Raw genomic sequence first — 55514 nt, 5'->3', positions numbered from 1 at the left:
GAACAGCGGGATGAACAGCAGCGACGGCGGCAGCAGATAGGCCATGACGATCGCACGCGCCGCGACGCCCCGGCCCTTGAACTGCATCCGCGCGATCGGATAGGCGGCGAGCCCGCCCACCACCGCCGAGATTACCGTCACAGCAATGGCGACGGTGGCGCTGTTCAGCACGAATTGCGGGAATTTCGAGTTGAACAGCGCCGTGGCGAAATTCGCGAGCGTCGGGCGCGCCGGCAGCAGCGTCGGCGGCACGGCGTAGATCTCGCGCGACGTCTTCAGCGAGGTGACGACGATCCAGTAGATCGGCGCCAGCGACCAGAACAGGGCGACGATGACGCCGATCGTCGTGACGACGCGGCCGACGATCAACTCGGAAGAGCTCTTGACCATCTTCGGCTCCTACTTGTTCGACGCGAGCATGCGGCGGGTCAGCAGCACGATCAGGATGAAGAACACCGGGATCACCGAGACGAGGACAGCGGCGCCGAGGCCAAGCTGGCTCTGCGTGATGCCGTAGTCATAGGCGAGCGTCGGCAGGATATGCGTGCGCATCGCCGGGCCGCCGCCGGTCAGGATGAACACCATGTGGAAGGAGTTGAAGGTCCAGATCGCCGACAGCATCACCGTGACGAAGATGACTTCCTTCATCTGCGGCAGCGTGACGGCGAAGAAGCGGCGGATCGGCCCGGCGCCGTCGATGGCCGCCGCTTCGTTGAGGTCACCGGGAATGGCGGTGAGCGCGGCCAGGAACATCATGGTGAAGAACGGCAGGCCGTGCCACACCATGGCAACGCCGATCGACAGCATCGCGATCCTTGGATCCGACAGCCAGTAGACCGGCTGATCCGTGATCCCGAGTGCCAGCACCAGATAGCTGAGCACGCCGGCCTGCTCGTCGAAGATCCATTTCCACGACAGGCCGGCGATCAGGCCGGGCACCGCCCAGGGCAGGAAGACCAGCGCCCGCACCAATCCGCGCGCCGGCATCTTCTGTGCCAGCAGGACGGCGCAGGCGAGCCCGATCACCAGCTTCACGGCGACGACGCCGGTCGTCAGCAACAGCGAGTTGACGGCGGCGCGCTGGAAGTGCGGGTCGCTGAGCAGCTTGGCGAAATTGGCGAAGCCGATGAAGCTGCCATCCCGCCCGACCACCTGGTCGGTGAAGGACGTCATGACGCCGTCGGCGAGGGGATAGGCGATGAAGGCGGCGAAGATCGCCGCCGCCGGCGCCAGGAACAGGTAGGCGACCAGCCAGTCCGGTCGCCGCGTCGGATTGCGGCGCGGCACGGGCGGCGCGGTGAAACCCTTGGGCAGCCGTGCCGCCTCAGCTGCGGCGGTCTGCATCGACGCCCTCCACCAGGCCCTGCATGTTGCTGATGGCGAACTGCTGGCCGAGTGTCTCGACGCAGATCGCGAACCTCATGACGCGTGCCCCTTCGGGGACGGAATCGTGGCGATGGTCGGCATTGGCGTTTCTCCACGGGGACTTGCTGCCCTTTGGCGGGCACGTTATTAGTGAGTTTATTATTTGAAACTCATCTGTTCATATCGTAACCGTCGCAAAGAAGTTTGGAGGTGTCAACGTGTCGGACGAAGAGGAGGGGCTGCAAAACCGAAATCCGGCGATCGAACGGATGATGGCGATCCTGACGGAGCTGGAAAAAGCCCCGGACGGCCTCAGTTTGAAGCGGCTGGCGGATCGCACAGGCGTGACGCGATCGACCGTGTACAGAATCCTGAATTCGCTGGAGGCGCACGACATGGTGCGCCAGATGGACCGCGCGCAATATGTGCTCGGCGCCCGGCTGTTGTCGCTCGCTGATGGCGTCACCTCGACTCCGGTCAGCCGCAGGATCGCCGAAAAGGCGCAACCGCATCTCGACCGGCTCGCGGCGACGCTCGGCGAAAGCTGCAAGGTGTCGATTTACGATCGCGGCTTCGTGCTGGTGATCGCCGCCGCGGTCGGCCACAACCCCTATGCGCTCGCCGCCGGCATCGGCCAGCATCTGCCGATCCATGCCGGCGCCGGCAGCAAGGTCCTGCTCGCCCATCTGCCTCCCGCAGAAATCGACGCTGTGCTGGCCGGCGAGCTGAAACGCTTCACCGCCCTGACGCTGGTCGATCCGGACGCGCTGCGGGCGGAACTCGAACTGGTGAAGGCGCGCGGCTGGTCGCGCGACGGTGGCGAGTTCGGCGTCTCGGTCAATGCCTATGGGGCGCCTATCATCGATGCGACCGGCGAAGTGATCGCCGCCATCAGCGTGCCGTTTCTGGTCGGCCAGGACGCCGACTATGAGGAGAAGGTGCGCACCGTCGCCATCACCACGGCGATCGCCATCGGCAGCGATCTGAGCGGATCGGCATAGCGTCGCCGATCGGTCCGCTCGACCGCCGCGGAGGGAAACGCGACGGTCGGCGGCGGCCCGATCGGAAATCAGGCCTTGTGCGGGTTGAGCTTGCGCCAAGCCTGATATTCTTCCTGCGCGTCGGCATGCAGCGGGTAATAGCGCTGCAGCGCGCCGCCCTCGAGCAGCTTGATCTTGGAGAATTCCTCCCATTCGTGATGCTCGGAGGCGGTGTCGATCACCTGCTCGGCAAGCGCCGCCGGCAGCACGACCGCGCCGTCGTCGTCGGCGACGATGATGTCGCCGGGGATCACCGTCACGCCGCCGCAGGCGATCGGGATGTTGAAGTCCATCGGCATCAGCCCGGTCTGGGTATGGAAGTTCGGCGTCAGGCCGCGGAGCCACATCGGCATGTCGAGCTCGATCTGGCCGGGATAGTCGCGGATGCAGCCGTCGATGACGAGGCCGGCGCCGCCGCGACCCTTGAAATAGGTCATCATCATCTCGCCGAAAATGCCGGCCGTCATGTCGCCGCGCGCATCGACGACGACCACGTCGCCGGGCTGGGCGTGATAAAGCACATGGCGGTGCAGTTGCTTCTCCGGGTCAGCATATTCGCCTTCGCCGTAGAGGTCCTCGCGCTTCGGCATGAATTGCAGCGTCAGCGCCGGGCCGACCATCACCCGGCCCTTGTGCCAGCTGACCGGGCCGGTCATGTGCGGGTTGCGGATGCCCATATGGCCGAGCGTGCCGGCGACCGTCGCGGCGCCGATCTTCTTCAGCGCTTCGATCTGGCTCTTCGGTGGGCGCTTGATGTCCTTGCTGGTCGTCATGGCCTTGCTCTCCCTTGGCGGCTCCTGGCCGCCGTCATCGCGTGATCAGGCGTTGGCGCCGCCGTCTAAGGCGGCGCCCCTCGTGGAACCGGTTCGAGTTGGTCAGGCGTAGGGCGTCTCGCCGAAATAGCTCGAGCCCTTCTTGAGGTGTGCCTTGGCGACATCCTCGTTCAGCGTCAGGCCGTGGCCGGGCTTGTTGTTCAGCGGGATGAAGCCGTCGACGAGCGGGCTGCCGCCCTCGACCAGGTCGCCCCACCAGTCGACGTCATGGGCGTGGTATTCCATGACGAGGTAGTTGTTGATTGCCGCGCAGACATGGCCGCAGGCGACCGTGCCGATTGGGCTGGCGACGTTATGCGGCGCCATGGCGATGTAATACATGTCGGCGTGGTCGGCGACCTTCTTGAACTCCAGCAACCCACCCATCTTCGGGATGTCGGGCGAGATGATGCGGGCCGCCTGCTTCTCGATCAGGTCGCGATAGCCCCATTTGGTGTAGAGGCTCTCGCCGGTCAGGATCGGCGTCTTGGTCGAGCGCGTCACCTGCACCAGCGCGTCGATGTTGTGCGGCGGCGTCGGGTCTTCCAGCCAGACCAGGTCGAGCGGCTCCAGCGCCTGCGCCAGCTTGATCGCGTCGTTGACGCCGAACTTCCAGTGCGCGTCCATCGCCACCATGATCTCGGGCCCGACCGCCTCGCGCACCGCAGTGGCGACACTGACCATCCAGGTCAGCTCCTGCGAGCCGATGACGCGGTTATAGGGCTCGACCCACTGCCGGCTCGGATAGGTGTCGTCGGTGACGTCGAGCGTGTAGGGGTTCTGGTTGTCGAGGTCGAACTTGATCGCCGTGAAGCCGTCGGCGACGACTTCCTTGGCGCGGCGGGCATATTCCTCCGGCTCGTGCGTGTCGCCCTCGTGGCAATCGGCATAGATGCGGATCTTTTCGCGGAACCGGCCGCCGAAGAAGGTCGAGATCGGCAATTCGTGGGCGCGACCCATCAGGTCCCAGAGCGCGATCTCGATGCCGGACATGGCGGTGACGGTCGTACCGCCCTGCGCGCCCTCGCCGGAGAGCACGCGCTCGATGATGAACATCAGCTTGGCGATGTTGGTCGGGTCCTGGCCGATAATGTAGGGGGCGGCCCGATGCACCAGCTCGGCGACGCCGGCGCCCCAATAGGCCTCGCCGAGGCCGGTGACGCCCTTGTCGGTTTCAATTCGCACCAGGACCCAGGGGAAGTTGCCGTCGATGACGGCGGTGCGCACGCTCGTGATTTTCATTCCGGTAGCTTTCTGGAGGTGGACGGAAGAACGGAGGACGATTGGTTTCAGGCGGCGGCGAGCGCCATTTCGGTGGCGCCGTCGAACAGGTGGATCTTGTCCTGGTCGAACTCGATCCAGACCTTCTGGTCCGGCTCGACCATGACGCTGGGGTCGAGGCTGACGATCACCACGCTGGTGCCGAGGAAGACCTGCACGAAGGTGACGTCGCCGGTCGGCTCGACGGTGTAGACCGTACCGGGGACCGCGCCGGCGGTCGGCGACTTGTGCAGGCGGACCGTGCTGTGGCGGGCGCCGAGCACGACCTTGGCCGTCGTCGACGTCAGTGCCTTGCGGGAATTCGCGGCCGACAGCGGCAGTTCCCAGCCCTCGGGGCTCCGGAGCGCCACGTCGGTGCCGTGACTGACCGCTTCGAGCGGGATCAGGCTCATCGCCGGGCTGCCGACGAAGCTCGCGACGAACATGTTGACGGGATTGTCGAAGACGTTCTTCGGCGAGTCGTATTGCTGCAGGAAACCGCCATTCATCACCGCCATCTTGTCGGCCATGGTGACGGCTTCGAGCTGGTCGTGCGTGACATAGACGACAGTCGCCTGCAGATCCTGGTGGAAGCGCTTCAGCTCGGTGCGCATCTGCACGCGGAGCTTGGCGTCGAGATTGGAGAGCGGTTCGTCCATCAGAAACACGCGGGGATCACGGACGAGGGCCCGGCCGAGCGCCACGCGCTGCTGCTGGCCGCCGGAGAGCTCGCGCGGCTTGCGCTCGAGCAGATGGACGATGTCGAGCACCTTGGCCGCCGACATCACCTTCGCCTCGATCTCGGCCTTCGACAATTTCCGCATCTGCAGCGGGAAGGCGAGGTTCTTGAAGACGGTCTTGTTCGGATAGAGCGCGTAGTTCTGGAACACCATGGCGATGTCCCGGTCCTTCGGGTCGAGGTCGTTGACCAGCCGGTCGCCGATATAGATGTCGCCGCCGGAGATATCGATCAGGCCGGCGATCAGGTTCAGAGTCGTGGTCTTACCGCAGCCTGAAGGGCCGACAAGGGCCACGAACTCTCCGTCGGCGACGGTCAGCGAGACATGATTGACGGCGTAGATATTGCCGTAAGTCTTGACGACTTGGTTGAGGACGACTTCAGCCATCGGAAATTCCTCTTGGTGCACAAGGAGACGCGATCAGGACTTGATGGATCAAGACTTGACCGCGCCTTCGGTGAGCGCTCGGACGAAATACTTCTGCAGCACCAGGAACAGCACGACGACGGGCACGCTCATGATGAAAGACGCGGCCATCAGGCCGGGCCAGTTGGTGGCGTATTCGGCAAAGAAACGCTGCAGGCCGACCGGCAGCGTCAGCTTGTCCTTCGAGTTCAGGAAGGTCAGCGCGTAGACATATTCGTTCCATGCCATGATGAAGGCGTAGATCGCGGTGGCGATGATGCCGGGCGAGGACAGCGGCATGACGATGTAGAAGAACGCCTGGAAACGGGTGGCGCCGTCGATCCGGGCCGCCTGCTCGAGCTGCGGCGGGATGTTGTCGTAGAAGCCCTTGAGCAGCCAGATCGACAGCGGCAGGCCGAAGGTCAGGTAGGTGAGGATCAGCGATCCGTGCGTGTTGACCAGGCCGAGCCATTTCATCATCAGGAACAGCGGCATCAGGAAGACGACCGCCGGGAACATGTTGCGCAGGAGCACCGAGAAGAACAGCATCTGCCGTCCCGGGAAGCGGAAGCGCGAGAAGGCATAGGCGGCCGGCACGGCGACGGCGACGCCGAGGATCGTCGACAGGATCGAGACGTAGAGGCTGTTCCAGAAATACTGCAGGAATTCCTGCCCGACGGCGTTGTTGGGCGAGAGCAGCAGGATGTAGTTCTCGAACGTGACTTCCTCGGGCCACCATTGCGGCGGGTATTGCAGCGCCGCCAGCTGCGACTTCAGCGAGGTAATGACCATCCACGCCATCGGCAGCGCCGTGAACAGCAGCAGGAAGGCGAGGATGCCTCTGCCGGCCCAGCGCCATCCGCCGATTGGTTTCTTCGGGCGGGGCCGGGGGCGGGGGGAAGTTTGGGTGAGGGTGCTCATTCGACTTTCGCCTCGTCGCCGCGGGTGAGGGCCTTCACGTAGAAGTAGCCAAGCAACATCATCACGATGAACAGGATCACCGAGTAGGCGGACGCCATGCCGAAGCGGATGCGGCCGAAGGCCATCTGGTAGATCTGGGTGATCCAGATGTCGGTGGCGCCGGCGGGTCCGCCGCCCGTCATGATCCACGGGATGATGAACGAGTTCAGATTGGTCACTAGCAAGAGCAGGATCGTCACCATCGAGACGCCCTTCAGATGGGGCATGGTGACGTGCCAGAAGCGCTGCCAGGCATTGGCGCCATCCACCTGCGCCGCGCGCAAAAGCTGGTCGGGCACCGTCTGCAGGCCGGCCAGCAGCATGATCATCGCGAAGGAGAATTCCTTCCAGATGTTGACGACGATGATCGCGGGCAGGGCAGTATAGATGTTGTCGAGGAAGTTGATCGGCCGGTCGGTGAAGCCGAACTGCACCGACAGCGCGCCGATGACGCCGAAATCGGAGTGGTAGAGCCATTTCCAGACATAGGAGGCGGCGACGGCGCTGATCACATAGGGCACCAGCAACACGGCGCGCAGCACGCCGCGGCCGAGAAACTCGCGGTTGAGCGCCAGCGCGGCGCCGAGGCCGAGCACGAAGGCGAAGAAGGTCGAGAAAACAGTCCAGATCAGCGTGTTGTAGGTGACGTTCCAAAAGCTCTTCGACGTCAGGATCGCCCAGTAATTGTCCAGGCCGACGAAGATCTTCTTGTCCATCGACAGATTCGCGGGCGTCTTGAAGAAACTCAATTCGACCGTGTAGTAGATCGGGAAGGCGATCACCAGCAGCATGACGATGAGAGCTGGGGCGATGTAGGTGTAGTCATTCCAGTGAAGCAGGATGCGCTGGAAGAGGTTGGGCTTGCGACGCAGGTTTGGAGCGGGCATGGCTCCGCTGCGATGAGCGACGTGAATCGTCATCCTGTTGCTCCTCTGGAGAACGGGGACCGGCCGCCCGCGAGTGGCCGGTCGATATTTCGCGACGGGCCTACATGCCGTCGAGGAGCTCCTGAACCTTCTGGGCCGCGTCATCGGCGGCCTGGTCGACGGTCATCTTGCCGGTCAGGGCGTTCTGCAGCATGTCCGGGACGATGATGTTCATGATCTCCGCCTGCTCGGGAATGACCGGGAAGGGGATGCCGCTCGGGAGCATCGAGGTCGTCACGTCGAGGAACTTGATCGTGTCGAGCCGTTCCTTCATCCACTTGGTGGTGAAGCCATCGAGGTGACCGGGGTTGGAGCCGACCCAGGCGAGCTTGGTCGACCATTCCGGGCCGGTCGAGAAGCAGATGAAGGCGCGGGCGGCATCCACGTCGAGTCCGCCCTCGACCAGTTCCGGCGCGAAGACATGGACGTTCGAGCCGCCGAACACCACGGCGCGGCGGGCCGGGCCTTCCGGCAGCAGGCCGTAGCGCATGTTCTGCACGACCGCGTCGGCCGCTGCCTTGTCGGCGCCGGTCGCCTTGCTGGCGAGATCGACCATCTTCGCGTATTCGGCGGGATGCGCGATCATCATCGCCAACTGGCCGGCGATGAACGGGTTCTGGTTCTCGTTCTGGGTGTTGGTCAGCGCCGAGGCCGGCACGGACTTGTCGCGGACATACATGTCATAGGCGGCCTGCAGCGCGGCCTTGGAACCGGCATTGTTGAGTTCCACCGTCTTGTAGGTCGGCTGCTCCGAGGTTTCGTCCAGGGCGCCGCCACCATAGGCCCAGAGCTGCGGCATGAAGCGGAACGGCGTGTTGCCGGCGTTCTGCCGCGCCACCAGGCCATAGCCGTTGATGCCGAGCTTGTCCTTGATCTGCTTGGAATATTTGACGACGTCGTCCCATGTCGCCGGCGGCTTTTCCGGGTCGAGCCCCGCGTCGGCGAAGATCTTGGCGTTCCAGATGAAACCCATGGTCTCGTTGTTGGTCGGGATGCCGTAGGTCTTGCCCTCATAGGTGACGGACTTCATCGCGCCGGGCCAGAAATCGTCGGTCGCATAGCCGACATCCTCGGGCTTCAGCTCCTTGAGCTGGCCCTTGGCGGCGAATTCGACGCCCCAGAGGATCGGGAACTTGGCGACCATCGGCGCGGCATTGCCGAGGGCGGCGGTGCGCACCTTGTTGAGCATGTCGTTGTAATCGAGGCTCTGGGCGTCGGTCTCGATGTTCGGATAGGCCTTCTTCCAGGCGGCCCAGAACTCCGCGTCCATCTTGTGATCGATCTCGGGCTGCGCCTGCGTCGGGCCGACCCACCAGTAGCTCAGGCGGCCCTTGTAGTCGCTCGGAACGACCTTGGCGCATTCCGCCGCCGTGTCGACCTCCGCCGTTCCGGCGATCGATTTCACATATTCGGGCGACCACTTGGTCAAATCGACATTCGCGGCGAAGCTGGTCGTCGAACCGGCGATCATCGTCGTCGCCAGGAGGGCGGTGACGGAATAGCTCAGGATGTTTCGGCGGGACAGGCGCGCGGGCACACTCTTGCGGCCAAGCAAGTTGGTCATCGAAAGTCCTCCCTTTGAGTGTTCCGGAGGCGGATCCTTGTTCGATCTCTTGCCGAAACTAAGGGAACGCTACCGTTGATCTTCGAGCCATGTCAACAGCAATAACCGCAACGCATTGCGGTTGTCGTTATGTTGTTAGGTTCGCACTTGCAGCATTTTTGGGACGGCTGATTCCGCGCGCCAGCGTCGGCGAGGCGGCGGTCGACGGCATTGAAGCCCGTTGCCCGCCGCGTGGCAAGCCGCACCCGGACAGGTCGTGGAGCGTCGCCGTGGCGGCGTCAGGAGCGGGGGATCTTGCGGCTGATCTCGAGGGCGGCCGTCTTCAGGGCCCGCTGAACGCGGCCCCGGAACTCGTCGTCCCTGTCGGCCAGGAACGGGATGCTGAGGGCGGCGAGAAACCGTCCGCCGACATCGAAGACCGGCACGGCCATGGCGTGGACGCGCGCATTGTGCTCGCCGTGATCGGTGGCGAAACCGAGCTTCTTCACCCGGGCCAGTTCGCGGGCGAGGCGCTTCGGGTCGGTGACGGTGCGCGGCGTATAGCGGATCAGCGGGACGCTCAGATGGCGGGCGAGATCGTCGGCCGCCATATGCGCCATGATCACCTTGCTGGCGGCGCCGGCATGCAGCGGATAGCGCGAGGCGATGGTCGGCGCGAAGCTGGAATTCGGGGTGGCGACGGTCGCCGCGATGATGTTGGCCTGGTCGCCGTCGCGAACGGAAAGCTTGTTCGGCTCGCCCGTCTCGTCGCTGAGCCTTTGCATGATCGGCGTGGCGATCTGGGCGAGGTCGACGGCGGCCAAGTCGTTGCGCACCCGCGCCGCGAGCGACACAAGCCTTTGTCCCAGCAGATAATTCCCGTTGATCGTACGGCGGACGATCTTCCGCGCCGCGAGTGAGTTGAGAATGCGGTAGACGGTGCTGCGCGGGACGCCCAGCTCCTCGACCAGCGTGCTGGCGGCGAGGCCGTCCGGCGATCGCTCCAGAAGGTCGAGCAGATCGAAGGTGCGGTCGATGACCGGAACGCCGTTATGGATCGAAGTGCCTGTCATCCGCCGGTCTCCTTCTGCCACCGATAGCATCGAAGTTCCGGTTGGTTAAGTTCAGATTTGGGACATGGGGGTGAGATATCAGGCGACAGCGGACAGCGTCGGCAGCAGTTTTTGCCAAGGCGGATTGCCGGCCGGGCCCGACGAGGCGCGACGCACGATCTCGGCCGCCAGCGCCATGCGAACGGGCGCCTTGGAGCGGTTTTCGGGGAGCGCCAGGCGGTCGGCGATGCATCGCACCATGGCGGCGCCCATCTCGACCTGGGGCGTGCGGACCGTCGTCAGATGCGGCGAAATCTGGGTCGCGCAGGCGAAATCGCTATAGCCGACGACCGAGACGTCGTCCGGAATCCGCAAACCCATCTGCAGCAGCTCCGACACCGCGCTGACCGCGATGCCATCATGGCCACAGAACAGGGCCGTCGGCGTTCCGCCATTGCGCAGATAGGCGAGGAAGGGCCGTCGGAAGCCACCGGCCTCGTCATAGATGAGATCCTCGACGACGGCGCCGGGCGTTTCGAGCATGCCGTCCTTGAAGCCGCGGAAGCGCTCGTGCCGTCCGAGCGGCAGGCTGCTGCCATGGACGAAGACCGCGTGGCGATGGCCCATGCCGGTCAGCATCCGCGCCACCGCGACGCCGCTTTCCCAATCGGCCCCGACGACATGGTCGAACCGGACCAGCGGTTCGACATAGCTGGCGCAGACGACGGGGACGCCGCTGCGCGCGGCGATCTCGGCGATATCGGCCGGGCGCGGCACCGCCAGGATCAGGCCGACGATTGACGGGTCGAGGTTCGCGCCGGCGTTCAGATAGCGGGCTTGCCGTGACAGGATGGAATAGCCGAGACGCTCCGCCTCCGCCTCGGCGCCATGCATGATGTTGAGCCAGAGTTCGCTCGAGACGGGGTCGATATCGCTGCGCACGAACAGGATCTGCCCGACGGGGTGGGCCATCTCGGCCTGGACCCGGTAGCCCATCGCATGGGCTGCCTGGAGCACACGGCTCCTCGTCGTCTCCGCGACCCCCGGCTTACCGGACAGGGCGCGGGAGACAGAGAACTTCGACAGGCCGAGTCGATCGGCCACGTCCTGGATCGTTACGCGCGTCGATGTCATTGCCGTGCCCGTTCACCCTCGTGGCGCGCCTTTGACTATGCCGGCCCGGCGCTGTCAATCAGCGAGCAATTTTACAAAACATATTGCGCTTCTTGTTTGGTGACATTAGCAATAAAAATAACAACAGACAAACACGCCGGTGAGGAGGACCTGTGATGGCCGCGTTGGACGACACCCCCGCTCAGACGATCGAAAATAATGTGAGGATGAGCTCGCGACCGAGCGCGCTGCGGATTACCGATATCCGCGTCGCCACCGTGGTCGGCCACGGCTACTATCCGATCGTCAGGATCGACACCAATCAGGGCATCTATGGTTTGGGCGAGGTGCGTGACGGCGCCAACGCCGATACCGCCCTGCGTCTCAAGCATCTCCTGATCGGCCAGAACCCTTGCAACGTCGAATATCTGTTCAAGTCGATCAAAAGCTATGGCGGCGACAGCCGCGAGGCCGGCGGCGTCTGTGGCATCGAGATCGCGTTGATGGACCTGGTCGGCAAGGCCTATGGCGTGCCGTGCTATCAGCTGCTCGGCGGCAAGTTCCGCGACCGCGTCCGCATCTATGGCGATACGCCGGCGCCGAAGACGGCGACGCCCGAGGGCTATGTCGAGATCGTCAAGCAGCGCGCGGCGCTCGGCCTGACCTTCATCAAGTTCGATCTGCCCGGGCGCCTGTTCGAGGGCACGCCCGGAGCGCTGGTAGGCTCCAAGACCCAGTATGAGTATCCGCAGTATAACCAGTGGTACGTGCCGGGCCGCGGGCCGGGCGCTCGCATCAGCCAGAAGGGCGTCGAATTGGCGGCGGAGATCACCGCCGCTGTGCGCGCCGCCGTCGGCGACGAGATCTCGCTCTGCACCGACCATTTCGGCGAGGGCTTCGTCACCGCCGACGAGGCGATCCGCATCGGCCAGGCGCTCGAGCCTTACAATCTCGCCTGGGTCGAGGATCCGCTGCCCTGGACCGATATCGCCAACCACAAGAAGGTCGCCGACGCGCTGCTGACGCCGGTGGCGGCAGGCGAGGATCTCTATCTCTGGGAAGGTTTCCGCGAGGCGATCGAGACGCGCGCCTTCGACATCATCCATCCCGACATGCTGTCGTCGGGCGGCCTGACCGAGACCAAGAAAATCGCCGATCATGCCGAGCGTTACGGCATCCCGACGGCGCTGCATGCCTGCTGCACGCCGATCGGCTTCATGGCCAACGTGCATCTCGGCGCCTCGATCGCCAGCCTGATCGCCGTCGAGCATCACGGCCTCGACCAGGATTACTGGCCCAATCTCGTGACGGGCCTCGGCGACGACTACATGTCGGGCGGCTATGTTACCGTTCCCGACGCGCCCGGCCTCGGCGTTGATTTGAACGAGGAGGTCATCCGCGAGCATCTGCGCGAAGGCGCCAGCTATTTCGCCGACACGTCGGAATGGAACCGCCTGCGCGTCGGCTTCGATCGCGTCCCGCACGACTGAACTTGGCTGAGCCTTACGGATCGTTCTGATTGTTGGTCGCCCGTTCGTCGCGTTTTCGAGCGAAGGGGGGCCGGTTCGCGTGAAGAAAACGCGATCAGACAAGGGGTTAGAGAAATCCGGCGTTTACTGGAACGCTGGATTTCTCATGGGCACCGAAGGGAATTTCCATGAAGATCACCGACTTGCGCTGTGCCGTCATCGGCAAGCATCCGGTTGTCCGCATCGTTACCGACGAGGGGCTCTACGGCCTCGGCGAGGTGGAGTTCACCAAGACCTATCTGAAGCCGTTCGTCCTGCATTTCCGCGATGCACTGATCGGCGAGGACCCGACCGACGTCGAGCGGGTCATGCTGCGGATCCGCCAGCGCGGCTCCTTCAAGCCCTATGGCGCGGCGGTCAGCGCCATCGAGCACGCGCTCTGGGACATTGCCGGCAAGGCGGCCAACGTGCCGGTCTACAAGCTGCTCGGCGGCAAGGTGCGCGACAAGGTGCGCGTCTATAACGGCTCGATCCGCAAGAAGCGCACCGGCGATCGGCCGGAGGACTACGCCGCCGACGTCAAGTGGATGATGGAGCGGCCCGAGAACTTCTTCATGGTGAAGCAGGGCATCTCCTTCCATTCCAACATGAAGACCAGCATCGAGGGCTTCCACTACGGCGTTGCGCAGCCGAACCACTATCACGGGGCAATGGACCAGGGCGTCATCAGCGAGCGCGGCTTCAACCACATGCTCGACTGCGTCGCGGCGATGAAGGAAGTGCTGGGCGACAAGGTCAGCCTGGCGCTCGATTGCGGTCCCGGCTGGATGCTGCCGGACGCCATCCGCTTCGCCCAGGCGGTCGAGAAATACAATCTGATGTGGCTCGAGGACATGCTGACCGGCGACTACGTGCCCTGGGTCAACCCGCAGGCCTACCGCGAACTCACCACCTCGACCTCGACGCCGATCCATACTGGCGAGCAGATCTACCTCCGCCACAATTTCAAGGAACTGATCGAGACGCAGGCGGTGCGCGTCGTCGGGCCGGATCCGGCCGATGTCGGCGGCATCGCGGAGCTCAAATGGATCACAGAGCACGCCTATATGCACTCGATCCTGATGGCCCCGCACGGCACCGCTAACGGCCTGCTCGGCCTCGGCGCGCTGATCAATGTCTGCGCTACTTTGCCGGCGAACTACATCGCCTTCGAATATCCGAGCGCCTCCGAGCCGTTCTGGAACGAGATCGTCACCGGCCTGCCGAAGCAGATCGTCAAGGACAGCATGATCGACGTCCTTGAGGCGCCGGGCCTCGGCGTCGACATCGATCCCGAGGCCGGCAAGAAATATCTCCGCGAGGAGGATGCCGGCTTCTTCGACTGACTGAATTCGTCCCAACTAGCGAGGAACGGGCGTGCCGGCGACGGCGCGCCCGTTCCGCTGATTCCAGGCGCCTACGCGTCGGCTTGATCGGGAAACGGCCGGAAAATTGCGCTTTCACACCCCCGATTGACAAAAAATCGCGGCTTCGGCATTTTGAGTAAACGTTAACCCAAGCTCGGAAGCCATCGATGGCGGACGCCAAGGTCTCAATGCAGGACATAGCCAGCCGGCTTGGCGTCTCCGTCAAGACCGTGTCGGGCGCGCTGCATGGCGGCTCGATCCGCATGTCGGAGGAGACGCGCCAGAAGGTCAAAGCCCTGGCGGACGAGCTCGGCTACAAGCCCAATCTGGTGGCGCGCGGCATGCGTCAGGGTTTCCTGCCGATCCTCGGCATCGTCGCCGACGGCCTGATCACCCAGCCCTTCGCCACCGAGATCATGCGATCGTTCGACAATGCCGCCCGCGCCGACGGTCTTTCCGTCGTCGTCACCAATATCGGTGGGCGCGGCGTCGAGGCGAGCGTCGCCGAGCTGCAGCGCCTGATGCCGCAGACCATTGCCTATGCCAGCATGTACCATCAGGTCGTCGCCATCCCGGAAGCGGTGCGCGGCGTCATCTCGCTGATGGTCAATTGCCGCGACGAAGCCGGTATCATTCCGTCCCTGGTTCCAGCCGAGCAACGGGCTGCCGAAACCGTCGTCGAGCATCTGTTCGAGCGCGGCCGCCGCCGCATCGCCTTCCTCAACCTGCCGGGCCTCGTCGCCGGCCGGATGCGGGAGGAGGGGGTTCGCGCCGCCCATGCGGCGCGCGGCATTGCGCTGCACGAGCCGTGGATGCTGTCGGCAACGCGCGGCCCCGTCTATTCCGATCGGGCGCGCAGCCTTGTTCGAGACCACATCACGGAACTGTTTTCCAGCGCTGACCGCCCGGACACGATCCTTTGCGGCAACGACCGCGTTGCCCTCGAAGTCTATGGCGCGCTGCGTCGCGCCGGCATGCGGATACCCGAGGATGTCGCGGTTGCCAGTTTCGATAACCAGGTCGAGATCGCCGCCAGACTCGATCCGCCGCTGACGACCATGGAGCTGCCGCACCGGGCGATCGGGCGGCGCGCCGGCGAAATCCTGTCCGGCCATCGAAGGCCGGCGCAGTTGGTTGAGGAAATTCCGTTTCGTCTCGTGGAACGCGCCTCGGTCTGAGGTCATCGAAACGGTCAACAGGGAGGAGTTAAGAATGACTTCGCATGAATCCCCACGTTTGGGTAAACGTTTACTGTCACATCTTGGCGCGACCTCGATGCTGGCCGTCGGCCTCGGTGCCGGGCTTGCCGCCGCTGAGGCGGCCGAGCTCAAGGTGATGTTCCAGGGCGACCCCTACGAGATCACCATCATCACCGACGTCGCCAAGCGTTTCGAGGCGGCCAATCCGGGTACGACGGTGCAGCTGATCAACACGCCGCACGACGCCTACAACGAGAAGATCGGCGCGGCGGTTTCGGCCGGCTCGCTGCCCGACATCATGCAGCTCGATGCGCCGTTCCTGGCCAACTATGTCTGGTCGGGCTTCCTGCAGCCGGTCGGCGGTTTGCTCGACAAGGCGCTCGTCGACGACATGACGGCGTCGAATGTCAGCCAGGGCACCTATCCGATCGACAAGGAGCTCTATGCGATCGGCCTGACCGACAGCACCGTCGCGCTCTATGGCAGCCGCAAGCAGCTGGAAGAGCTGAAGATCCGCATCCCGACCTCCGTCGACGACGCCTGGACGCGCGACGAATTCGAGGCGGCGCTCAAGACGCTGTCGACGGCGCCGGGCGTGAAATGGCCGCTTGATCTGTTCCGCGCCTATGGCACCAAGACGGAATGGATCACCTATGCCTATGAGCCGATCCTGGTCTCGATGGGCTGCGACGTGATCGACCGCACCAGTTGGAAGGCGACGGGAACGCTCGACGGCAAGGCCTGCGTCGACGCCGCGACCGAGATGCAGAACTGGGTCAAGCAGGGCTGGGTCGTGCCGCAGTCGGCCGGCCAGAACCAGTTCTATGCCGAGGGCCGTCCGGCGGCGCTCGCCTGGGGCGGTCATTGGTTCTATGCCGAGGCCAACGCCAAGATGGGTGATGACGTCGTCGTCATGCCGCTGCCGAAGTTCGGCGACAAGGGCGCCAGCCCGAATGGCACCTGGATCTGGTCGGTCGCCAAGACGGCTTCGGATCCGGCCATGGCCGGCAAGTTCCTGAGCTTCATGCTGCAGGATCCGGCTTATCGCGATGCCTACAAGGCGCATGCCGGCTTCCCCGGCCTGAAGTCCTTCGCCGCCGCGTCGCCGCTCTATGCCGACAAGGGCGCCATGGCCGTCGCCTTCGAACAGGCGTCGAAGAGCGCCGTGCCGCGTCCGCCGCATCCGGCCTACCCGACCATCACGCTCGCCTTCCAGAACGCGATGACGAACATCTTCGACGGCGCCGATCCTCAGGAAGAACTGAGCAAGGCCGCCAAGAAGATCGACGACGACATCCTCGACAATGACGGCTACCAGCCGTTCGGTCAGCCCGAGTAACCACGTCAACGACCCGGCCGCGCCATGAGGCGCGGCCGGGTATCGACCCATACCGAAGACCTGGCCGCGCCATGACGCGCGGCCGGGAAACAATCGCCGGGAGGCATCGTCATGTCGAGCCAAGCGTCCCCCATGCCGGGTTCGGCATCGCCGGGGTCGGGCCGCGTCGAATATCGGCGCAAGCCGCTGATCTGGGGCGGCAGGCTGCAGGAACTGGGCATGCTGCTGCCCGCCTGCATCCTGATCGCCATCTTTCTGCTGGTACCGTTCCTGTCCTCGTTCGAGATCGCGCTGACCAACCAGCGCCTGATCCCGCGGCCGGTGCCGGTGCGCTTCGTCGGGCTCGGCAATTTCCAGCAGATCCTGACCGATCCCGCCTTCTGGCAGGCGCTCTGGAACGTCACCCGCTTCACCATCTTGGTGCTGCCGGTGCAGTGCGGTTTCGCGCTCGCCATCGCGCTGCTGCTGAACCAGAAGCTGCCCTTCCGCAATTTCTTCCGCGGCTTGTTCTTCCTGCCGGCGATCACCTCGATGGTCGTCGTCTGCGTGATCTGGTCGACCCTGTTCCAGTACCCGACCGGCCCGTTCAACCAGATCGTCGGCTTCCTCACCTTCGGGCTGGTCGGTCCGATCGACTGGCTCGGCGATCCGACCTGGGCGATGCCGTCGATCGTGCTGCTCTCGGCCTGGCAGGCCTATGGCTTCCAGATGATCGTCTATCTGGCCGGCCTGCAGAACATTCCCGAGACGCTCTACGAGGCGGCGGAACTGGATGGCGCCAATGCCTGGCAGCGCTTCTGGCATGTCACCATGCCGAGCCTGCGCCAGACCCACATCTTCGTGCTGATCATCACCACCATCCAGGCGTTCAAGCTGTTCACCCAGGTGAACATCCTGACCCAGGGCGGCCCGCGCGGCACGACCGACACGCTGGTGCATTACATGTTCACAGCCGGCTTCGTCGACCAGCGGCTCGGCCTCGCCTCTGCCGTCGCCATTCTCCTGTTCCTGATCGTGCTGGTGGTTTCGCTCGTCCAGCGCTTCGTCGTGAGGGATCGTCGATGAGCACCGTCACTTCCGCATCCGCGCCGGCGCAGGCCGCCAGAGTGTCCGAACCGCGGGACATCGGCGCGATCGTCAAGTTCGTCGCCGTCCTGATCATCGCGCTGGTGGTGGTCTCGCCGCTGTTCCTGCTGTTCGTCGCCAGCCTGAAGCCCGACCGGTTCCAGATCCTGGCCGACATGGGCAGTTTCCGCGCCTTCTGGGTGACGGATCCGTCGCTGCAGAACTTCAAGGACATCGCCACCTTCGGCGGCGCGCTGCCCTTCGGCCGTTATCTCGTCAACTCGCTGATCATTCTATTCTGCACGGTGCTCGGCGGTGTGTTCCTGAACTCCATGGCCGCCTTCGTGCTGGCCTGGGGCCGGTTGCCGGGCCGGGCGGTCGTGCTGACCGGCCTGATCGGGCTCTATATCGTGCCGCAGGAATCGATCGTCCTGCCGCTGCTCAGCCTCGTCAACAAGGCCGGCCTCGGCGACAGTTTCGCGGCGCAGATCCTGCCCTGGATGGCGAGCCCGCTCTACATCTTCCTGATCTACCAGTTCTTCATCCAGGTGCCGCGCGACATCTATGACGCGGCGACGGTCGACGGGGCTTCGCCCTTCCGCATCTACTGGTCGGTGTTCCTGCCCCTGAGCCTGCCGGTGCTGGCGACGGTGGCGATCCTGCTCGGCATCGAGACCTGGAACCAGTATCTCTGGCCGCTGATGGTGACGCAGACCGACCATGCCCGTCCGATCTCGGTCGGCATTGCCAGCTTCTTCGGTCACGACAGCGTCTACTGGAACAGCGCCATGGCGGCGTCGGTGATGATGATGCTGCCGGTGCTGATCTTCTACCTCGCCTTCCAGAAATGGTTCGTCAGCTCCTTCATCAGCTCGGCCGTCAAGGGCTGACACGGCAATGGATATTCTTGCGACAATGGAAGACCTTGCAATGACCGAATTCGAAGCCGGGCTCGACGCGGGCGACATCGTGCATCTCTGGCAGAAGGCGCCGTCGCGGACGGCGCTGTCGGAGGTTCGAGTCGCGAAGGGCGGGGCGGAGCTGGCGGTGCTGCCGGGCGCTCATTCCGACGATTTCACCCGCACGGTCTTCGAGGCTCCGTCGGCCGGCATCTATCGCTTCGCCTGGGACGATGCGGCGACGGCGGTTTCGCTCGCCTATGCCTATGCGCCGGCCCGCGTCATGGAAGACGGCATCCGCCTGCTGCGCGCGACGGAAAAGAACCGGAATGCCGATGCCCGTTACGGCCTGCATTTCCAGCCCGCCTGGGGCTGGATGAACGATCCGAACGGCCTTTGCGAGGTCGACGGCCGGACGCATCTCTTCTATCAGCACTATCCCCACGCCCGTCGCTGGAACACCATGCACTGGGGCCATGCGGCGTCGCGCAATCTGGTCGACTGGGTGCATCTGCCGATCTTTCTCGAGCCGAGGGCGGATCTGCTCGCCGACAACCGCCTGACGGGCGGCGCCTTCTCCGGTTCGGCCGTGCCGCGCGCGGACGGCTCGCTGCGCATCTACTATACCGACCGCGAGGACGACCGCGAGCCGAGCCAGGAATGGCAGATCACCGCTGTTTCCAACGATCTGCTGTCGCCGGGACCCTCGCAGCCGATCATCACGACGCGGCCGGCAATCCCGAATTTCGGCAAGGATATTCGCGATCCCTACGTCTTCCGCGGCCCGGACGGGCTCTGGAAGATGCTGGTCGCCGGAGCCGATGATCAGGCTGGCCTGGTCCTGCTCTACGAGACGTCGGATTCCGACGGCGCCGGGGGCTGGGCCTTTGTCGACGTGCTGCATCGCGAGCCTCTGCCGCGCAGCGTTCCGGCCGAGTGCCCGTGCCTGATCGCGCTCGACGGCGAGGGAGAGGGCCTTCATGCGTTGCTCTTCGGCCTGATCGGCTATCGCGATGAGCAGACCCGCCGGCGCAACCTGAGCTATGCCATTGTCGGCCGCTTCGACGGCCGCACATTTGAGCCGATCCTGCGGCGCGAGCTCGATTTCGGCACCGACTGCTACGCGATCCAGGCCTTCCAGCATCATTCCGGCCCGGTCGGCATCTCCTGGGCGGCCAACTGGACCGACGTCTTCAAGGATCGGGATTTCCGCTCGGCCATGACCTTGCCGCGTCGTTTCGTCTGGCAGGATGGCGCGTTGCTGATGCCGCCGGTCGAAAGCGTCCGGGAGCTGCGGACGGATGTCGCCGAGGCGGATCTCGCCGGTGCCGGCGCGGTGGCGCTTCGCGATGGTCTCGGCGAGATCGAGATCGAGCTTGGCGAGGCCGGTGCGCCGTTCACGCTGGAATTCGAGCATCCCGACCATCGGATGTCGCTCACCTATGACGGCCAGACCCTGGAACTCGTCTTCGATCCGCCGGGCAATCGCGTCGTGCCGCGCTACCTGACCCGGACGACCACCTTGTCCCGGGTCACGGTCTTCGTCGATGTCGGCCTGCTCGAGATCTATGCCGATGGCGGCCTGCAGAACGCGACCAAGCGGTTCGAGAGCGATCTGCCGATCGGTGGCGTCCACCTGAAGTCGGATGCGGGTTCGATTCCATCGGCTCGGCTCTGGAACCTGCGCCCGAGGCTGAACGGCCTCGGTTGAGCTGCGGCATGCGGAGCGGAAGAGGCGTGGATTGCCCCTTCCGCCGCCGTGTCGTGACGCCTAGCGGGGCGTTCCCGTATTGCCGAGGCAATCGCCCGGCTTCACGCTCAGCAGCGAGCGCTGGCTGATGACGATGCCCGGCGCCCTGGCGAGAACCGGGTGAGGCTCCTGGTCGAAGGCGCCGAAGGGGTAGACGACGGCGACGATTGTGCCCGTTTCAACCTTCTGTCCCATCGCCACGTGATGTTCGAGGAGTCCGGCGACCTCCGTCTCGAACATGTTTTCCGGCCGGACATCGAGATGCCGTGATAACCGTCCGGTCGCCTTCGGCGCGCCATCAAGGACGCCGAAATGCTTCAGCCCCTCCTGCAGGGCGACGAGGAATTCGTCGGCGACGGTGGAATGGACCAGGGTCGTTCCGCCGCCCTCGAGTTCGATCGCGGCGATGCCGGCCTCCGCCGCCGCGCCGACCAGCGTCGACGAGATGCCGTCCTGATAGGTGATGTAGGGAAGGCGGAACGCTTCCATCATCGCCACGACCTGCGGCTCGGAGACGGCGCATTCGGGCGTGTGGAAGGCGAAGGCGATCGCCTCGCCCTTGTAGGTCGGGCCGCCGGAATGGACGTCGATCACCAGGTCGACTTGCGGCAGCACCTCATGGAAGAGGAAATGCGACAGCCGTTCCGTCGGGGTGCCGGATGCATTGCCGGGAAAGGTCCGGTTCATGTTCGTCCCGTCCGACGGCGCGCAGCGCGCGCCCTGGCTCGAAGCCGGGAAATTCGCCTCCGGGATGAGGATCAGGCGGCCACGGACCGCCTCGGCGTCGATGGCCGCGACGAGCCGGTGCAGGCTGAGCTGCGCCTCGTATTCATCACCGTGAATACCGGCGACGACCAGCACGCGCGGACCGGGACCGTTGTTGATCACGCAGAGCCGGCCGGCGGACACCGGACCCGCCTCGGTCGGGATGACGATGTCGTGGAAGGTCTTGCCGGCTTTGTCGAAGTCGATCGGCTGCAGCATGAGGTCGGCCCTTTCGGATGGAGGGAGACGGCGCGCTCGCTAGTGCGAGGCGGACCGGAGCGTGCCTTCCGGCGTGAAGCGCTCCGGGCTGAAGGCGGTGATGGGGATCGGGCTTTTGCCGTCGAGGATGAGATCGGCGAGGACCGACCCGACGATCGGCCCCAGCTGGAAGCCGTGACCGGAGAAGCCGAAGGCGTGCCAGAGGCCGGGGGCGACGCGGCTCGGGCCGATCACCGGGATGACGTCCGGCATCAACGCTTCGAGCCCGGCCCAGCTGCGCACGATGGTGGCCTTGCGCAGGATCGGGAAGAACTCGTAGACGGTCTCGGCGCTTTCGACCATGCGGTCGGCCACGGTGTCGGCCGTCTCCGCGTCGAGCTGGGGATCACCGAGAATTCCGCCGCCGATGACGACGGTGCCGGCTTCAGTCTGCTTGAACGACAGCGTCCGATCGATGCCGATGACCACCGGATCGATAAAGCGCGGCATCCGCGTCGTCACCATCAGCGTCGAGGCGAAATGCGACTTCGGCAGATGCTCGCCGACCATTTCAGCCAGTTGCCAGGCCCAGGCGCCGCCGCAATTGACGATCGTCTCGGCCTGGAACACGCCGTTGTTCGTTGTGACCGTCCAGCCGGCGTCGGACTGCTCAAGGCCCGTCACCCGCGTCCGTTCGAAGATGCGGGCGCCCAGCTCTTCGGCGCGCAGGCGGAAGGATTGCGTGGTGCGGAACGGATTGGCGTGGCCGTCGCGCCGCGAGATGATAGCGCCGCGGCAGATGTCGGCGACCGATGGCACCAGGCGCTTCAGCTCCGCGACGTCGATGACTTCCTCGAAATCATAGCCGAGCGCCCGCATCTCGGCGACGCGCGTGTGGCACCACGCCATTTCGTCGGCGCTTTCGGCCAGGCCGATCTGGCCGACGCCGCCGATGAATTCGCAATTCTGCGCCAGTTCCGGCCCGAGCAGGTCGTCGAGGTTCTCCCAGGCGGTCATCGCCGCCATCGACAGCGGGATCTCGGCCGTATGGCGCATCAGCTGCCGGACGCCGCCCGCATTGACCCCCGAGGCGTGGCGGCCGACCGTGTTCTTCTCCAACACGATCGGGCGCAGGCCGCGACGCGCGAGGTGCAGCGCGGTGCAGCAGCCATGAATGCCGCCGCCGATCACGATAACGTCTGTCTTGATCATGTCGCGTCCTTGATCAGATACGCTGGCTGGGGTCGCCGGCGACGACAGGCAGGATCGGCTTGGAATTGCGGTCGGCATTCTTGAGCAGGGCGAGCTGTTCGATCGGCAGCGGCTTGACCGGAAGACGCAGGCGGTAGTGACCGACCTCGGCCATGCCGGTGCCGAGCCGTTCGGCCAGGACGCGTCCGACCGTGTTGCTGCACATGCGGCCCTGGCACTGGCCCATGCCGCAGCGGCTGAAGGATTTGAGCTGGTTCAGATCGGTGAAGCCGTCGTCGATCAGCTCGCGGAGGTCGCCGGCCGTCACTTCCTCGCAACGGCAGGCAATCGTCGCGTCGTCGAGCGGGCGGACGGATTCGATCGGCCGATAGAGGCGGTCGAGGAACGAGCGGAAATTGTGTTGCCGCGCCAGCGCCGCCCGTTCGGGGGCCGCGCGCTCGTCGCGTTCGCCTTCCGCGATATGGCCGAGCCGGCAGGCGGCGTCGAGGGCGGCGAGCCGGCCGAGAGGAACGGCCGCCTTGGCGCCGCGGATGGCGGCGCCGTCGCCGGCGATGGCGATCGGGTCGAGGCTGGTCGCGCCCCATTCGTCCGTCGCCGGCCGCCAGGCCATCTGCGCCGGATCCCACTCGTGCCGGCAACGCAGGCTGGTGGTGATCTGGATGTTGGGGATCACGCCCTCGTGCAGCAGAAGCAAGGAGGTGGCGAGGCGTTGCCGGCGACCGTCGGCTTCGAAACTGACGGCCTCGACCCGCGAGGTGCCCTCGGCGACGAGGTTGCGCCCCGCCAGCATGGGGATCCGCTTCGCCTTCAGGGCGGCGATCCAGGTGAGCCCCTTGAACAGCTCGCCGGCGGCGCCGCTAAGATGGGGGAGTGCTGCGAAGGCCGAACGGATCAAGGGCTGTGCCGAAGTATCGACGATCGCCTGCAACGGCGCACCCGCCTGCATCAGCTGATAGGCGACGAGATAGATGAGCGGCCCGGAACCGGCGATGACGGTCGGCCGGTCGGGGACCAGCCCCGACGCCTTCATTAGCGTCTGCACCGCGCCGGCGCCCATGACGCCCGGCAGCGTCCAGCCCGGAATCGGGAACGGACGCTCCATCGCGCCGGTTGCCAGGATCACGCGGCGGGCCTGGGTGAGATAGGCCTCGCCCCGCTGCGAGACGCCGAGCTTGCCGCCGGCTGTGACCTGCCAGATCGCGCTCATGGGCTCGTAGGCGGCGGCGCTGGCGCGGAAGCGCTCGACCAAAGCGAGGCCGCCACGATAGTCCGCGCCGAGGAAGGCCGGCAGGTCGTCCTGTCGGCGGCAGGTCGCCTCGACATTGCGATAGACCTGGCCGCCGGGCGTCGGCTGTTCGTCGAACAACACCGCCTCGACGCCGAGCTCGGCGGCGAGCGTCGCGGCGGCGAGGCCGGCCGGACCACCGCCGACGATGGCGAGCTCGCAGGTTTCCCGTGCCTTCACCGTCATGGCGTGTCGAACCTTCCTGTGCCTTCCTGCGGGCGGACCCGCATGCCGTCGACTACCGGCACGAGGCAGGCCTGGCGATCGGCCTGGCCGTCGATCTCGACCAGGCAATCGAAGCAGTTGCCGATCATGCAATAGGGCATGCGGTCGGCCCCGCTGACGGGCGTCGAACGGAACCGCTCGATGCCGGCTGCCAGCAGCGCCGCCGCGACGCTGTCGCCGGCCTGGCAGGGGATTGCCTGATCGCCAAAGAAGATCGTCGCGGATGGCGCATCCGCCTGAAGCCGTCTGAACATGGTCGGTCTCTGCAGGAGGGGAGGCCGCCGCCCGCGGGCGAAGGCGGGCCCGTCAGAAGAAGCGGGCGGGCCGGAAGTGCTCGAGAATGGCCGTCTTCTTGCCGCCCGTGAGCTCCTCGGCGACGACCTGGCCGAGCCAGGGCGCGAGCGTGACGCCGCTATGGGTGACGGCGGCGTAGTAGCCGCTGATCTCGGGGACCGGGCCGACCGCACTGACCTGGTCGGCGGGGATCGCCCGCAACGCCAGCCGCATTGCCTCCGGCTTGACGCCGGCGAGGTCGGGATAGAGCTTCGCGGCGCGCTCGATCATTTCGACGGCGACCGGGTAGGTCTCGTCGGGGCGGCTGTCGAGGGTGAATTTCGGCTCGTCATGCTCGCTCTGCAGCATCAGCCGGCCGGCGCCGTCGGGACGGAAATTGACGCCCGAGGTGCGAATGACGCGCTTGACGCCGGCGGCAGCAGGCTTGGTGACGACGAGAAGGCCGATGGTCGGCGCCAGTGGAATCTGCAGCCGCTTGTCGCTGGAGAGGTCGCTCGCCCAGCGGCCGGTGCAGTTGACGACGAAATCGGCCTCGATCGTTTCGCCGGCCGCCGTGGTCACGCCCTTGACCGTGGTGCCCTCGAGAACGACGCCCGTGACTTCGGCGCGGCGGACCTTGGCGCCGAGGGCGCGTGCCTTCTCGACGAAGTACTCGGCATAGACCAGCGGATCGACCCAGCCCTCTTCTGGGAAATAGGCGATCCTGGCGTCGCCGGTCGCATCGGCCGCCAGGGCCGGCTCCAGACGATGCAGCTCGGCCGTCGAGATCCATTCGGCCGGATAGTCCCAGCCGACCAGGCGCTCGACGCGCTCGCTGAGTTCCGCCGCTTCCTTCGCGTCGGTGCGCCATTCGACGGCGCCGCCGCCATGATACCAGGGGCGGGCGCCGAACTCGTTTTCCAGGGCCCGGTGGGCGCGCAATCCGAAGACGTTGAGCTGCTGGTAGTTGTGCGGCGTCTTCTCGTTCGAATTGGTCCAGGCGAAGCTCGTGCCGCTGGTGCCAGCGCCGATATGATCGCGCTCGAGGATCGTGACGGCGTTGCCGGCCGCGGCCAGACGATAGGCGATGGATACGCCGATGATGCCGGCGCCGACGACGATGAAGCGGGTCATGCTATCAAATTTTCCGATGGTAGGGAGGGGCGGACGGAGGTGGCTCCGCCCGCCGGATCAGGGCTTCGTCGCTATCGTACTCAGTCCTTGGGGGTGATGTCGGCGCCGAACCACTTTTCGGTCAGCTTCTTGTTGAAGCCGTCGGCATTGACCTCCTGGATCGCCTTGTCGAACTTCGCCTTGAGGGCGACGTCGTCCAGGCGCATGGCGACATTGGCCGTGCCGCTGCCGAGAACGCCCTCGACGAAGGTCGGGCCGGCCAGCGTCGCGTCGGCGAGGTCCGGCTGCTTCATCGACGCCTTCAGGACGGTGATGTTCGCCATCACCATGTCGATGCGGCCTGCGACGAGATCGAGATTGTGCTGGTCGACGGTCTTGTATTCGCGGATCTCGACGACGTCCTTCAGCATCGCATTGGCGAAGGCGGCGGCCGTCGAGGAGCCCTGGACGCCGAGGATCTTGCCCTTGAGCGGCTCGGCCATCGCGTTGATCGCCTTCTGCGCGCCCTCGGGGTCCTTGCGCAGATTGTAGTCGATCTGGGCGCCGAGCGCGGTCGCGATCGGGCTGTCCTTCAGCGTCATGAAGGTGTTGGGCGCCTTGGTGTAGGATTCTGAGAAGGCCGCGACCTTCTGGCGCTCCGGCGTGACGCCCATCGAGGCCATGATGGCGTCGAACTTGCCGGCATTGAGGGCGGGCAGCATGCCGTCCCAATCCTGGGCGACGATCTCGCATTCCGACTGCATCCGGCGGCAGAGCTCTTCCGCCAGGTCGAGCTCGTACCCGATCAGCTTGCCGTCGGGCGAAGTGTAGTTCCACGGCTCATAGGCACCTTCCGTGGCAATGCGGATCTTGCCCCATTGCGCGGCGTCGTCGGCGCTGGCCGCGCCCGTCAGCATCATGACGATACCGGCCGCGAGGCCCGTCCATTTTACGATCTTCATCAGAACCCTCTGGTCTCGTTTTTGATGAATTCGCCGGCGCGCGGTCAGGTTTCCTGGCTTGGTCGACGCTTTGCGCCGACAGCGATCGATGGTCCCCGCGCTCTGCCTGCGAGCTGCATTCGTTGTGGTGAAGCGGTGGCCGATCACCGCGTCGGTCGGCTGGAAGTCCTGCACAACACCGGCGATCCAAGCGCATTCCAGCGCCGCTGACAAATATGAAAAGCTTCGCAGTTGATAGCTTTATCCTATAGCTTCGATGCGAACGGGGATCGCGGTTCATGAACTACAGGCAGCTGGAAGCGTTTCGGGCCGTGATGGAAGCCGGCACCGTCATCGGGGCCAGCCACCTCCTGCGTATCTCGCAGCCCTCTGTCAGCGCCCACATCACCAATCTCGAGCACACGCTCAAGATCCAGCTGTTCGTCCGCCGCAGGGGGCGGCTGGTGCCGACCGCCGAGGCGCAATTGCTGCACGAGGAGGCCGGCCAGATCGTCAAGGGGATGATGCGGCTGCGGCGGCTTGCCGGCGACATCCAGCAATTGGAGGCCGGCCGGCTGATCGTTGGCGCCTATCCCGCGCTCTCTAGCATCGTGCTGCCCCGCTTCATCAGCGGCTTTGCCGGCCGCCATCCCAAGCTTCGCCTGGCGCTGATGCCGGAGGCCTCTGTGCGCATCGCGGAGCTTGCCGCCAGCAAGCAGGTCGACATCGGGCTGATGGCGATGCCGGTGATTGACCCGGCGACGAGCTGTGATCTGATCTTCGAGACGGCGTCCGTCTGCGTGCTGCCGCTGCAGCATCCGCTCGCCCAGAAAGACAGGATCGAGGCGGCGGATATCGGCGACGAAACCTTCATCGCGATGGGGCGGGAGGACGGCTCGCGCCAGGCGGTGGAGCGCAGCCTCGACGAGGCCGGAGTTCGGGTCGAGCCGCGCTTCGAGGCGCATTTCGGCGATTCGGCCTGCGCGCTGGTTGCCGAGGGGCTCGGCATCTCGATCGTCGATCCGTTCGCAGCGGAGCGCTGGCGCGGCCTGATCGCCATCCGGCCGTTCGAGCCGCGCGTGCCCTGCCATGTCTATCTGACGCGCAGCCGGTCGCATGTCTCGTCGCTGCTGCAGCAGCGTTTCGAGCTGGAGCTGCGGCTCTATCTCGAAGAGCAGTTCGCCTAGAGCGCTTTCGAGCGAAGTGGACACCGGTTCGCGTGAAGAAAGCGCGACCACACACGACAGCTAGATCATTTCAGCGTTTCCAGGATGATGACATGATCTAGAGCCGCGCCTTGACGCTGCGCGGTGTCGCCAGCAGCAGATTGGTCTCGCTGCCGATGATGCCGGGGATGAGGCGGATCTGGCGCAGCAGCTTGTCGAATTCGATCAGATCCGACGTGCCCATCTCGACCACCAGGTCCCATTTGCCATTGGTGGTGTGGACGCTCGAAATCTCCGGAAAGCCGCTTAGCGCCGCGATGACGGTATCGGTGATCTGGCCGCCGATCTCGATCAGCATGATGCCGCGCACCGGCAGGTCCACGGCATCCGATCGCAGGATCACCGTGAAGCCGATGATCTCGCCGGACTTCACCAGTCGGTCGAGCCGTGAGCGAACCGTGGCGCGCGTGAGGCCGAGATCGTCGGCCAGATCCGAGATGCTGCGCCGGCCGTCATGGCGGAGCCGGGTGATGAGTTGATGATCGATCGTATCCATCATTGCCAATTCGGATAATCTGACTTGCCATAATGATAAATACTCTCTGCAAATAATGCAATTTGCCTGCTTTCGCCTGCCGCGAATCGCGAGGATCCTCCTTGTCGGACGAAGCGAGGCGATGATGCAGTGCAAGATAATCAAGGTTCCCGTGCATGAGGGAACGGGCCGCGAGGGGTGTGCCCGCGGCGCGGAGGCTCTGGAAGCGGCCGGGCTGGCGCAGGCGCTGGCGAGCCTCGGGCATCAGGTTCTGGATGGCGGCGTTGTGCGGCCGGGACCGCTGCCGGCGATCGCCCATGCCAATCCGGCGGTGCGGAAGCTGGCCGAGCTGAGCGCCTGGACCGCCGCCATCGCCGCCGCCGCGCATGCGGCGAGCGAGACGGGCTTTCCCGTCTTCATCGGCGGCGATCACAGCGTCGCGGCGGGCACGCTTACCGGACTGTCGCGGCGCGCCGCCGAAAGCGGTCGTCCGCTCTTCGTCCTCTGGCTCGATGCCCATCCGGATTTCCACACGCTGGACACCACCGAGAGCGGCAATCTGCACGGGGTCCCGCTTGCCTATGCCTGCGGGCTGCCGGGCTTCGAGGGGTATTTTCCGCCGCTTGCGACGCCGGTCGATCCGGCGCGGATCTGCGCGCTGGGCATTCGCAGCGTCGACCCGGCCGAGGCGAGGGCGCTCGGTGCCAGCGGTGTGACGATCCATGACATGAGCGAGATCGACCGGCGCGGCATGGCCGTGCTGCTCGAGGCGTTCCTGGACCGGGTTCGGGCGGCGGACGGGCTGCTGCATGTCAGCTTCGACGTCGATTTTCTCGAGCCCGCGATCGCGCCGGCTGTCGGCACACCGGTGCCGGGCGGCGCGACCTACCGGGAGGCGCATCTCGTCATGGAGCTCCTGTTCGAGAGCGGGCTGGTCACCAGCCTCGACCTCGTCGAGCTCAATCCCGATCTCGATGTCGACGGCCGCACGGCCTCCCTCGTCGTCGACCTCGCCGCGAGCCTGTTCGGCCGGCGTATCCTTCCCCTTTCCCTCAAGGCAGGCTGATCCCGATGAGCAAACTCAACGTCGTGCCGTTCGTCAGCGTCGATCGCATGATGAAGCTGGTTCATGCCATCGGGGTCGAGCGCTTCCTGGTGGAGCTGGCGGCGACGATCGAGGCGGACTTCCGCCGCTGGCCGAGCTTCGACAAGACGCCGCGCATCGCCGCCCATAGCGTCGAGGGCGTGATCGAACTGATGCCGACGAGCGACGGAACGCTGTACGGCTTCAAATACGTCAATGGCCACCCCGGGAACACGGGCGAGGGACTGCAGACGGTGACGGCCTTTGGCCTGCTGTCCGATGTCGCCACGGGCTATCCGGTCCTTCTGTCCGAAATGACCATCCTGACAGCGCTTAGGACCGCCGCGACCTCGGCCGTCGCGGCGAAGTATCTGGCGCCGAGGAACGCCGCCTGCATGGCGATCATCGGCAATGGCGCGCAATCGGAATTCCAGGCGCTCGCCTTCAAGGCGTTGCTCGGAATCGAGCGGGTCCGCCTGTTCGATATCGACACCACCGCCACCGCGAAATGCGCCGCGAATCTGCGGGCCCGCGGCTTCACGGTCACGACCTGCGAATCGTCCGCTGTCGCTGTCGAGGGAGCGCAGATCATCACGACCGCGACCGCCGACAAGCAGTATGCGACTATTCTGTCGGACAACATGATCGGCGCCGGCGTCCACATCAACGCGGTCGGCGGCGATTGCCCCGGCAAGACCGAACTGCATCGCGACATCCTTGTCCGCTCCGATATTTTTGTGGAGTATCCGCCGCAGACACGGGTTGAAGGCGAAATCCAACAACTTGCCGGCAATCATCCGGTACAGGAGCTTTGGCAGGTCATCGCCGGCTCGGCCGAAGGGCGGCGCGACGACCGGCAAATCACCCTGTTCGATTCCGTTGGCTTTGCCATCGAGGACTTCTCGGCTCTGCGCTATGTGCAGCAGCAGATCTTGCACACGGGCGCCTATGACGAACTCGACCTCATCGCGGATCCCGACGACCCCAGGGATCTCTTCGGCATGCTGATGCGATCCTCGCCGCTGGCCGCCGGCGGCATGGCTGCCGCCGCGACGTGAACATGGCGCCACCCTCGAGCCTTGCAGGAGCGGTGCCGCGTTCGGCGTGGCGCGACGTCGTCGCGACGGCTCAGCTGGCCGTTCCGCTGATGCTCACCAACATCGCGCCGAACGCCTTCGCCGTCACCAATCTGACGCTGGTCGGCCAGATCGGCGCCGTCGAGCTGGCGGGCGCGGCGCTGTCGATCGGCATGGTGACGCTGGCGATGAGCGTGCTGGGCGGGCTGGACGCGGCGGCGATGGCCCTGATCAGCAGCGCGATCGGCGGCCGGCGTTCGAACGTCCGGGCGATCCGTCGTGTGCTCGATCATGGCTTTCTCAGTATCCTGCTCTGCAGCCTGGTGGTCTGGCCGATCCTCTGGAACGTCCATGCGATTGCGCTGATGTTCGGGCAGGAGGCGGCGGTGGCCGACGCCGCCCAGTCGGTGATGCGGCCGCTGATGTGGTCGCTGCTGCCCTATCTGGCGTTTCGCCTGATCCGGGCCTTTGTCGGCTCGACCGGCCGCAATGCCTCGACGCTGATGGTCGTCGCGCTGGGCGTGGCGGTGAATGCGGGCGTCGGCTGGCTGCTGATCCCGGGCCGCTACGGCTTGCCTGCGCTCGGTCTTTCGGGTGTGGGTGCGGCGACCTTCTGCGGTTCGATCGTGCTGCTCGCCGGCATGTATGGCGTGGTGCGAGCCGACAGGAGAACGCGGCGCATCGCCTGGAGCAAGCGCTCGTGGCGCTTCGACACGCAGGGCTTCGGCGCCTTCTGGCAGATGAGCGTGCCGATCGGCCTTACCATCTTCTTCGAGGCCGGCATCTTTTATGCGGCGTTGCTGGCGGTCGGCCGGTTCGGTGTCGAGCAGCTGGCGGCGCATTCGATCGCGATGCAGGTTGTGTCGCTCGCCTTCAAGGTGCCGATCGGACTGGGGCAGGCGGCGACGATCCGGATTGCCAGGGCCCGTGGCGCCGGCGATGCCGAGGGGGCAGCGCGCGCCGGCTGGACGGCGCTTGGAATGGCGCTGGTGTTCGCGGTCGGCACGGCCGCGATGCTGGTGTCGATCCCGGCTACCATCGCTCGGATTTTCCTTGGCTCGGACGCGGCGGCGAGCGTCGGCGTGATCTTTTATGCCACCCAGTTCCTTTTTTATGCCGGACTGTTCCAGATCGCCGATGCCGCGCAGGGCGTCCTGGCGGGCATGCTGCGCGGCATGCACGACACCCGCATTCCGATGCTGTTGGCAGCGCTCGGCTATTGGGGGCTGGGGCTGCCGGCCGGCCTGATCCTCGGTTTCGTTTTCGGCCTGCAGGGCAAGGGCGTTTGGATGGGGCTGGCGCTCGGTCTCGGCGTCGTCGCGGTCCTGATGGGCCTGCGCTGGGCGAGCCTTGCCAGGCGGCTGCGCGCGGCCGGCGACCGCGAAGGCGCTGCGATCGTCGGGCCATTTGGCGAAGGGGCGAGCGTCGCGCCCGCCGAGGCGAACTGAGACGCGGTTTCACGTATCGACTGCCGGGGAGGGCGGGGCATTGGACAGGAGGCAGTGGCAAGAGGAGGGGGCGGCGAATGGCCTGAACCTTGCCTTGGGTGAAACCGGATGGTTCATTCCGAAGAATGGTCGTCTGCTGCGCGGCTCGAAACAACAGGGAAACGGGTGTGATGACCATAGCCGAGAAAACGGCCGCGGCGCGTCCGAGGATGCGACGCCTGCCGGGTTCGGCAATCGGCGCGATGCCGGCGGAATGACATTCCGCTTGCCGCGATCGGACTGTCTCGGAGCTCGACCCCGCTGGGTTGCCGCCGCTCCGGCCGGATGCCTCCACCACTGGAACACGACATGAACGAGTTTGGATTACTGACCGTCTTCAGTTTCGGTCCCGGCGGATGGGGGCCGGCCATGTTCAAGGCGGCGGCGATGACCATCGCCGTCGCGCTGACAGGCTTCGTCTTCGGTGCCATGGTCGGCGCGCTGGGCGCCTGGGCGAAGATCGCCGGCGGCCGGATCACGCGCGGCATCGCCGATGGCTACACCACGGTCCTGCGCGGCATTCCCGACCTTCTCGTCATCTATCTCTTCTATTTCGGATCAAGCGCCGTGCTGACGCCGATCGGCCGGATGTTCGGTGCGACGGGCTTTCTCAGCCTGCCCGGATTTCTGGCAGGTGCGCTGGCAATCGGCATCGTCTCCGGCGCCTATCACACCGAAGTCTTCCGCGGCGCCTATCGCTCTGTGTCGCGCGGCGAGATCGAAGCGGCCGTCGCCATCGGCATGTCGCGGGCGCTGGTGTTCCGCCGCATCATCGTGCCGCTGTCGCTGCGCTTCGCGCTGCCGGGGCTCGGCAATGTCTGGCAGCTGGTGCTCAAGGAATCGGCACTCATCTCGGTCACCGGCCTGGTCGAGATCCTGCGTCAGGCGCAGATCGGCGCCGGTTCGACGCGCCAGCCCTTCACCTTCTTCCTCGCCGCCGCGATCCTCTATCTGGTCATCTCGTCGGTCTCTGGCTGGACCTTGCAGCGTGCCGAACAGCGCTTCACGCGCGGCCTGAGGAGAGTGTGATGGATTTTCCCTTCCTCTGTCAGACCCTGCTGACGCTGCTGCCCGGCGTTCCCTTGACCCTTAAGCTGGCGCTGTCCTCGGTGGTACTCGGCGTCTTCCTGGCGCTGCTGCTGGCGCTAGCGCGCCTGTCGGGCATCCGGCCGCTGGCCTGGATCTCGCGGGTCTACGTGTTCGTCTTCCGCTCGACACCGCTTCTGGTGCAGATCTTCCTGATCTATTACGGCCTCGGCCAGTTCCCGGCCCTTCGCCATAGCGTGCTCTGGCCGATCCTGCGCGAGCCCTATTGGTGCGCGGTGATCGCGTTGACGCTCAACACGGCCGCCTATGGCAGCGAGATCATCCGCGGCGGCCTGCAATCGGTGCCCGCCGGGCAGATCGAGGCGGCGCGGGCTTGCGGCATGAGCCGGTTTCAGGTCTTCCGTCGCATCGTGCTGCCGCTGGCGATCCGCCAGGCGCTGCCGGGATATGGCAACGAGGTAATCCTGATGGTGAAGGCGACGGCGCTCGCTTCCGTCATTACGCTGATGGAAGTGACGGGTCTCGCCGCCAAGCTGATTTCCGAGACCTATCGCGCCATCGAGGTCTTCATCGTCGCCGGCGCCATCTACCTCATCATCAATTTCGTCATCACGCGGATCATCCAGGCTCTCGAGCACTGGCTGACGCCGCATCTGAGGTCCGCGCCCGCGCCGGCCGTCGTCGAGCAAGGAGGCCCGGCATGAACATGTTGCAGTCGCAGAACGCTTCCCTCGCCCCGGTCGCCGAAAGCGTGCCGGCCGTCCGCGTCAGCCAGTTGCGCAAGAGCTACGGCGCGCTGGAGGTGCTCAAGGGCGTCTCGCTGGACGCACATGACGGCGACGTCGTCTCCATTCTCGGTTCGTCCGGCTCCGGCAAGTCGACCATGTTGCGCTGCATCAACATGCTGGAAGTGCCGAATGGCGGCGAGATCGCCATTGGCGGCGAGGTCATTCGCCTGAAGGAGACGCGCACCGGCCCGCAACCCGCGGATCGTCTCCAGGTCGACCGGCTGCGCTCGCGCATCGGCATGGTGTTCCAGAGCTTCAATCTCTGGTCGCACATGACGATCCTGGAAAACGTCATCGAGGCACCGGTGCATGTCCAGAAACGCCCGAAGGCCGAGTGTATCGAGGAGGCGAGGGAGCTGTTGGCCAAGGTCGGGATCGCCGACAAGGCCGACCACTATCCGGCGCATCTTTCCGGCGGTCAGCAGCAGCGCGCCGCTATCGCCCGCGCCCTGGCCCAGCGGCCGCGCGTCATGCTGTTCGACGAGCCGACATCGGCCCTCGATCCGGAGCTGGTCGGGGAAGTGCTGCGCGTGATGCGGGCGCTGGCGGAGGAGGGGCGGACCATGCTCGTTGTGACGCACGAGATGGGCTTCGCTCGCGACGTCTCCAACAAGGTGGTGTTCCTGCACAAGGGTGTCGTCGAGGAGGAGGGTTCGCCCGACGACGTCTTCGGCGGCAGCCGGTCCGAACGTTTCCGGCAATTCCTGGTGCGCTGACATGTGAGGCGCGCGAGCGGGGTGGAATGCCGCCCTCCATGCGCATCCAAGCGCCGACTTCCGCGTTGTCCTTCGCAACAGAGGAGTATCCAATGTTCGATGCAGCACGGATCAAGGAACATGCGGACATCATCGGAGCCGACGGCGTCCATGTCGGGACGGTCGACGGTGTCGAGGGCGACCGGATCAAGCTGACCAAGCGCGATAGCGGCGAGGGTTCGCATGCCGGCCACCATCACTTCATTCCGCTGGCGCTGGTGGCGGATATCGAGAACGGCCGGGTTCGGCTTTCCGCCAATGCCGATGTCGCCGTGACCTTCGAGGAAGAGCAGGGCGGCGCTTCCACCGAGTAGCGCTTTCGATTTCGAACCAGTCGGGAAGGGCCTGCCATCGCGCGGGCCCTTCGCTTTCAGCGCGGCATGATCGCCTTGATGTCCGCGAAGATGGCGTCCCAATCGTCGTTCTCGATGTCGACCAGACCCAGACCGCGCAGCAGGAAGGCTCCCTCGGCCGCTAGCACCGCGGTCAGGGCCCTGCGTCCCTCGGCCGTGCCGGTATCGATCTTGCCGAACAGTTCCTTGTAGGAACCCTGGATCTCGCCTTGGTAGTCCGGCGACCGCACGAGGCTGGCGAGCAGGGCGCTGGCGCGGGCGCCCGCCATCCTGTCTTCGCGATGGCTGGCGTCGATATGGGCCGACGCGGCCACGAAGGGCTCGTCGCCGCGGCCCGCCATATAGTCGGCGACGAGACCCTCATACGACGCGCCGGCCCGCTGCAGCATCGCCTCGATGAGGGCGTCCTTGGTGCCGAAGGAATAGAGCACGCCGCCCTTGCTGACCCCGGCCTCGCGGGCGACGGCGTCGATCGTCAGGTTGATGACGCCTACCTTGGCGATCACCCGGTCCGCGGCGTCCAGCAGTGCCTCGCGATCGATGGTTGGTCGTCTGCCCATGATTTTTCTCTTTTAATACCGTCTGGACGGATATATATCTCCGCGCCCGCGCGCCGGCAATCCCTGCGGCCCGGAAAGGAGAAGACAATGTCCATCGCGCCGCGCAATCGCTGGCTGGTACTGACCGCGGTGATCCTGGCGTTCCTGCCAGTCGTCGTCGACATGACGATCCTGCATATCGCCGTCCCGTCTCTGACCGTCGCCCTGGGGGCGAGCGGCACGGAAATCCTCTGGATCATCGACATCTATCCGCTGATCATGGCGGGTCTGCTGGTGCCGATGGGCACGCTCGGCGACCGCGTCGGTCATCGCCGGCTGATGCTGACCGGACTGGCGATCTTCGGCACCGCCTCGGTCTGCGCCGCCTTCTCTCAGACCGCGATGATGCTGATCCTGGCGCGCGTCCTGCTCGCCATCGGGTCGTCAATGATCATTCCAAGCGTGCTGGCGCTCATCCGGCAAGCCTTCGACGATCCGAAGGAAAGGGCCCTTGCGCTCGGCGTCTGGACCACGGTCGCCTCGGCTGGCGCTGCCATCGGTCCGCTGGCGGGCGGTTTCCTGCTCGAGCATTTCTGGTGGGGGTCAGTGTTCCTCATCAATGTGCCTGTCATGCTGGTCGTGCTACCGGCGGTGTACTTTCTCATCCCGAACCGTCCGGTCGCGGCGCAGGGCAGCTGGAAGATCGGCCATGCCCTGCTGCTGATCGCCGGCCTGATCGCGACGGTCTACGCGGTAAAGTCCGGCTTCAAGGCGGGACCTTCGGTCTGGGTCTTCGGCTTCCTTGCGCTGGGACTGGGCCTGATGGCCTGGTTCGGCCGGTTGCAGGTCGCGGCCGCCGAGCCGCTGCTCGACCTGACGCTGTTCCGCAAGCCGGCCATTTCGGTCGGCATGCTGATGGCCTTCGTCGCATCCGGCTCGCTCGCCGGCTTCGAGCTGCTGCTGGCGCAGGAGCTGCAATATGTCTATGGCCGGACGCCGCTGCAGGCCGGCCTGTTCATGATGCCGCTCGTCGTCGCCTCGGCCATTGCCGGGCCGATCGCCGGCAAGCTGGCCGGCCGCTTCGGTCTGCGCTGGCTCGGCACGGTCGGTCTCGCCGCCGCATCCCTGGCGTTGTTCGGCATCAGTCAGTCGAACATTGGCGGCGACGACGTGGTCATTGCTTGCCTGATGGCGCTGCTCGGCTTCGCGCTCGGCGTCGGCCTGCTGGCGTCGTCTGCCGCCATCATGGGCGCCGCGCCGGTCGACAAGGCCGGTGCCGCCGGATCGCTCGAGGCCACCGGCTACGAACTCGGCGCCGGTCTCGGCATCACCTTCTTCGGTGTGCTGCTGAGCGCAATCTACCGCAGCAATTTCGGCCTTGGCCTCGCGGGGGAGGCGGGCGTCGCCGCCCACTCGATCGGCGAGGCGATGGTGGTGGCGCAGAAGATCGGCGGCGCGGAGGGCGAAATGATCGCCCAGACGGCGCGGACGGCCTTCGCCAGCGCCCATGCCTCGGTTCTGATGGTGACGGCGGCGCTGATCGCGGCACTGTCCGTCGTGGTCTTCGTGGCCCTGCGCAACGAGGGGACCGCCGGAGCGGGGGGCGTCGCCGTCGGACATTGATCAAAGGGCCCGCCGGGATATCCGGCGCGCCCTCTGCTTGTCGGTCGTTCAGCCCTTAACCGCGCCCGCCGTCAGGCCGGCGACGATGTGCTTCTGGGCGGCGAAGAAGACGATGATCGTCGGCAGGATGGTGAGTGTGATAAAGGCGAGCACCAGCTGCCAGTCGGTCGAATATTCGCCCTGATAGACCATGATGCCGAGCGGCCAGGGATATTTTCCCTCGGTGTTGAGCAGGATCAGCGGCAGCAGATAGCTGTTCCAGGAGTTGACGAAAGCGACGATGCCGACCGTGGCCAGAATCGGCCGCGAGAGCGGCAGGGTGATGTGCCAGAAATAGCGGATGTAGCCGCAGCCATCGACCAGCGCCGCGTCGAACAATTCATGCGGCACGTTCTGGAAGAACTTGCGGAACAGCATGATGCTCATGCCGAGCCCGAAGGCTACCTGCGGCAGCACGACGCCCCAATAGGTATCGAGCAGGCCGAGATCGCGGATGCGGATGAAGAGCGGCAGGATGGCGGTGGCGACCGGGAACATCAGGCCGATCAGAAAATAGTTGAGCAGGAAGCCCGAGCCGAAGAACTTCACATGGGCGAAGGTGAAGGCCGCCATGGCGGCGACGGCGAGCGTCAGCACCACGGTCAGCACGGCGATGATCAGCGAATTGGCCAGCATCTGCCAGTAGCGGGTGCTGCCGAGAATATCGAGATAGTTGCTCCAGATCCATTGCGCCGGCAGGCCGAACGGGTTGACGCGAAGGTCGCCGAGCGTCTTGAAGCCGCCCAGTCCGGTGGTGAGAAGCGGCAGCAGGACGACCGCCGCGACGAGGAACAGGCTCGCATAGAGATAGAGCCAGGTGACGAAGCTCATCCTGTGCTTCGAGAAGATGTCCCGGCGCGCGCGCCGGACGGCGGCGGGCTTTGCGACGACGAGGGTTTGCTCAGTCATTGCGCATGAAAATCCGTTTGTAGCCGAAGGCGAGCGTGACGCAGATGATGAACAGGACGACGCCGACGGCGCTTCCGAAGCCGACCTTCATCCGCGTGATGCCGTAGGAATAGAGGAAGGTGACCATGGTCTGGGTGCTGTTCGACGGGCCGCCGCCGGTCAGCGGCATGATCATGTCGAAGAGCTGCAGCGAGCCGATCACCGAGAAGAAGACCGAGAGGCGGATCGTCGGCGCTAGCAGCGGTAGCGTGATGTTGCGGAAGCGCTGCCAGCGCGTCGCGCCGTCCATCTCGGCCGCCTCGTAATAGCTTTTGTCGATCGACTGCAGGCCAGCGATGAAGAGCATCATGTGGAAGCCGAAATACTTCCAGACGATGACGCCGAGCACGGCGTAGATGGCGAGGTTCTTGTCGGCCAGCACATAGGGCGAGGCGACGCTGAAGAACGAGGCGATCGCGGCGAACAGGCCGTAGTCGCCGTCATAGACGAAGCGCCAGATCAGGCCGGCCGCCACGTCCGCCAGCACATATGGCATGAAGAAGATCAGCCGGAACGACACGGCGCCCGGAATGCGGTGCGAGACCATGGTCGCCAGCCACAGCGCCAGCGGCAGCTGGATGGCGAGCGAGATGACGATGATCAGCGCGTTGTTCGCCAGCGCCTGGCGGAACGCGCCATTGCGGAACAGAAGCTCGAAATTCTTCAGGCCGATGAACTTCTCGGGCAGGCCGTAGCCGTTCCAGTCATAGAGACTGTACCAGGCGGCCTCGCCCATCGGCAGGATGACGAAGAGGGTGAATACCAGCAGCGCAGGTGGCAGGAACAGGATCAGGACAGGCAGCGTGCCGCCGATCCTGTTGTGTCCGCCGCGGCCTTGCGCGCGCGCGCCGATCATCGTCTGGCTCATCGGCCCGATATCTCCGACTGGAAAGGATCGACCGCCGCGGCAAGCAAGCCGCGGCGGCGCAAGAAGGCGCGGGACCGCTATTCGAGTTCCCAGGCGTCCTGGATCTGCTGGGCGGCGTCTTCCGCCGACATCTGGCCGGAGACGATTTCCACCGAGACGTCGTTGACGACGCGGCCGACGGCCGGGCCGAGATCCTGGTCGAGGTAGTTCTGATGCCAGGTCGAGGCGGCGAGCTGCTTGGCCGACTGGGCGACCAGCGGATCCTTGACGCCGTCCTCGGAACCGATGGCGACCGGGATCATGATGCCCTTCTCGGCCTGCAGGCGCTCATTGTCGGCATTGGTCAGGAAGGCGGCGAACTCGACGGCCTCCTTCGGCGCGTCCTTGCTGATGACCCAGGCGTTGAGGCCACCCAGCGTGTCGGTGACCTTGCCGGCGCCGCCCACGACGGCGGGGAAGGGGAAGCGGCCGAGATTGGCGGTGGCGATTCCCTTGCCGTCGGCTGCCTGGTTGGCCTGATTCTTCTCGGTCGCCTCGAAGCCGAGGATCATCGCGGCCTTGCCGTCGGCGAACGCGCCCAGCGCCTGCGGCCACTTGGTGCCGAGATAGCCCGGCTGGAACGGCTCGAGCGCGCCGAGCGCCTTCAGCTGCTCGCCGGCCTTGACGAAGGGCTCGGACTTGAAGCCGTCGCCTTCGCCGGCCTTGGCCGCGTTGAAGGCTTCCTGGCCGCCATTTCGCATGGCGAGGTAGCTCCAGTAGAAGTGCAGGGGCCACTTCTCGCCGCCGCCGCCGGCGATCGGCACGATGCCGGCGTCCTTGAGCGTCTTCACGGCGGCCAGGAAGTCGTCCCAGGTCTGGATCTTGTCCGCGTCGACGCCGGCCTTCTGGAACAGTTCCTTGTTATAGAAGAACGAGACGGTGCCCATCTTGTAGGGGACGGCCCAGATCTTATCGTCGAAGGTCAGGCCGGCGACCGATGCCGGGTTGTAGCTCTTCTGCCACTTGCCGTCTTCGGCCTGCATCAGCGCAGTCAGGTCCTGTATGGCGCCCGTCTCCGACTGCGCCTTCAGCACGCCACCCGCCCAGGAGAAGAACAGATGCGGCGCATCCTTCGACTGCAGCAAGGTGGGCAGCTTGGCCTTGAAGGCCTCGTTCTCGAGGAACTGGGTCTGCACCTTGACGCCCGGATGCGACACTTCGAACTGCTTGATGATGTCGTCCCAGGCCGACAGCGTGACCGGGTCGGTTTCCAGATGCAGCCATTTTACCGTGACGTCGGCCAGTGCCGTGGTGGCGGAGAGCGCAAGCCCGATGGCCGCGCCGAAGAGCGTTCTGAACTTCATCGATTGTCCTCCCAGACGGCCGCCGGCTGGTTCCTCCCACCGGCGCTTGTTTAATAAACAATGCGGATTAAATCTGTTCCCGTTCTGGGGGCGCTGTCAAGGGAAGCTCATAATTGCTGCGGTGCAGCGCGGAATCCGGCGTTGACAGACACCTGTTCCGGCGTGAATAACTGCCTGACCCGGAATAAATGGTTCCCCTGCAAATGAAGACAGCCGATCCAGAATTGATGCGTGCCATCAATCGCTTCCACGTGATGGACGCGATCCGGAGGTTCGGTCCGATCTCGCGCGTCGAGATCTCGGATCGCACGCAACTCTCAGCGACGACGGTGTCGGCGATCACCGGCGCGCTGCTCGACGATCAGCTGATCATCACGCATCAGCTCGGCGGCATTCGCGACGCGGCCCGGGGGCGGCCCCGCGTCATGCTGGAGCTCAATCCGGCCGCCGCCTATGTTGTCGGCGTCAAGCTCGCGCTCGACCAGATCACCGTTGCGACGACCAATTTCCGCGCCGATCTGCTGTCGAGCCTGGTCCTGCCGATCCGCCTGCAGCGGCAGCCGGTATCCGTCATCGCTGATCTGGTCGAGGACGGCATTCGCCGCTCGATCGCCGATGCGGGCCTCACCATCGAGCAGGTTTCGGGCGTCTGCGTCGGCCTGCCCGGCGTCGTCGAGCGCATCGCCGGCGTCTGCCGGGCGAGCCCGATCTTCGGCGAGCGCGACGTACCCTTCGCGGCGGAACTGACGACGCGGCTGAGCGGGGTCGCGGCGACGATCGACAGCGACGTCAACCTGGTCACGCTGGCCGAGCACTGGTTCGGCGAAGCGCGCGGCCTTGATGATTTTCTCGTCATTTCGGTCGAGCTCGGCCTCGGCCTTGGCATCATGCACAATGGCGAATTGTTCCGTGGCGCCAACGGCCTGAGCCCGGATCTCGGCGACCTGATGGTACGGCCGCCGAACGGCAACGGCTCGACGCGGCTCGCCGAGGCCGCCTCCGAGGCCAGCATCCTGGCGGAAGCGCAGGAAATCCTCGCCGGCGGCGAGCATGCGCACGCCTTTCGCCTCGGTCGCGGCATGGAGAAGATCCTGCAACTCGCCGCCGGAGGCGAGCCGCGCATTCTCGATCTGCTCGAACGGGCCGGCGGTTCGCTCGGCTTTGCCATCGCAAATCTGATCACGCTGTTCGCCCCGCCCAAGGTCATCCTGGCCGGCGCCGCGCTCGAGGCTGGCGAGGCCCTGGTCGGGCCGATCCGGCGCACCGTTGCCGAGCTGCTGCCGCCGAGCCTGGCCGATGTTTCCGAGATCGTCGTTCACCATTGGAGTGACGACATCTGGGCCCGGGGCGCCGCGGCCATGACATTGCGCGACCTCTATGGCGCGCCTTGGAACACCACGGGGCCAGTCGTCCATCGCTGACCGACGGCCGAACAAGAAATCAATCGCATCTGGGAGTGAGCGCGAGATGGTTGAGCGGGTAGGAATTGGATTTATCGGCTGCGGCAATATCAGCGCGGCCTATCTGAAGGCGGCGGCGGGATTCCCCATCCTCGATATTCGCGGCGTCGCCGACCTGAACGAGGATGCGGCGCGCGCCCGGGCGAGCGAGTTCGGCCTCAACGCCGTGTCGATCGACGCGATGCTGGCAGACCCCTCGATCGAAATCATCGTCAATCTCACCATCCCGAAGGCGCATGTCGAGGTCGGCCTCAAGGCCGTCGCCGCCGGCAAGCATGTCCATTCCGAGAAGCCGCTCGGTATCTCGACGGCCGAGGCGCGCAAGCTGGTCGCCGCCGCGAAGGCGAAGGGTGTCCGGCTCGGCAGCGCACCCGATACCTTCCTCGGCGGCGCCCACCAGACCAGCCGCAAGCTGGTCGACGAGGGCGCCATCGGCACGCCGATCGCCGGCACCGCCTTCTTCATGTGCCCGGGCCACGAGCGCTGGCACCCCAATCCCGGTTTCTACTATCTCGACGGCGGCGGACCCATGCTCGACATGGGCCCCTATTACGTGACCGATCTCGTCAACCTGCTCGGTCCGGTCGCGCGCGTCGCCGGCGTCGCCACCAAGCTGCGCGACGAGCGCCTGGTCACCAGCGAGCCGCTGAACGGCACCAAGATCCCGGTCGAGGTGGCGACCCATGTCGCCGGCACGCTGCAATTCGTCTCCGGCGCCGTCGTCACCATCGCGATGAGCTTCGACGTGCCGCGCCACCAGCACAGCCCGATCGAACTTTATGGCTCGGCCGGCTCGATCCTCGTGCCCGATCCGAACCATTTTGGCGGCGAGATCAAACTGGCGACGGCCTCCGACGACTGGCACGCCGTGCCGACCGAGCATGGCTATGCCGACGGCAATTTCCGCGTCATCGGCGTCGCCGACATGGCCGAGGCGATCCGGCAGGGAAGGCCGCACCGCGCCAGCGGCGATCTGGCCTTCCACGCGCTGGAGGTCATGGAGGCGTTCCAGCGTTCGTCCGACACGGGCGAGCACGTCACGATCGAGAGCCGGCCCGAACGGCCCGCCGCCCTGGCGGTCGGCACAGTCATCGGCGCGCTCTGAGAATAGAACATAAGGGAGAGAGACGATGCGCGAGGCATTGATTGTCTGGGGCGGCTGGAGCGGCCACGAGCCGGAGCAGGGCGCCAACATCATCGCGGGCATGCTGGAGGAGGAAGGCTTCAAGGTCTATGTCGAGAATTCGACCGAGGCCTTCGCCGACCCGGCGATCGCCGACATGAGCCTGATCGTGCCGATCTACACCATGTCGAAGATCGAGAAGGAGGAGCTTCTCAATCTGACCAAGGCGGTGCAGGGCGGCGTCGGCCTCGCCGGCTATCACGGCGGCATGGGCGACGCGTTCCGCGAGGCGGTCGAATACCAGTTCATGGTCGGCGGCCAGTGGGTGGCACACCCCGGCAACATCATCGATTACCATGTCGACGTGACCCGGCCCGACGATCCGCTGATGGAAGGCCTGCCGACGCGGTTCCCGTACCGCTCCGAGCAGTATTACATGCATGTCGACCCCTCGAACGAGGTGCTGGCGACGACCACCTTCAAGGGCGACCACGCCTACTGGATCGACGGCGTCGTCATGCCGGTGGTCTGGAAGCGCAAGCATGGTGAGGGGCGGGTGTTCTATTCCGCGCTCGGCCATGTCGCGAGCGAGTTTCAGGTCCCCGAGATGAACACCATCATGCGCCGCGGCCTGCTCTGGGCCGCGCGCTGATATAAGTCTCATCCGCGGGCCGCGTCCGGAGCGACGTGGCCCGCGAGCTTTCTTCGATCATTCCGCCTTTCGCCGCGCGACCTCCCGGAGGCCGTTCCGAACCCGGTTCATCAGCGCGCCGTCGTCGCGCCGGGCGTGAACCACATGGGCGGCATGCGAGAACTCCGGCGCATCCGCGACGCGATGGACGCGTCCGTCATCGAGATAGGGCCGCACGGTGCCGACGCGGAAATAGCCGCAACCGCCGACCGCGAGGATGTGGCTGAGCGCCAGCGGGCCGAAGCCGATCGAAATCGCCGGATTGGCGAGTTCCGGATAGGCGGCGCGGTGATCGACCGCGAAACGCGGCCCCCAGTCGACATAGACATAGCGATCTCGAAGCAGCGCGCCATCCGGCGCCGTCGTCACGAAGACCAGCTTCTCCTCCGCGATTGGCTCGGCGACCAGTCCGGGGCGCTGCGGCGGGTTGTAGACGAGGGCGAGGTCGAGCGATCCCTCGATCACGCGGTCGACCAGCCGCGCCGGCGTCTCGATCTCGGCCTTGAGCGCCAGGTCCGGGCAGTGATGGTGCAGCCAGACCAGCCAGTCGGCGAAGAGCGGCTGCCACAGGCTCGGCTCGCAGCCGAGGCTGACGCCCTCTTCGCGGCCGGGCGGTAAGGCGACCTCCTGGCGAGCGCGCTCCCAGACCTGGACCAGCGTCGTTGCGTGCCGGACCAGCCTTTCGCCGGCCGGGGTCAGGCGGGCGCCGGCCTTGTTGCGCACGAAGAGGCGGCGCCCGAGTTGCTCCTCGAGCACGCGAATGCGCGCGCTGACGGCGGTCTGGGTCAGGTTGAGCCGTTCGGCGGCGGCGACGAAGCTGCCGCTCGCGGCGACTTCGAGAAAGGTGCGGGCGAGGGCGACGTCCATGATTTCATATGAAAATAATTGCCGGCAAATGCAATCAAAATGCGTTTGTCTGGTGAAAACGGGGCTGGCAGCCTGAAAGGCGACAGGCCGGCACGGTGCCCTGCGCGTCGGCTCGGCGTCGGGACGCTCGGGTCGGTCCCCACCAGTTGCCGGCCGGGCCGGCCCATGCATCGAGACCTTCATTTCGTCATGACCGACTGCAAATCGCCTGAGACCATCGCCGCCGCCAATGGCATCGGCCAGGATGCCGCCTTCGGTGCGGTGGTTCCCCCGCTCTACCTCTCCAGCGCCTATCGGTTCCGCGGCTTCGAGCAGCCCGGGGACTATGAATACTCCCGCACCCGCAACCCGACCCGCGACCAGCTCGCCGACACGCTGGCGAAGCTCGAAGGCGGCGCCGGCGCGGTGATCACATCGAGCGGCATGGCCGCCGTTGATCTGGTGCTCTCCCGTCTGGAGCCCGACGACCTCGTGCTGGCGCCGCATGATTGCTATGGCGGCACGTTCCGCCTGCTGCAGCGCCGGGCGACCAAGCGTCAGTTCAAGGTAGCTTTCGTCGACCAGACCGATCCGCGCGCGCTCGATCTCGCCTTCGAGCGTATGCCGATGCTGGTGCTGGTGGAGACGCCGAGCAATCCGCTGATGCGGGTCGTCGACATCGCCGGGATCGTTCGTCGTGCCCGGACGATCAGCGCCGCGGTCGCGGTCGACAACACCTTCCTGTCGCCGGCCGTGCAGCGGCCGATCGGCCTCGGCGCCGATTTCGTCATCCACTCGACGACCAAATATCTGAACGGCCATTCCGACATGGTCGGTGGTGCCGTGGTCGCCGCGTCGGCGGCGCGTCTGGAAGAGCTCGCCGAGTGGGCGAACATCACCGGCGTCACCGGAGCGCCCTTCGATTCCTACCAGACGCTGCGCGGCCTGCGGACGCTGTTCCCGCGGCTTGAGCGGCAGCAGCGGAATGCGATGGCGGTCGCGCAATTCTTGGACGCGCATCCCCGCGTCGCCCGCGTCCATTTTCCGGGCCTGCCCAAGCATCCGGGCCACGAGCTGGCGCGGCGCCAGCAGGACGGTTTTGGTGCGATGCTGAGCTTCGAGATCGAGGGTGGCATGGGAGAGGTCCGGCGTTTTGCCGAGGCGCTCCGGATCTTCACGCTGGCGGAATCGCTCGGCGGCATGGAAAGCCTCGCCGCCCATCCGGCTACCATGACCCATGCCGGCATGGGGCCGGAGGCGCGGCATGCCGCCGGCATCAAGGATACGTTGATGCGGCTCTCGATCGGTCTCGAGGGCGAACAGGACCTGCTCGATGATCTGCAACAGGCACTGGAGGCTGCCGATCGTGAACCCTGAAACGCTGGAGGCGCCGGATACCTTGCGCTCGGCCCTGGCCGGGGCGCTGCTCGACAGCATCGCCGATGCCATCGTTGCGACCGATCGGGAAGGGCGGATCACCTTCTGGAACCCGGGCGCCGCCCGCATTTTCGGCTTCGACGCGGCCGAGGCTGTCGGCCAGTCGCTCGACCTGATCATCCCGGAAAACCAGCGCGCCCGGCACTGGCAGGGCTACGACACCGTGATGCGGACCGGGCAGAGCCGCTATGTCGCGGGCGATCTCCTCGCCGTGCCGGCGCTCGCCGCCGACGGGCGGCGGATCTCGGTCGAGTTCACGATTGTTCTGCTGCGTGACGGCGAGGGCGGGGTCACAGGTATGGCCGCGGTGATGCGGGATGTCACGGAACGCTTCGAAACGATCAAGGTGCTGCGTCGCCAGTTGGCTGCGCAGCGCCCGGAAGTACTGGGTAGCTGAGCGGCGCCGCGCGGGAACGCGGCGCCGGATCTTGCTGGGTTACTCCGCGGGGGCGTCGGCCGGGCCCGCATGCATGATCGCGTCGTTTTCCGGACCGTCTACGATCAGGTGGCCGGCGAGGCCCCGCTCGGCGCGGGACAGGGCGTGGTCGACGAGCACGTAGTTGCCGCCGCGATCGAGCTTGAAGTCGACGATCGTCGCGCCGCCCGGGGCAACGGTGACCGTCTGCACGCCCGTGATCGGCGGGGAGGTGACGCTGCCCATGGAATAGACGTTGTCGAAGATCTCGCCGATGACGTGGAAGGAGGACGTGAAGTTCGGTCCGCCGACGCCGAAGAAGATGCGCACCGTCTCGCCGACATTGGCATAGAGCGGATGGGTCTTGGTCAGCGAGCCGACGGCGCCGTTGAACAGGAAGTATTCCGGCCGCTCGGAGATCAGCTTGTCATAGTCCATCTCCTGCACGCCGTTCGTACCGAACGGCTCGACGGTGTAGAGCTCGCCCTGCATCACGTAGAACTCGCGGTCGACCTGCGGCAGTCCGCCCTCCGGCTCGACGAGGATCAGGCCGTACATGCCGCTGGTGATGTGGTGGGCGACGCTCGGCGTGGCGCAGTGATAGACGAAGATGCCCGGCTTCAGCGCCTTGAACGTCACGACGGTTTCGGCGCCCGGGTCGGTCTGGGTCGTGTGGGCGCCGCCGCCGGGACCGGTCGCGGCATGGAAATCGACCGAATGGGCCATGACGCTGTCGGCGGGGTTCTTGACGTGCACCTCGACCGTGTCGCCGACCCGCACGCGCAGGAACGGGCCCGGCACCTTCGAATTGAAGGTCCAGTAGGTATAGGTCGTGCCGTCGTCGAGACGTCCCACCAGCTCGACCGTCTCGAGGTCGACCTTGACCACCTTGGGTGGCCGCTGGCCGATCGGACCCGGCAGGTCGGCCGGATCGCGTACGACGTCGGCGGCGTCGCTCGCCATCGCCTCGCGCGGGCCTGCCATGACCTGGATCAGGCCTTCCATGCCAGCCTGGCGATGTCCGGCGATCGAGCAGAAATAGGCGAATTCGCCGACCTTGCTCGCCAGGAAGGAAATCGTCGTGGAGGCGTTCTTGCCGACCACCACGGCGGAGCGCGCCGGATATTGGTCGACGACGACGTCATGTTCCGCGCCCTCGCCATTGATCAGGTTGATCTGGATGAGTTCGCCCTCATGCACCATCAGCGTCGGGTTGATCTTGCCGTCGATGGTGCCACCGACGCCGATATAGACCATGCGCCCGGTGGCGATGCCCGTCTTCAGGGTGAAGGTCATCGGGGCGTGGTAGCTGACGATCGGCGCGGATGCTGCCGTCTTGACGTCCGTCGCGGCCGGTTCGATCGCCGGCTTGGCCGGCTCTGCTTGCGCGGCGGGGGCATTCGGCGCCGTCTGGCCGTGCTGGTGCGACTGGGCGAAGGCCGGCGTCAGGGCAAGGCTCGACAGCAGGGCGACGGCGGCGGCGAGGAGCCTGCCCTTCTGCAGCCACGCGGTTAAAGGTAGGGGGCCATCCGGATGAGTATCGCGTCCTCCGCCGGGACGCGTTTGGGTCTTTCTGAGCATGGATCACTCCGCCGTTGCTCTGCAAAACTTGACATCGTCAAGCTAGCGGCCCCGGTTGCGGCGCTCTTTGCTGCAACGCAAAGTAAACTCGGATGGCGGATCGCCTAGCCGCGGCGCAGGCGCGGCTGCAGCAGCATGGCTCCGTAGAGCAGGGCGAAGCCGAGGAAGCCGGCTGTCCAGGCTCCGGCGGCGAGATCGAGGAGCCAGCCGCCCGGCAGGCCCAGCGCGGCGGCGATGCGCGCGCAGGCGGCGATGAGAATGGCTGCGAACACGAAGCAGCCGGCCTTTCCCGCCTGCAAAGGTTGGCCCGTATGGCCGAGCGTGGCGCGTACCATGACGGCCAGCGTCATCGTGCCGATGGCGCCGACCCCGAAGGCATGCACGGCTGCGGCCGGGCCGACCGCGTCGGGCGCCAGGACCGCTAGGGCGGCCAGCAGCATGCCGATCGGCAGGAAGGCGTAGGCGACATGCAGGATCAGCACGAGCGGATCGCGCCAGGTACGGTCACCGGCCCAGCGCGCCAGCCGCAGGGTGTTGAGGCTGGCGGCGAGGATCAGGGCCATGGCCGTCGCTGCGGCGTCGGGGGCGAAGGACCAGCCCAGTAGGGCGAGCGCCGAGATGGCGATGGTCGCCATGTCGAAACGGCCGACCGGCACCGGCAGGCGGCCCGGATTTTCGCGGGCGAGCCAGTTGCGGGTGAAGCTCGGGATGATGCGGCCGCCAATCAACGCGATCAGCACTATGGCGGTGCCGATGCCGAGCCGCCGGGCGATGTCGGACGTGCCGAGGGCGTGCACTTCGACATGGTAGGCGATGTTCGCCGCGCCGAACACGATGACCGGGATCAGGACCTTGAGGTTGCGCCAGTTGCGGCCGGCGATGATCTCGATCCCCGCGGCGGCGGCCACTGCCAGCAGGAAGGCGCAATCGATCAACGCCGCGGCGATCCAGCCGATGTCCGCCGAACAGAATACGGCAATCCGCCCGGCAAGCCAGAGCAGGACCAGCCCGAGCAGCGGCCATCCTTGCACCGGCAGGCGGCCGGTCCAGTTGGGGATCGCCGTCAGCAGGAACCCCGTCAGGACGGCGGCGAGATAGCCGAACAGCATCTCGTGCACGTGCCAGTCGACGGGGGAGAAGACGCTGGTCGTTTCCAGCCGGCCTTGCAGCAGCGGCAGCCAGATCAGGATGGTCACGCCCGCATAGAGCGAGCCGAGCAGGAAGAACGGACGAAATCCGTAGGAGAGGATGGCAGGCAGGCGATCGGGACGCGTGCGGGGGATGGCCATGTCATTGATCCCAGCTATCGTCCGGAACGGTCCGTGATCGCCTGCGAATGCCGATTGGGCGGGTTACTGAGCGCCGGCGGCGGCCTGGGTCAGCAGCGCTTCGAAGGCCTTCTTGGCCTTGCCCGGATGCTTCACGTTCTTGGCCGCGTCCAGATTGACCGGATTGCCGGCCACGATCAGCGCGACCATGCCCATGCCGTAGTGCGGCGTGCATTTCACGCCATAGACGCCCTCGGCATCAATCGTGACGGTGACCTTCTCGCTGATCTTGCCCTTGAAGGGCTGCGTCCCCTCCGGCGCCATGCCCTTGACGGATTCGGCATCGTGCGACTTGTCGGTCGGCAGGAACGTCACGGTGTCGCCTACGGAGGCCTGGATGAAATCGGGCTCGAATACCATGGCCCCCTTGGCGCCCTTGTTGAGCATCTTGACCTCGTGGTCCGCTGCCTGCGCGGCTCCCGTCGTCACGAGCGCCGCCAGTGCCATCGCGACCACCGCTATCCGTATCATCATGCTTTTCCTTCACCTCAAGCCAATGACATCCGTCATCGCTCTGCTTATAGGCAGAGAAACAGCGATCGAATTTGCGCTGGCGCAAACAGACGCTGCAAACTGGACCAGGATAGACGTCAGCCCATGCGAGAGCCGATGAACCGGGATCCGAATGTGCCCGAGGCGGGGAGCGCCCGCCGCCTGTCACCCGGCGGAGCCGGAAATTCGATCGAACGGGAGGCAGCGTGAGCCAGCTTGATCGTTCTCTCATCGCCGGCCTGCCGCTGTTCCGGACGGCGAAGCCGGAGGATCTCGATCGCGTCCTGTCGAGCGCCCGCTCGCTGCGGGTCGCCAAGGACACCACCATCTTCGAGGAGGAAGCCGAGGGACATTCGTTCTTCCTGCTGCTCGACGGGCATGTCCGCGTGGTCAAGACCACGCCCGGCGGTGACCAGGTGATTGTCCGTTACATCAGCGCCGGCGAGCTCATCGGCATCGCCCACGCGATGGGGAGAACCACCTATCCCGCCAGCGCCGTCGCGGCGGTCGATTGCGTCGTCCTCGCCTGGCCCAGCGCGATGTGGCCGGAATTCATGGCCCAGATCCCCGGCTTTGGCGAGACGACCTACCAGACCGTCGGCAGCCGCCTGCAGGACGTGCAGGCCCGCCTCGTCGAGATGTCGACCGAGCAGGTCGAGCAGCGGGTGGCCCGCGTCGTGCTGCGCCTGGCCGAGCAGAACGGCCGCAAGACCGGGGAGGGGGTCGAGATCGACTTTCCGATTTCCCGGCAGGATATCGCCGAGATGACCGGCACGACCCTGCATACGGTCAGCCGCCTGCTGGCGGCCTGGGAAGCGAAGGGCCTCGTCAAGAGCGGCAGGCAGCGGGTCACGGTCGTCGAAGCCGGCAGGCTGCAGTCGCTCGCCGAGGGGCGCGCCGCCTCGACCTGAAACGGGTGCCTCGGCCGAACGCTTCGGCGGCATCGGGACGTCGCCTGCCGCCGCAATCACGCCCTTCTTTGATCTAGAACAAATACAGCCTCGAGATTATCGTTCACCAAAGGGCGGCACTTTGTCGTCGCAAGACGCTGAAGGGCTACTGCGTGAACAGATAGGGGCTCCCCAGCATGATTGCGGGATTGACGAAACTGGAGCGGCAGCTTTCGCTTGCCGTCTTGACCGTGCTGGCCCTATGCGGCCTGGCATTTGCCGCCGCAGGGCGTAACGATCCGATCGGTACGCACGGCTTCGTCATCCTGTTGTCCGCCGTCGGGCTGATGTTCGTGGTGATGGCGGGCTACTACGCGCCCGAACCCGACAAGGAGCGTCTGTCCCGATATTATGACGATCCCACCAAGGTCGGCATCATCCTGGCCATGGCCTGGGCCGTCTTCGGCCTGTTCTTCGGCGTCTGGGTCGCGGCGCTGCTCGCCTGGCCCGATCTGACCTTCGACGCGGCCTGGTCCAGCTTCGGACGTATCCGCCCGGTTCACACCACCAGCGTCATCTTCGGCTTCGGCGGCAACGCGCTCATCGCGACCTCGCTGCATGTGCTGCAGCGCACGACCCGCGCGCGGCTCCCCGATCAGTTCAGCCCCTGGTTCGTGCTGCTCGGCTACAACCTCTTCTGCGTTCTTGCAGTGAGCGGCTACTTCATGGGGCTCACCCAGTCGAAGGAATATGCCGAGCCGGAATGGTATGCCGACATCTGGCTGGTCATCGTCTGGGTGGTCTACTTCCTGATCTATATCCGTACCCTGGCGCGGCGGAAGGAACCGCACATCTATGTCGCCAACTGGTACTACATGGCCTTCATCCTGGTCGTGGCGATCCTGCATATCGTTAACAACCTGGCCGTGCCCGTCTCCTTCGGCAGCGCCAAGAGCTATTCGCTGTTCTCCGGCGTCCAGGATGCGATGACGCAGTGGTGGTACGGCCATAACGCCGTCGCCTTCTTCCTGACCGCCGGCTTCCTCGGCATGATGTACTACTACCTGCCGAAGCGCGCCGGACGCCCGATCTTCTCCTACCGGCTGTCGATCATCAGCTTCTGGGGCATCGTCTTCATGTACATGTGGGCGGGCTCGCACCACCTGCACTACACGGCGCTGCCGCAATGGGTGCAGACGCTCGGCATGACCTTCTCGGTCGTCCTGCTGGTGCCGTCCTGGGCCTCCGCCGGCAATGCGCTGGCGACGCTGAACGGCGCCTGGCACAAGGTTCGCGACGACGCCACGCTGCGCTTCATGATGGTCGCCGCTGTCTTCTACGGCCTCTCGACCTTCGAAGGTTCGTTCATGGCGATCCGGGCGGTCAATTCGCTCAGCCACTATACCGACTGGACCGTCGGTCACGTCCATGCCGGCGCGCTCGGCTGGGTGGCGATGATCTCCTTCGGTTCGATCTACGCGCTGGTGCCGTGGATGTGGAAGCGCGAGCGCATGTATTCGTCCCGTCTCGTCGAGGTCCACTTCTGGTTGGCGCTCTCCGGAACCGTCGTCTACGTCTTCGCGATGTGGAACTCGGGCATCATCCAGGGCCTGATGTGGCGCACCTACAATGAAAGCGGAACGCTCGCCTACTCGTTCATCGACTCGCTGGTAGCGATGCATCCCTATTACATCGCGCGGACTCTGGGTGGGCTCCTGTTCCTGCTCGGCGCGATGGTCGGTTGCTACAATATCTGGATGACGATCCGGCAGCCCGGAACCAGCCTCGCCGCCGAGGGCAGTGAGGTGGACGAACCGGCGCTTGCGACCTCAACCGCACTTCAGGCCGGAGAGTAGCCGACCATGCCGAACTTTCATCGCAAGCTCGAACGCAGCGCCATCGGCTTCGTTCTGGCCATCATCGTGGTCGCCTCGATCGGTGGTTTCGTCGAGATCGCGCCGCTCTTCACGATCGACGAGACGGTCGAGAAGGCGCCCGACATGCGGGTCTACACGCCGCTCGAGCTGGCCGGCCGCAACATCTACCTCCGCGAGGGTTGCTATGCCTGCCATTCGCAGATGATCCGGACGCTGCGGGACGAGGTCGAGCGCTACGGCCCGTACTCGCTGGCGGTCGAATCCCAGTACGACCATCCGATGCTGTGGGGCTCGAAGCGGACCGGCCCGGATCTCGCCCGCGTCGGCGGCAAGTATTCGGACGCCTGGCAGGTCGCGCATCTGCGCAATCCCCGCGATGTCGTGCCGGTGTCGGTCATGCCGGCCTATCGCTGGCTCGAGGACAACACGCTCAAGACCGAGGATCTCGGCGATCACCTCCTGGCGATGCGTCGGGTCGGCGTCCCCTACACGCAGGCGATGATCGACAACGCCCCGGCCGACGCCTACGGCCAGGCGACGCCGGACACCGACCGGGCTGCCGGCGTGAGCGAGCGCTACGGCGAGGCGACCAATATCCGCGCCTTCGACGGCGATCCGTCCCGGGTGACGGAAATGGATGCGCTGGTCGCCTACCTGCAGATCCTGGGCAAGCTGACGGACGTCGCCACGGCGCCGGCTGTCGCGGCAAAGGAGTGATGCGATGGACCTCGATTATGGAACCGTGGTCGCCTTCTCGAAGAGTTGGGGGCTGTTCTACCTGATCGCGCTCGCCATCGGCGTGCTGGCATACACCTTCTGCCCCAGGAACAAGAAACGCTTCGACCGGGCCAAGGAGAGCATTCTCGACAAGGACGACAAGCCGTGGAAATAGGCAAGCGCGATCCCGTTACCGGCAAGACGACGACCGGACATGAGTGGAACGGCATCGAGGAACTCGATACGCCCGTGCCGCGCGTGGTCCTGTTCTTCCTCTTTGTCACGATCCTCTTCTCGGTCGTCTACTGGGTGCTGATGCCGGCCTGGCCGCTCGGCGTGACCTATACCAAGGGTCTGCTCGGCTTCGACGACCGTCAGGTGGTGGCGAGCGCCGTCAGCGACGCAACGCTCGAGCGCGCCGCCTGGACCGACAAGGTCGCGTCGATGGACTTCCCGGCGATCCAGGCGGATGAGGGGCTGATGCGTTCGGTCCGCGAGACCGGCCGGACCCTGTTCGCCGACAATTGCGCCGTCTGCCACGGCGTCGACGCCAAGGGCGGACCGGGCTTCCCGGATCTCACCGCCAAGGCCTGGCTCTGGGGCGGTTCGCCCGAGCAGATCACCCAGACGATCGAGTTCGGCATCAATTCGGGACACCCGGATACAAGGGTCTCGCAGATGATGGCGTTCGGTCGCGACGGCGTGCTCGATCGCAAGCAGATCAACGACGTCGTGGCCTATGTGCGCTCGCTGTCCGGGGCAGAGGCTGCCACCGGCGACAATGCCGGGCGCATCGAGGCCGGGCGCGAGGTGTTCGCCGCCAATTGCGTCGCCTGCCATGGCGACACCGGCAAGGGCAATGTCGAGGTCGGCGCGCCGGACCTGACCGATGCGAAATGGATCTATGGCAGTGATACGCAGTCGGTCTTCAACACCGTCTATGGCGGTCGTCAGGGCCACATGCCGCACTGGAAGGATCGCCTGACGCCGATCGACGTCAAGGTGCTCGCGCTCTATGTGCAATCGCTCGATGGAGCGGCAAAATGAGCCTCACGCGATCGATGCCCGGGCGCGGGCGGCCGTTGAACTGGAAGTGGATCTCGGTCGCCATCGCGGCGGTCGGCGTCGTGTTCCTGCTCGGGGCGAACGCGCACCTCGTCTATGTCGCGCTGGAATCGCAGCCGGAATGCGTCCCGCACGCGAAGGCGGCCGACGGTTCCGGCGACGTCTTCCGCGCCGCGAAATCTGCGTGCTGAGGCAGGAGAAGCTCATGGCTATCACAAAGGCATCCGAAGCGATCCCGCGCCCGCTCGCCGAGGCACGGCGGCGCGGCCTCGCTCCCAGCGCCGCGTTCGGCTGGCTCGCCGCCGGCTGGCGCGACTTGCTCGTCCGTCCCCTCGACAGCCTGATCTACGGGTTGGTCGTCTTCATCGTCTCGGTCGTCGTGATCTGGAGCCTGTTCGCGCTCAATCTCGACTACATCCTCTTCCCGGCGCTGGCCGGCTTCATGGTGGTCGGGCCGCTGGTCGCCATCGGGCTCTATGCCAAGAGTCGGGCCATCGCAAGGGGCGAGCGCATCACGCTGGCCGGGATGCTGTTCGTCAAGGCGCGCTCGGGCGGGCAGGTCCTGTTCACCGGAGCCATCCTCTGCCTGCTGATGCTGGTCTGGATGCGCGCCGCCGTCATCATCTACGCCCTGTTCTTCGGGCTGCGCCCGTTCCCGGGCCTCGACCATGTCGCCTCCATGCTGTTCACCACGCCGGTAGGACTGGCGATGCTTCTGGTCGGCACCGTGGTCGGTGGTCTGTTCGCCGCCTTCTCCTTCGCCATCAGCACCTTCGCCATTCCGATGCTGCTGGACGAGAAGACGGACGCCTTCACGGCGATGGGGACGAGCATTTCGCTCGTTTGGAACAATCTGTCCGTCATGCTGGCCTGGGGCGCCATCGTGCTGGCGCTGTTCGTGCTTTGCGTGGCGACCGGGCTGATCGGCCTGATCGTCGTGTTCCCGCTGCTCGGACATGCCACCTGGCATAGCTACGAGGCGATGAAATGAGCTGCTGCGCGGCCGATGCGGCGGCCGCCGCCCGGCCGGTCAACGCCGCCGTTTCCCGGGAGGAGCTGCTGCTGGCCAGCCGCGACCTGGGCGACGGGGTGCGGCAGGTCGATCTCGCCGTGCCGGAAATGCATTGCGCCGATTGCATACGCAAGATCGAGCGCGGCCTCGCCGCGGTTCCCGGCGTCACCTACGCCCGGGTCAACCTCTCGACCCGCCGCGCCAGCGTCAAATGGAGCGGCGAGGCGCCGCCGCTGATCGAGACGCTGGAAGGCCTCGGTTATGCGGCGCATCTGTTCGACATGGGCGCGGAGGAAGGCGATCCGCAGCTCGCCTTCCTGCTGCGCGCGTTGGCGGTCGCCGGCTTCTCGTCGATGAACATCATGCTGCTTTCGGTGTCGGTATGGTCGGGCGCCGATCCCGGCACGAGGCAGGCCTTCCACTGGATCTCCGCGCTGCTGGCGCTGCCGGCGCTGGTCTATTCCGGGCAGGTGTTCTTCCGTTCGGCCTGGAGCGCGCTCCGCCACGGCCGTTCCAACATGGACGTGCCGATCTCGATCGGCGTTCTGCTCGCCTTCGGCATCAGCGTCTACGA

The 55514-nt window shown here is 65.6% G+C and carries 55 protein-coding genes (2 of these 55 running past the window's edge); 30 read left to right on the top strand and 25 right to left on the bottom strand.

Annotation, left to right across the window (positions count from 1 at the left end):
• Together G342_RS0109195 and G342_RS23700 are read right to left on the bottom strand one after the other, a co-directional pair.
• Positions 1 to 390, bottom strand: partial view of a carbohydrate ABC transporter permease gene (locus tag G342_RS0109195; RefSeq protein ID WP_018182840.1) — the 5' end (the start) only. It extends 453 nt beyond the left edge of the window; the window shows 390 of its 843 coding nt (coding positions 1–390); its start codon is at positions 388 to 390; its stop codon lies beyond the left edge, outside the window.
• A 9-nt stretch (positions 391 to 399) separates the two neighbouring features.
• Positions 400 to 1344 (bottom strand): carbohydrate ABC transporter permease, encoded by a 945-nt coding sequence (locus G342_RS23700; RefSeq protein ID WP_018182839.1) that lies wholly within the window; start codon positions 1342 to 1344, stop codon positions 400 to 402.
• Positions 1345 to 1583: 239 nt separating this feature from the next.
• On the opposite strand from G342_RS23700, the gene G342_RS0109180 reads away from it, so the two are divergent.
• Positions 1584 to 2366 (top strand): IclR family transcriptional regulator, encoded by a 783-nt coding sequence (locus tag G342_RS0109180; protein ID WP_018182837.1) that lies wholly within the window; start codon positions 1584 to 1586, stop codon positions 2364 to 2366.
• Between the two features lie 68 nt (positions 2367 to 2434).
• On the opposite strand, the gene G342_RS0109175 is transcribed toward G342_RS0109180, so the two are convergent.
• The 8 genes from G342_RS0109175 to G342_RS23685 all read right to left on the bottom strand — a co-directional run bounded on the left by G342_RS0109175 (position 2435) and on the right by G342_RS23685 (position 11237).
• A complete protein-coding gene (locus G342_RS0109175) occupies positions 2435 to 3178 on the bottom strand; it encodes a ribonuclease activity regulator RraA (protein ID WP_018182836.1) in 744 nt (247 codons plus the stop codon).
• 102 nt (positions 3179 to 3280) lie between these two features.
• Positions 3281 to 4459 (bottom strand): mandelate racemase/muconate lactonizing enzyme family protein, encoded by a 1179-nt coding sequence (locus G342_RS23695; protein ID WP_018182835.1) that lies wholly within the window; start codon positions 4457 to 4459, stop codon positions 3281 to 3283.
• 47 nt (positions 4460 to 4506) lie between these two features.
• A complete protein-coding gene (locus G342_RS0109165) occupies positions 4507 to 5604 on the bottom strand; it encodes an ABC transporter ATP-binding protein (RefSeq protein ID WP_018182834.1) in 1098 nt (365 codons plus the stop codon).
• A 48-nt stretch (positions 5605 to 5652) separates the two neighbouring features.
• Entirely contained in the window at positions 5653 to 6543 is an 891-nt protein-coding gene (locus tag G342_RS0109160) for a carbohydrate ABC transporter permease (RefSeq protein WP_018182833.1), read from the bottom strand.
• A complete protein-coding gene (locus tag G342_RS0109155; RefSeq protein WP_018182832.1) occupies positions 6540 to 7469 on the bottom strand; it encodes a carbohydrate ABC transporter permease in 930 nt (309 codons plus the stop codon). Before G342_RS0109155 ends, G342_RS0109160 begins: the two co-directional genes overlap by 4 nt.
• Positions 7470 to 7569: 100 nt before the next feature.
• Entirely contained in the window at positions 7570 to 8979 is a 1410-nt protein-coding gene (locus G342_RS0109150) for an ABC transporter substrate-binding protein (protein ID WP_245557252.1), read from the bottom strand.
• Positions 8980 to 9350: 371 nt separating this feature from the next.
• A complete protein-coding gene (locus G342_RS23690; RefSeq protein ID WP_018182830.1) occupies positions 9351 to 10124 on the bottom strand; it encodes an IclR family transcriptional regulator in 774 nt (257 codons plus the stop codon).
• A gap of 78 nt (positions 10125 to 10202) precedes the next feature.
• Positions 10203 to 11237 carry a LacI family DNA-binding transcriptional regulator gene (locus G342_RS23685; RefSeq protein WP_083931168.1) on the bottom strand — a complete coding sequence of 345 codons (1035 nt, stop codon included), beginning with the start codon at positions 11235 to 11237 and terminating at the stop codon, positions 10203 to 10205.
• Positions 11238 to 11443: 206 nt separating this feature from the next.
• Here G342_RS23685 and G342_RS0109135 point away from each other — a divergent pair, with 206 nt between their 5' ends.
• The 7 genes from G342_RS0109135 to G342_RS0109105 all read left to right on the top strand — a co-directional run bounded on the left by G342_RS0109135 (position 11444) and on the right by G342_RS0109105 (position 20304).
• Positions 11444 to 12706, top strand: coding sequence for a mandelate racemase/muconate lactonizing enzyme family protein (locus tag G342_RS0109135; protein ID WP_018182828.1), 1263 nt, complete (start codon positions 11444 to 11446; stop codon positions 12704 to 12706).
• 167 nt (positions 12707 to 12873) lie between these two features.
• Positions 12874 to 14070, top strand: coding sequence for a mandelate racemase/muconate lactonizing enzyme family protein (locus G342_RS0109130; RefSeq protein WP_018182827.1), 1197 nt, complete (start codon positions 12874 to 12876; stop codon positions 14068 to 14070).
• 188 nt (positions 14071 to 14258) lie between these two features.
• The gene (locus tag G342_RS0109125) at positions 14259 to 15269 is read left to right on the top strand and encodes a LacI family DNA-binding transcriptional regulator (RefSeq protein ID WP_018182826.1); all 1011 of its coding nucleotides are present in this window, start codon (positions 14259 to 14261) and stop codon (positions 15267 to 15269) included.
• 58 nt (positions 15270 to 15327) lie between these two features.
• Entirely contained in the window at positions 15328 to 16629 is a 1302-nt protein-coding gene (locus G342_RS0109120) for an extracellular solute-binding protein (RefSeq protein WP_026304278.1), read from the top strand.
• Between the two features lie 111 nt (positions 16630 to 16740).
• Positions 16741 to 17694, top strand: coding sequence for a carbohydrate ABC transporter permease (locus G342_RS0109115; RefSeq protein WP_040878507.1), 954 nt, complete (start codon positions 16741 to 16743; stop codon positions 17692 to 17694).
• Positions 17691 to 18584 carry a carbohydrate ABC transporter permease gene (locus G342_RS0109110; RefSeq protein ID WP_018182823.1) on the top strand — a complete coding sequence of 298 codons (894 nt, stop codon included), beginning with the start codon at positions 17691 to 17693 and terminating at the stop codon, positions 18582 to 18584. The genes G342_RS0109115 and G342_RS0109110 overlap by 4 nt, the downstream gene beginning before the upstream one ends.
• A 40-nt stretch (positions 18585 to 18624) precedes the next feature.
• Positions 18625 to 20304 (top strand): hypothetical protein, encoded by a 1680-nt coding sequence (locus tag G342_RS0109105; RefSeq protein WP_018182822.1) that lies wholly within the window; start codon positions 18625 to 18627, stop codon positions 20302 to 20304.
• A 60-nt stretch (positions 20305 to 20364) separates the two neighbouring features.
• Here G342_RS0109105 and G342_RS25230 read toward each other — a convergent pair whose 3' ends face one another.
• The 6 genes from G342_RS25230 to G342_RS0109075 all read right to left on the bottom strand — a co-directional run bounded on the left by G342_RS25230 (position 20365) and on the right by G342_RS0109075 (position 26376).
• On the bottom strand, positions 20365 to 21327 hold the full coding sequence (locus tag G342_RS25230) for a succinylglutamate desuccinylase/aspartoacylase family protein (RefSeq protein ID WP_018182821.1): 963 nt from the start codon (positions 21325 to 21327) through the stop codon (positions 20365 to 20367).
• 39 nt (positions 21328 to 21366) lie between these two features.
• Positions 21367 to 22518: an NAD(P)/FAD-dependent oxidoreductase gene (locus tag G342_RS0109095; RefSeq protein WP_018182820.1), complete on the bottom strand. Its 1152-nt coding sequence runs from the start codon at positions 22516 to 22518 to the stop codon at positions 21367 to 21369.
• A gap of 13 nt (positions 22519 to 22531) precedes the next feature.
• Positions 22532 to 23989 carry an FAD/NAD(P)-dependent oxidoreductase gene (locus G342_RS0109090; protein WP_018182819.1) on the bottom strand — a complete coding sequence of 486 codons (1458 nt, stop codon included), beginning with the start codon at positions 23987 to 23989 and terminating at the stop codon, positions 22532 to 22534.
• On the bottom strand, positions 23986 to 24282 hold the full coding sequence (locus tag G342_RS0109085; protein ID WP_018182818.1) for a (2Fe-2S)-binding protein: 297 nt from the start codon (positions 24280 to 24282) through the stop codon (positions 23986 to 23988). The genes G342_RS0109090 and G342_RS0109085 overlap by 4 nt, the downstream gene beginning before the upstream one ends.
• 52 nt (positions 24283 to 24334) lie before the next feature.
• On the bottom strand, positions 24335 to 25435 hold the full coding sequence (locus G342_RS0109080) for an NAD(P)/FAD-dependent oxidoreductase (RefSeq protein ID WP_018182817.1): 1101 nt from the start codon (positions 25433 to 25435) through the stop codon (positions 24335 to 24337).
• A gap of 80 nt (positions 25436 to 25515) precedes the next feature.
• On the bottom strand, positions 25516 to 26376 hold the full coding sequence (locus G342_RS0109075; RefSeq protein WP_018182816.1) for a transporter substrate-binding domain-containing protein: 861 nt from the start codon (positions 26374 to 26376) through the stop codon (positions 25516 to 25518).
• A gap of 278 nt (positions 26377 to 26654) precedes the next feature.
• On the opposite strand from G342_RS0109075, the gene G342_RS0109070 reads away from it, so the two are divergent.
• Positions 26655 to 27542: a LysR substrate-binding domain-containing protein gene (locus G342_RS0109070; RefSeq protein WP_018182815.1), complete on the top strand. Its 888-nt coding sequence runs from the start codon at positions 26655 to 26657 to the stop codon at positions 27540 to 27542.
• A gap of 97 nt (positions 27543 to 27639) precedes the next feature.
• Here G342_RS0109070 and G342_RS0109065 read toward each other — a convergent pair whose 3' ends face one another.
• Complete coding sequence (locus tag G342_RS0109065; RefSeq protein ID WP_026304275.1) at positions 27640 to 28077, bottom strand: Lrp/AsnC family transcriptional regulator; 438 nt, start codon at positions 28075 to 28077, stop codon at positions 27640 to 27642.
• Between the two features lie 124 nt (positions 28078 to 28201).
• On the opposite strand from G342_RS0109065, the gene rocF reads away from it, so the two are divergent.
• The 7 genes from rocF to G342_RS0109030 all read left to right on the top strand — a co-directional run bounded on the left by rocF (position 28202) and on the right by G342_RS0109030 (position 34607).
• Positions 28202 to 29122 carry an arginase gene (rocF, locus tag G342_RS0109060; protein ID WP_026304274.1) on the top strand — a complete coding sequence of 307 codons (921 nt, stop codon included), beginning with the start codon at positions 28202 to 28204 and terminating at the stop codon, positions 29120 to 29122.
• Between the two features lie 5 nt (positions 29123 to 29127).
• Positions 29128 to 30198 carry an ornithine cyclodeaminase gene (locus G342_RS0109055; protein ID WP_018182812.1) on the top strand — a complete coding sequence of 357 codons (1071 nt, stop codon included), beginning with the start codon at positions 29128 to 29130 and terminating at the stop codon, positions 30196 to 30198.
• A 2-nt stretch (positions 30199 to 30200) separates the two neighbouring features.
• A complete protein-coding gene (locus tag G342_RS23675) occupies positions 30201 to 31664 on the top strand; it encodes an MATE family efflux transporter (RefSeq protein WP_083931166.1) in 1464 nt (487 codons plus the stop codon).
• Between the two features lie 348 nt (positions 31665 to 32012).
• Positions 32013 to 32732: an ABC transporter permease gene (locus tag G342_RS0109045; protein ID WP_018182810.1), complete on the top strand. Its 720-nt coding sequence runs from the start codon at positions 32013 to 32015 to the stop codon at positions 32730 to 32732.
• Positions 32732 to 33454, top strand: a complete 723-nt coding sequence (locus G342_RS0109040; RefSeq protein WP_018182809.1) for an ABC transporter permease — start codon at positions 32732 to 32734, stop codon at positions 33452 to 33454. The genes G342_RS0109045 and G342_RS0109040 overlap by 1 nt, the downstream gene beginning before the upstream one ends.
• The gene (locus G342_RS0109035) at positions 33451 to 34254 is read left to right on the top strand and encodes an ABC transporter ATP-binding protein (protein WP_018182808.1); all 804 of its coding nucleotides are present in this window, start codon (positions 33451 to 33453) and stop codon (positions 34252 to 34254) included. The genes G342_RS0109040 and G342_RS0109035 overlap by 4 nt, the downstream gene beginning before the upstream one ends.
• 92 nt (positions 34255 to 34346) lie before the next feature.
• Positions 34347 to 34607: a DUF2171 domain-containing protein gene (locus G342_RS0109030; RefSeq protein ID WP_018182807.1), complete on the top strand. Its 261-nt coding sequence runs from the start codon at positions 34347 to 34349 to the stop codon at positions 34605 to 34607.
• A 56-nt stretch (positions 34608 to 34663) separates the two neighbouring features.
• Here the strand turns inward: G342_RS0109030 and G342_RS0109025 are convergent, their stop codons facing one another.
• Complete coding sequence (locus tag G342_RS0109025) at positions 34664 to 35206, bottom strand: TetR/AcrR family transcriptional regulator (RefSeq protein ID WP_018182806.1); 543 nt, start codon at positions 35204 to 35206, stop codon at positions 34664 to 34666.
• 87 nt (positions 35207 to 35293) lie between these two features.
• Between G342_RS0109025 and G342_RS0109020 the strand changes: the two genes are divergently transcribed.
• Positions 35294 to 36808 (top strand): MFS transporter, encoded by a 1515-nt coding sequence (locus G342_RS0109020; protein WP_018182805.1) that lies wholly within the window; start codon positions 35294 to 35296, stop codon positions 36806 to 36808.
• A gap of 48 nt (positions 36809 to 36856) precedes the next feature.
• Here the strand turns inward: G342_RS0109020 and G342_RS0109015 are convergent, their stop codons facing one another.
• The 3 genes from G342_RS0109015 to G342_RS0109005 all read right to left on the bottom strand — a co-directional run bounded on the left by G342_RS0109015 (position 36857) and on the right by G342_RS0109005 (position 40006).
• A complete protein-coding gene (locus G342_RS0109015; protein WP_026304272.1) occupies positions 36857 to 37678 on the bottom strand; it encodes a carbohydrate ABC transporter permease in 822 nt (273 codons plus the stop codon).
• Between the two features lie 70 nt (positions 37679 to 37748).
• Complete coding sequence (locus G342_RS0109010) at positions 37749 to 38651, bottom strand: carbohydrate ABC transporter permease (protein ID WP_051094181.1); 903 nt, start codon at positions 38649 to 38651, stop codon at positions 37749 to 37751.
• 89 nt (positions 38652 to 38740) lie between these two features.
• Positions 38741 to 40006 (bottom strand): ABC transporter substrate-binding protein, encoded by a 1266-nt coding sequence (locus G342_RS0109005; protein WP_018182802.1) that lies wholly within the window; start codon positions 40004 to 40006, stop codon positions 38741 to 38743.
• A gap of 203 nt (positions 40007 to 40209) precedes the next feature.
• Here G342_RS0109005 and G342_RS0109000 point away from each other — a divergent pair, with 203 nt between their 5' ends.
• Genes G342_RS0109000 through G342_RS0108990 form a run of 3 tightly spaced genes read left to right on the top strand, consistent with a single transcriptional unit; the run spans position 40210 to position 43241 of the window.
• Positions 40210 to 41427, top strand: a complete 1218-nt coding sequence (locus tag G342_RS0109000) for an ROK family transcriptional regulator (protein ID WP_018182801.1) — start codon at positions 40210 to 40212, stop codon at positions 41425 to 41427.
• A gap of 46 nt (positions 41428 to 41473) precedes the next feature.
• The gene (locus G342_RS0108995) at positions 41474 to 42571 is read left to right on the top strand and encodes a Gfo/Idh/MocA family protein (RefSeq protein ID WP_018182800.1); all 1098 of its coding nucleotides are present in this window, start codon (positions 41474 to 41476) and stop codon (positions 42569 to 42571) included.
• A gap of 25 nt (positions 42572 to 42596) precedes the next feature.
• Complete coding sequence (locus tag G342_RS0108990; RefSeq protein WP_018182799.1) at positions 42597 to 43241, top strand: ThuA domain-containing protein; 645 nt, start codon at positions 42597 to 42599, stop codon at positions 43239 to 43241.
• A gap of 57 nt (positions 43242 to 43298) precedes the next feature.
• On the opposite strand, the gene G342_RS0108985 is transcribed toward G342_RS0108990, so the two are convergent.
• On the bottom strand, positions 43299 to 44147 hold the full coding sequence (locus G342_RS0108985) for a LysR family transcriptional regulator (protein WP_018182798.1): 849 nt from the start codon (positions 44145 to 44147) through the stop codon (positions 43299 to 43301).
• Between the two features lie 189 nt (positions 44148 to 44336).
• Here G342_RS0108985 and metB point away from each other — a divergent pair, with 189 nt between their 5' ends.
• Both metB and G342_RS0108975 read left to right on the top strand, forming a co-directional pair.
• Positions 44337 to 45503, top strand: coding sequence for a cystathionine gamma-synthase (gene metB / locus G342_RS0108980; RefSeq protein WP_018182797.1), 1167 nt, complete (start codon positions 44337 to 44339; stop codon positions 45501 to 45503).
• Positions 45493 to 45960 carry a PAS domain-containing protein gene (locus G342_RS0108975; RefSeq protein WP_018182796.1) on the top strand — a complete coding sequence of 156 codons (468 nt, stop codon included), beginning with the start codon at positions 45493 to 45495 and terminating at the stop codon, positions 45958 to 45960. Before metB ends, G342_RS0108975 begins: the two co-directional genes overlap by 11 nt.
• Positions 45961 to 45999: 39 nt before the next feature.
• Here G342_RS0108975 and nirK read toward each other — a convergent pair whose 3' ends face one another.
• The 3 genes from nirK to G342_RS0108960 form a co-directional block, all read right to left on the bottom strand.
• On the bottom strand, positions 46000 to 47559 hold the full coding sequence (nirK, locus tag G342_RS0108970; RefSeq protein ID WP_018182795.1) for a copper-containing nitrite reductase: 1560 nt from the start codon (positions 47557 to 47559) through the stop codon (positions 46000 to 46002).
• A gap of 104 nt (positions 47560 to 47663) precedes the next feature.
• Entirely contained in the window at positions 47664 to 48848 is a 1185-nt protein-coding gene (locus G342_RS0108965) for an NnrS family protein (protein WP_018182794.1), read from the bottom strand.
• 63 nt (positions 48849 to 48911) lie between these two features.
• Positions 48912 to 49361 (bottom strand): pseudoazurin, encoded by a 450-nt coding sequence (locus G342_RS0108960; RefSeq protein WP_026304270.1) that lies wholly within the window; start codon positions 49359 to 49361, stop codon positions 48912 to 48914.
• A gap of 224 nt (positions 49362 to 49585) precedes the next feature.
• Here G342_RS0108960 and G342_RS0108955 point away from each other — a divergent pair, with 224 nt between their 5' ends.
• From G342_RS0108955 to G342_RS0108920, 8 genes are all read left to right on the top strand, one after another.
• On the top strand, positions 49586 to 50290 hold the full coding sequence (locus tag G342_RS0108955; protein WP_018182792.1) for a Crp/Fnr family transcriptional regulator: 705 nt from the start codon (positions 49586 to 49588) through the stop codon (positions 50288 to 50290).
• A gap of 176 nt (positions 50291 to 50466) precedes the next feature.
• Entirely contained in the window at positions 50467 to 52125 is a 1659-nt protein-coding gene (gene ccoN, locus G342_RS0108950) for a cytochrome-c oxidase, cbb3-type subunit I (RefSeq protein WP_026304269.1), read from the top strand.
• A 6-nt stretch (positions 52126 to 52131) separates the two neighbouring features.
• Positions 52132 to 52863 (top strand): cytochrome-c oxidase, cbb3-type subunit II, encoded by a 732-nt coding sequence (gene ccoO / locus G342_RS0108945; protein ID WP_018182790.1) that lies wholly within the window; start codon positions 52132 to 52134, stop codon positions 52861 to 52863.
• Between the two features lie 4 nt (positions 52864 to 52867).
• On the top strand, positions 52868 to 53038 hold the full coding sequence (locus G342_RS0108940) for a CcoQ/FixQ family Cbb3-type cytochrome c oxidase assembly chaperone (protein WP_018182789.1): 171 nt from the start codon (positions 52868 to 52870) through the stop codon (positions 53036 to 53038).
• Positions 53029 to 53910, top strand: a complete 882-nt coding sequence (ccoP, locus tag G342_RS0108935; protein ID WP_018182788.1) for a cytochrome-c oxidase, cbb3-type subunit III — start codon at positions 53029 to 53031, stop codon at positions 53908 to 53910. The genes G342_RS0108940 and ccoP overlap by 10 nt, the downstream gene beginning before the upstream one ends.
• Positions 53907 to 54119, top strand: coding sequence for a hypothetical protein (locus tag G342_RS0108930; RefSeq protein WP_018182787.1), 213 nt, complete (start codon positions 53907 to 53909; stop codon positions 54117 to 54119). The genes ccoP and G342_RS0108930 overlap by 4 nt, the downstream gene beginning before the upstream one ends.
• A 14-nt stretch (positions 54120 to 54133) precedes the next feature.
• Complete coding sequence (locus tag G342_RS0108925) at positions 54134 to 54919, top strand: DUF2189 domain-containing protein (protein ID WP_018182786.1); 786 nt, start codon at positions 54134 to 54136, stop codon at positions 54917 to 54919.
• Positions 54916 to 55514, top strand: the 5' end (the start) of a protein-coding gene (locus tag G342_RS0108920) for a heavy metal translocating P-type ATPase (RefSeq protein WP_018182785.1). Its footprint extends 1675 nt past the window's final position; only the first 599 of its 2274 coding nucleotides appear in the window; the start codon lies at positions 54916 to 54918; the stop codon falls past the right edge of the window. Before G342_RS0108925 ends, G342_RS0108920 begins: the two co-directional genes overlap by 4 nt.

It is taken from the genome of Kaistia granuli DSM 23481 (assembly GCF_000380505.1).
GTDB lineage: Bacteria > Pseudomonadota > Alphaproteobacteria > Rhizobiales > Kaistiaceae > Kaistia > Kaistia granuli.
This window is presented reverse-complemented; position numbering and strand designations above follow the sequence as displayed.

What these genes read in the sequence shown, in the direction of transcription:
- G342_RS23700 (WP_018182839.1), bottom strand. Translation starts at nt 1,344, where the DNA reads ATGCAGACCGCCGCAGCTGAGGCGGCACGGCTGCCCAAGGGTTTCACC.
- G342_RS0109175 (WP_018182836.1), bottom strand. Translation starts at nt 3,178, where the DNA reads ATGACGACCAGCAAGGACATCAAGCGCCCACCGAAGAGCCAGATCGAA.
- G342_RS23695 (WP_018182835.1), bottom strand. Translation starts at nt 4,459, where the DNA reads ATGAAAATCACGAGCGTGCGCACCGCCGTCATCGACGGCAACTTCCCC.
- G342_RS0109165 (WP_018182834.1), bottom strand. Translation starts at nt 5,604, where the DNA reads ATGGCTGAAGTCGTCCTCAACCAAGTCGTCAAGACTTACGGCAATATC.
- G342_RS0109160 (WP_018182833.1), bottom strand. Translation starts at nt 6,543, where the DNA reads ATGAGCACCCTCACCCAAACTTCCCCCCGCCCCCGGCCCCGCCCGAAG.
- G342_RS0109155 (WP_018182832.1), bottom strand. Translation starts at nt 7,469, where the DNA reads ATGCCCGCTCCAAACCTGCGTCGCAAGCCCAACCTCTTCCAGCGCATC.
- G342_RS0109150 (WP_245557252.1), bottom strand. Translation starts at nt 8,979, where the DNA reads ATGATCGCCGGTTCGACGACCAGCTTCGCCGCGAATGTCGATTTGACC.
- G342_RS23690 (WP_018182830.1), bottom strand. Translation starts at nt 10,124, where the DNA reads ATGACAGGCACTTCGATCCATAACGGCGTTCCGGTCATCGACCGCACC.
- G342_RS23685 (WP_083931168.1), bottom strand. Translation starts at nt 11,237, where the DNA reads ATGACATCGACGCGCGTAACGATCCAGGACGTGGCCGATCGACTCGGC.
- G342_RS0109135 (WP_018182828.1), top strand. Translation starts at nt 11,444, where the DNA reads ATGAGCTCGCGACCGAGCGCGCTGCGGATTACCGATATCCGCGTCGCC.
- G342_RS0109130 (WP_018182827.1), top strand. Translation starts at nt 12,874, where the DNA reads ATGAAGATCACCGACTTGCGCTGTGCCGTCATCGGCAAGCATCCGGTT.
- G342_RS0109125 (WP_018182826.1), top strand. Translation starts at nt 14,259, where the DNA reads ATGGCGGACGCCAAGGTCTCAATGCAGGACATAGCCAGCCGGCTTGGC.
- G342_RS0109115 (WP_040878507.1), top strand. Translation starts at nt 16,741, where the DNA reads ATGTCGAGCCAAGCGTCCCCCATGCCGGGTTCGGCATCGCCGGGGTCG.
- G342_RS0109110 (WP_018182823.1), top strand. Translation starts at nt 17,691, where the DNA reads ATGAGCACCGTCACTTCCGCATCCGCGCCGGCGCAGGCCGCCAGAGTG.
- G342_RS0109105 (WP_018182822.1), top strand. Translation starts at nt 18,625, where the DNA reads ATGACCGAATTCGAAGCCGGGCTCGACGCGGGCGACATCGTGCATCTC.
- G342_RS25230 (WP_018182821.1), bottom strand. Translation starts at nt 21,327, where the DNA reads ATGCTGCAGCCGATCGACTTCGACAAAGCCGGCAAGACCTTCCACGAC.
- G342_RS0109095 (WP_018182820.1), bottom strand. Translation starts at nt 22,518, where the DNA reads ATGATCAAGACAGACGTTATCGTGATCGGCGGCGGCATTCATGGCTGC.
- G342_RS0109090 (WP_018182819.1), bottom strand. Translation starts at nt 23,989, where the DNA reads ATGACGGTGAAGGCACGGGAAACCTGCGAGCTCGCCATCGTCGGCGGT.
- G342_RS0109085 (WP_018182818.1), bottom strand. Translation starts at nt 24,282, where the DNA reads ATGTTCAGACGGCTTCAGGCGGATGCGCCATCCGCGACGATCTTCTTT.
- G342_RS0109080 (WP_018182817.1), bottom strand. Translation starts at nt 25,435, where the DNA reads ATGACCCGCTTCATCGTCGTCGGCGCCGGCATCATCGGCGTATCCATC.
- G342_RS0109075 (WP_018182816.1), bottom strand. Translation starts at nt 26,376, where the DNA reads ATGAAGATCGTAAAATGGACGGGCCTCGCGGCCGGTATCGTCATGATG.
- G342_RS0109070 (WP_018182815.1), top strand. Translation starts at nt 26,655, where the DNA reads ATGAACTACAGGCAGCTGGAAGCGTTTCGGGCCGTGATGGAAGCCGGC.
- G342_RS0109065 (WP_026304275.1), bottom strand. Translation starts at nt 28,077, where the DNA reads ATGGATACGATCGATCATCAACTCATCACCCGGCTCCGCCATGACGGC.
- rocF (WP_026304274.1), top strand. Translation starts at nt 28,202, where the DNA reads ATGCAGTGCAAGATAATCAAGGTTCCCGTGCATGAGGGAACGGGCCGC.
- G342_RS0109055 (WP_018182812.1), top strand. Translation starts at nt 29,128, where the DNA reads ATGAGCAAACTCAACGTCGTGCCGTTCGTCAGCGTCGATCGCATGATG.
- G342_RS23675 (WP_083931166.1), top strand. Translation starts at nt 30,201, where the DNA reads ATGGCGCCACCCTCGAGCCTTGCAGGAGCGGTGCCGCGTTCGGCGTGG.
- G342_RS0109045 (WP_018182810.1), top strand. Translation starts at nt 32,013, where the DNA reads ATGAACGAGTTTGGATTACTGACCGTCTTCAGTTTCGGTCCCGGCGGA.
- G342_RS0109040 (WP_018182809.1), top strand. Translation starts at nt 32,732, where the DNA reads ATGGATTTTCCCTTCCTCTGTCAGACCCTGCTGACGCTGCTGCCCGGC.
- G342_RS0109035 (WP_018182808.1), top strand. Translation starts at nt 33,451, where the DNA reads ATGAACATGTTGCAGTCGCAGAACGCTTCCCTCGCCCCGGTCGCCGAA.
- G342_RS0109030 (WP_018182807.1), top strand. Translation starts at nt 34,347, where the DNA reads ATGTTCGATGCAGCACGGATCAAGGAACATGCGGACATCATCGGAGCC.
- G342_RS0109025 (WP_018182806.1), bottom strand. Translation starts at nt 35,206, where the DNA reads ATGGGCAGACGACCAACCATCGATCGCGAGGCACTGCTGGACGCCGCG.
- G342_RS0109020 (WP_018182805.1), top strand. Translation starts at nt 35,294, where the DNA reads ATGTCCATCGCGCCGCGCAATCGCTGGCTGGTACTGACCGCGGTGATC.
- G342_RS0109015 (WP_026304272.1), bottom strand. Translation starts at nt 37,678, where the DNA reads ATGAGCTTCGTCACCTGGCTCTATCTCTATGCGAGCCTGTTCCTCGTC.
- G342_RS0109010 (WP_051094181.1), bottom strand. Translation starts at nt 38,651, where the DNA reads ATGATCGGCGCGCGCGCGCAAGGCCGCGGCGGACACAACAGGATCGGC.
- G342_RS0109005 (WP_018182802.1), bottom strand. Translation starts at nt 40,006, where the DNA reads ATGAAGTTCAGAACGCTCTTCGGCGCGGCCATCGGGCTTGCGCTCTCC.
- G342_RS0109000 (WP_018182801.1), top strand. Translation starts at nt 40,210, where the DNA reads ATGAAGACAGCCGATCCAGAATTGATGCGTGCCATCAATCGCTTCCAC.
- G342_RS0108995 (WP_018182800.1), top strand. Translation starts at nt 41,474, where the DNA reads ATGGTTGAGCGGGTAGGAATTGGATTTATCGGCTGCGGCAATATCAGC.
- G342_RS0108990 (WP_018182799.1), top strand. Translation starts at nt 42,597, where the DNA reads ATGCGCGAGGCATTGATTGTCTGGGGCGGCTGGAGCGGCCACGAGCCG.
- G342_RS0108985 (WP_018182798.1), bottom strand. Translation starts at nt 44,147, where the DNA reads ATGGACGTCGCCCTCGCCCGCACCTTTCTCGAAGTCGCCGCGAGCGGC.
- metB (WP_018182797.1), top strand. Translation starts at nt 44,337, where the DNA reads ATGACCGACTGCAAATCGCCTGAGACCATCGCCGCCGCCAATGGCATC.
- nirK (WP_018182795.1), bottom strand. Translation starts at nt 47,559, where the DNA reads ATGCTCAGAAAGACCCAAACGCGTCCCGGCGGAGGACGCGATACTCAT.
- G342_RS0108965 (WP_018182794.1), bottom strand. Translation starts at nt 48,848, where the DNA reads ATGGCCATCCCCCGCACGCGTCCCGATCGCCTGCCTGCCATCCTCTCC.
- G342_RS0108960 (WP_026304270.1), bottom strand. Translation starts at nt 49,361, where the DNA reads ATGATGATACGGATAGCGGTGGTCGCGATGGCACTGGCGGCGCTCGTG.
- ccoN (WP_026304269.1), top strand. Translation starts at nt 50,467, where the DNA reads ATGATTGCGGGATTGACGAAACTGGAGCGGCAGCTTTCGCTTGCCGTC.
- ccoO (WP_018182790.1), top strand. Translation starts at nt 52,132, where the DNA reads ATGCCGAACTTTCATCGCAAGCTCGAACGCAGCGCCATCGGCTTCGTT.
- G342_RS0108940 (WP_018182789.1), top strand. Translation starts at nt 52,868, where the DNA reads ATGGACCTCGATTATGGAACCGTGGTCGCCTTCTCGAAGAGTTGGGGG.
- G342_RS0108930 (WP_018182787.1), top strand. Translation starts at nt 53,907, where the DNA reads ATGAGCCTCACGCGATCGATGCCCGGGCGCGGGCGGCCGTTGAACTGG.
- G342_RS0108925 (WP_018182786.1), top strand. Translation starts at nt 54,134, where the DNA reads ATGGCTATCACAAAGGCATCCGAAGCGATCCCGCGCCCGCTCGCCGAG.